Source organism: Micromonospora sp. DT46, from assembly GCF_049841735.1.
Classification (GTDB): domain Bacteria; phylum Actinomycetota; class Actinomycetes; order Mycobacteriales; family Micromonosporaceae; genus Micromonospora; species Micromonospora reichwaldensis.
Map to the genome: position 1 here is coordinate 519,615 of NZ_JBNCKW010000006.1, position 55,258 is coordinate 574,872.

At 73.7% G+C, this 55,258-nt stretch carries 56 protein-coding genes and 1 pseudogene (2 of these 57 only partly in view); 25 read left to right on the forward strand and 32 right to left on the reverse strand.

Annotation, left to right across the window (positions count from 1 at the left end; all coding sequences use genetic code 11):
• From rpsF to rplI, 4 genes are all read left to right on the forward strand, one after another.
• A protein-coding gene (rpsF, locus tag ACLQ20_RS19595; RefSeq protein WP_121397433.1) for a 30S ribosomal protein S6 crosses the window boundary here: on the forward strand, positions 1-285 show its 3' portion. Its footprint begins 6 nt before the window's first position; the window shows 285 of its 291 coding nt (coding positions 7-291); its start codon lies beyond the left edge, outside the window; it ends in the stop codon at positions 283-285.
• 81 nt (positions 286-366) lie between these two features.
• A complete protein-coding gene (locus tag ACLQ20_RS19600; RefSeq protein ID WP_199729229.1) occupies positions 367-906 on the forward strand; it encodes a single-stranded DNA-binding protein in 540 nt (179 codons plus the stop codon).
• A 41-nt stretch (positions 907-947) separates the two neighbouring features.
• Positions 948-1,187, forward strand: a complete 240-nt coding sequence (gene rpsR / locus ACLQ20_RS19605) for a 30S ribosomal protein S18 (RefSeq protein ID WP_007073789.1) — start codon at positions 948-950, stop codon at positions 1,185-1,187.
• A gap of 14 nt (positions 1,188-1,201) precedes the next feature.
• Positions 1,202-1,648, forward strand: coding sequence for a 50S ribosomal protein L9 (rplI, locus tag ACLQ20_RS19610; RefSeq protein ID WP_151456174.1), 447 nt, complete (start codon positions 1,202-1,204; stop codon positions 1,646-1,648).
• A 228-nt stretch (positions 1,649-1,876) separates the two neighbouring features.
• On the opposite strand, the gene ACLQ20_RS19615 is transcribed toward rplI, so the two are convergent.
• A complete protein-coding gene (locus ACLQ20_RS19615) occupies positions 1,877-3,484 on the reverse strand; it encodes a hypothetical protein (RefSeq protein ID WP_358118781.1) in 1,608 nt (535 codons plus the stop codon).
• A gap of 377 nt (positions 3,485-3,861) precedes the next feature.
• Between ACLQ20_RS19615 and dnaB the strand changes: the two genes are divergently transcribed.
• A complete protein-coding gene (gene dnaB, locus ACLQ20_RS19620) occupies positions 3,862-6,789 on the forward strand; it encodes a replicative DNA helicase (RefSeq protein WP_327030030.1) in 2,928 nt (975 codons plus the stop codon).
• Positions 6,790-6,804: 15 nt separating this feature from the next.
• Here dnaB and ACLQ20_RS19625 read toward each other — a convergent pair whose 3' ends face one another.
• The 5 genes and pseudogenes from ACLQ20_RS19625 to ACLQ20_RS19645 form a co-directional block, all read right to left on the reverse strand.
• Positions 6,805-7,485, reverse strand: coding sequence for a maleylpyruvate isomerase N-terminal domain-containing protein (locus tag ACLQ20_RS19625; RefSeq protein WP_425857131.1), 681 nt, complete (start codon positions 7,483-7,485; stop codon positions 6,805-6,807).
• Positions 7,486-7,604: 119 nt separating this feature from the next.
• A complete protein-coding gene (locus ACLQ20_RS19630) occupies positions 7,605-8,021 on the reverse strand; it encodes a zf-TFIIB domain-containing protein (protein WP_327030029.1) in 417 nt (138 codons plus the stop codon).
• Between the two features lie 22 nt (positions 8,022-8,043).
• Complete coding sequence (locus tag ACLQ20_RS19635) at positions 8,044-8,676, reverse strand: phosphoribosyltransferase (protein ID WP_132235514.1); 633 nt, start codon at positions 8,674-8,676, stop codon at positions 8,044-8,046.
• Positions 8,666-9,990: pseudogene (locus ACLQ20_RS19640) on the reverse strand (glycosyltransferase 87 family protein); the annotation flags it as partial. The gene ACLQ20_RS19635 and the pseudogene ACLQ20_RS19640, both read right to left, overlap by 11 nt.
• A 65-nt stretch (positions 9,991-10,055) precedes the next feature.
• A complete protein-coding gene (locus ACLQ20_RS19645) occupies positions 10,056-12,575 on the reverse strand; it encodes a putative bifunctional diguanylate cyclase/phosphodiesterase (protein ID WP_425857134.1) in 2,520 nt (839 codons plus the stop codon).
• 881 nt (positions 12,576-13,456) lie between these two features.
• Between ACLQ20_RS19645 and moaC the strand changes: the two genes are divergently transcribed.
• The 4 genes from moaC to ACLQ20_RS19665 all read left to right on the forward strand — a co-directional run bounded on the left by moaC (position 13,457) and on the right by ACLQ20_RS19665 (position 16,203).
• A complete protein-coding gene (gene moaC, locus ACLQ20_RS19650) occupies positions 13,457-13,948 on the forward strand; it encodes a cyclic pyranopterin monophosphate synthase MoaC (RefSeq protein WP_358118773.1) in 492 nt (163 codons plus the stop codon).
• Positions 13,945-14,415, forward strand: coding sequence for a MogA/MoaB family molybdenum cofactor biosynthesis protein (locus ACLQ20_RS19655; protein ID WP_358118771.1), 471 nt, complete (start codon positions 13,945-13,947; stop codon positions 14,413-14,415). The genes moaC and ACLQ20_RS19655 overlap by 4 nt, the downstream gene beginning before the upstream one ends.
• Positions 14,416-14,497: 82 nt before the next feature.
• Positions 14,498-15,757, forward strand: a complete 1,260-nt coding sequence (locus ACLQ20_RS19660; protein WP_425857135.1) for a molybdopterin molybdotransferase MoeA — start codon at positions 14,498-14,500, stop codon at positions 15,755-15,757.
• Positions 15,754-16,203, forward strand: a complete 450-nt coding sequence (locus ACLQ20_RS19665) for a molybdenum cofactor biosynthesis protein MoaE (protein ID WP_151456338.1) — start codon at positions 15,754-15,756, stop codon at positions 16,201-16,203. The genes ACLQ20_RS19660 and ACLQ20_RS19665 overlap by 4 nt, the downstream gene beginning before the upstream one ends.
• Positions 16,204-16,219: 16 nt before the next feature.
• Here the strand turns inward: ACLQ20_RS19665 and ACLQ20_RS19670 are convergent, their stop codons facing one another.
• Positions 16,220-17,662 carry a glycosyltransferase 87 family protein gene (locus ACLQ20_RS19670; protein ID WP_151456337.1) on the reverse strand — a complete coding sequence of 481 codons (1,443 nt, stop codon included), beginning with the start codon at positions 17,660-17,662 and terminating at the stop codon, positions 16,220-16,222.
• 215 nt (positions 17,663-17,877) lie between these two features.
• A complete protein-coding gene (locus tag ACLQ20_RS19675) occupies positions 17,878-18,423 on the reverse strand; it encodes a DoxX family protein (RefSeq protein ID WP_425857136.1) in 546 nt (181 codons plus the stop codon).
• Between the two features lie 125 nt (positions 18,424-18,548).
• On the opposite strand from ACLQ20_RS19675, the gene ACLQ20_RS19680 reads away from it, so the two are divergent.
• Entirely contained in the window at positions 18,549-19,103 is a 555-nt protein-coding gene (locus ACLQ20_RS19680) for a GNAT family N-acetyltransferase (protein ID WP_425857222.1), read from the forward strand.
• Positions 19,104-19,129: 26 nt separating this feature from the next.
• Here ACLQ20_RS19680 and ACLQ20_RS19685 read toward each other — a convergent pair whose 3' ends face one another.
• From ACLQ20_RS19685 to ACLQ20_RS19695, 3 genes are all read right to left on the reverse strand, one after another.
• Positions 19,130-20,371 (reverse strand): ATP-binding protein, encoded by a 1,242-nt coding sequence (locus ACLQ20_RS19685; protein WP_327030024.1) that lies wholly within the window; start codon positions 20,369-20,371, stop codon positions 19,130-19,132.
• Positions 20,372-20,512: 141 nt separating this feature from the next.
• Complete coding sequence (locus ACLQ20_RS19690; protein WP_225852387.1) at positions 20,513-21,010, reverse strand: LppU/SCO3897 family protein; 498 nt, start codon at positions 21,008-21,010, stop codon at positions 20,513-20,515.
• Positions 21,011-21,519: 509 nt separating this feature from the next.
• Positions 21,520-22,062: an LppU/SCO3897 family protein gene (locus tag ACLQ20_RS19695; RefSeq protein WP_425857224.1), complete on the reverse strand. Its 543-nt coding sequence runs from the start codon at positions 22,060-22,062 to the stop codon at positions 21,520-21,522.
• 227 nt (positions 22,063-22,289) lie between these two features.
• Between ACLQ20_RS19695 and ACLQ20_RS19700 the strand changes: the two genes are divergently transcribed.
• A complete protein-coding gene (locus ACLQ20_RS19700; protein WP_327030022.1) occupies positions 22,290-23,318 on the forward strand; it encodes an EamA family transporter in 1,029 nt (342 codons plus the stop codon).
• Positions 23,319-23,327: 9 nt separating this feature from the next.
• Complete coding sequence (locus tag ACLQ20_RS19705; protein WP_327030021.1) at positions 23,328-24,050, forward strand: prepilin peptidase; 723 nt, start codon at positions 23,328-23,330, stop codon at positions 24,048-24,050.
• A gap of 135 nt (positions 24,051-24,185) precedes the next feature.
• Here the strand turns inward: ACLQ20_RS19705 and ACLQ20_RS19710 are convergent, their stop codons facing one another.
• The 6 genes from ACLQ20_RS19710 to ACLQ20_RS19735 form a co-directional block, all read right to left on the reverse strand.
• A complete protein-coding gene (locus ACLQ20_RS19710; protein WP_425857138.1) occupies positions 24,186-27,380 on the reverse strand; it encodes a UvrD-helicase domain-containing protein in 3,195 nt (1,064 codons plus the stop codon).
• 100 nt (positions 27,381-27,480) lie between these two features.
• On the reverse strand, positions 27,481-28,725 hold the full coding sequence (locus ACLQ20_RS19715) for a metallophosphoesterase (protein WP_132235534.1): 1,245 nt from the start codon (positions 28,723-28,725) through the stop codon (positions 27,481-27,483).
• Positions 28,726-28,738: 13 nt separating this feature from the next.
• Positions 28,739-28,978 (reverse strand): MoaD/ThiS family protein, encoded by a 240-nt coding sequence (locus ACLQ20_RS19720; RefSeq protein WP_151454019.1) that lies wholly within the window; start codon positions 28,976-28,978, stop codon positions 28,739-28,741.
• A 134-nt stretch (positions 28,979-29,112) separates the two neighbouring features.
• Entirely contained in the window at positions 29,113-30,126 is a 1,014-nt protein-coding gene (gene moaA / locus ACLQ20_RS19725; protein ID WP_151454012.1) for a GTP 3',8-cyclase MoaA, read from the reverse strand.
• Positions 30,123-31,037 (reverse strand): fructosamine kinase family protein, encoded by a 915-nt coding sequence (locus ACLQ20_RS19730; RefSeq protein WP_425857141.1) that lies wholly within the window; start codon positions 31,035-31,037, stop codon positions 30,123-30,125. The genes moaA and ACLQ20_RS19730 overlap by 4 nt, the downstream gene beginning before the upstream one ends.
• Before the next feature lie 135 nt (positions 31,038-31,172).
• Positions 31,173-32,564 carry an MFS transporter gene (locus ACLQ20_RS19735; protein WP_425857142.1) on the reverse strand — a complete coding sequence of 464 codons (1,392 nt, stop codon included), beginning with the start codon at positions 32,562-32,564 and terminating at the stop codon, positions 31,173-31,175.
• 172 nt (positions 32,565-32,736) lie between these two features.
• Between ACLQ20_RS19735 and ACLQ20_RS19740 the strand changes: the two genes are divergently transcribed.
• From ACLQ20_RS19740 to ACLQ20_RS19750, 3 genes are all read left to right on the forward strand, one after another.
• Complete coding sequence (locus ACLQ20_RS19740) at positions 32,737-33,318, forward strand: NADPH-dependent FMN reductase (protein WP_151454009.1); 582 nt, start codon at positions 32,737-32,739, stop codon at positions 33,316-33,318.
• 77 nt (positions 33,319-33,395) lie between these two features.
• Positions 33,396-36,086, forward strand: a complete 2,691-nt coding sequence (locus ACLQ20_RS19745; RefSeq protein WP_425857145.1) for an ATP-binding protein — start codon at positions 33,396-33,398, stop codon at positions 36,084-36,086.
• A gap of 98 nt (positions 36,087-36,184) precedes the next feature.
• On the forward strand, positions 36,185-37,225 hold the full coding sequence (locus ACLQ20_RS19750; RefSeq protein WP_425857146.1) for a DUF4192 domain-containing protein: 1,041 nt from the start codon (positions 36,185-36,187) through the stop codon (positions 37,223-37,225).
• 5 nt (positions 37,226-37,230) lie between these two features.
• Here ACLQ20_RS19750 and ACLQ20_RS19755 read toward each other — a convergent pair whose 3' ends face one another.
• The 5 genes from ACLQ20_RS19755 to ACLQ20_RS19775 form a co-directional block, all read right to left on the reverse strand.
• Positions 37,231-38,394, reverse strand: coding sequence for a serine hydrolase domain-containing protein (locus ACLQ20_RS19755; RefSeq protein ID WP_425857148.1), 1,164 nt, complete (start codon positions 38,392-38,394; stop codon positions 37,231-37,233).
• A gap of 210 nt (positions 38,395-38,604) precedes the next feature.
• The gene (locus ACLQ20_RS19760) at positions 38,605-39,039 is read right to left on the reverse strand and encodes a hypothetical protein (protein WP_327030015.1); all 435 of its coding nucleotides are present in this window, start codon (positions 39,037-39,039) and stop codon (positions 38,605-38,607) included.
• 15 nt (positions 39,040-39,054) lie between these two features.
• Positions 39,055-39,507, reverse strand: a complete 453-nt coding sequence (locus tag ACLQ20_RS19765; RefSeq protein WP_151454004.1) for a hypothetical protein — start codon at positions 39,505-39,507, stop codon at positions 39,055-39,057.
• Positions 39,508-39,578: 71 nt separating this feature from the next.
• A complete protein-coding gene (locus ACLQ20_RS19770; RefSeq protein WP_151454003.1) occupies positions 39,579-39,959 on the reverse strand; it encodes a hypothetical protein in 381 nt (126 codons plus the stop codon).
• A gap of 122 nt (positions 39,960-40,081) precedes the next feature.
• Positions 40,082-40,924 (reverse strand): helix-turn-helix domain-containing protein, encoded by an 843-nt coding sequence (locus ACLQ20_RS19775; RefSeq protein ID WP_425857150.1) that lies wholly within the window; start codon positions 40,922-40,924, stop codon positions 40,082-40,084.
• Between the two features lie 25 nt (positions 40,925-40,949).
• On the opposite strand from ACLQ20_RS19775, the gene ACLQ20_RS19780 reads away from it, so the two are divergent.
• Positions 40,950-41,456, forward strand: a complete 507-nt coding sequence (locus ACLQ20_RS19780; RefSeq protein WP_132240483.1) for a VOC family protein — start codon at positions 40,950-40,952, stop codon at positions 41,454-41,456.
• 63 nt (positions 41,457-41,519) lie between these two features.
• Here the strand turns inward: ACLQ20_RS19780 and coaD are convergent, their stop codons facing one another.
• Entirely contained in the window at positions 41,520-41,942 is a 423-nt protein-coding gene (gene coaD / locus ACLQ20_RS19785; protein WP_151454001.1) for a pantetheine-phosphate adenylyltransferase, read from the reverse strand.
• Between the two features lie 163 nt (positions 41,943-42,105).
• On the opposite strand from coaD, the gene ACLQ20_RS19790 reads away from it, so the two are divergent.
• Entirely contained in the window at positions 42,106-42,894 is a 789-nt protein-coding gene (locus tag ACLQ20_RS19790) for a class I SAM-dependent methyltransferase (RefSeq protein WP_425857152.1), read from the forward strand.
• Positions 42,895-43,015: 121 nt separating this feature from the next.
• Here the strand turns inward: ACLQ20_RS19790 and ACLQ20_RS19795 are convergent, their stop codons facing one another.
• The 5 genes from ACLQ20_RS19795 to ACLQ20_RS19815 form a co-directional block, all read right to left on the reverse strand.
• Positions 43,016-43,891, reverse strand: coding sequence for an alpha/beta hydrolase (locus ACLQ20_RS19795; protein WP_425857154.1), 876 nt, complete (start codon positions 43,889-43,891; stop codon positions 43,016-43,018).
• A gap of 396 nt (positions 43,892-44,287) precedes the next feature.
• On the reverse strand, positions 44,288-44,443 hold the full coding sequence (locus ACLQ20_RS19800) for a DUF397 domain-containing protein (RefSeq protein ID WP_151453998.1): 156 nt from the start codon (positions 44,441-44,443) through the stop codon (positions 44,288-44,290).
• Entirely contained in the window at positions 44,395-45,066 is a 672-nt protein-coding gene (locus ACLQ20_RS19805) for a hypothetical protein (RefSeq protein ID WP_425857156.1), read from the reverse strand. Before ACLQ20_RS19805 ends, ACLQ20_RS19800 begins: the two co-directional genes overlap by 49 nt.
• Positions 45,067-45,374: 308 nt before the next feature.
• The gene (locus tag ACLQ20_RS19810; RefSeq protein WP_425857158.1) at positions 45,375-45,569 is read right to left on the reverse strand and encodes a DUF397 domain-containing protein; all 195 of its coding nucleotides are present in this window, start codon (positions 45,567-45,569) and stop codon (positions 45,375-45,377) included.
• Positions 45,557-46,300: a Scr1 family TA system antitoxin-like transcriptional regulator gene (locus ACLQ20_RS19815; protein WP_425857160.1), complete on the reverse strand. Its 744-nt coding sequence runs from the start codon at positions 46,298-46,300 to the stop codon at positions 45,557-45,559. The genes ACLQ20_RS19810 and ACLQ20_RS19815 overlap by 13 nt, the downstream gene beginning before the upstream one ends.
• Before the next feature lie 208 nt (positions 46,301-46,508).
• On the opposite strand from ACLQ20_RS19815, the gene ACLQ20_RS19820 reads away from it, so the two are divergent.
• The 3 genes from ACLQ20_RS19820 to ACLQ20_RS19830 all read left to right on the forward strand — a co-directional run bounded on the left by ACLQ20_RS19820 (position 46,509) and on the right by ACLQ20_RS19830 (position 47,950).
• Positions 46,509-46,835, forward strand: coding sequence for a hypothetical protein (locus tag ACLQ20_RS19820; RefSeq protein ID WP_370518930.1), 327 nt, complete (start codon positions 46,509-46,511; stop codon positions 46,833-46,835).
• Positions 46,832-47,077, forward strand: a complete 246-nt coding sequence (locus ACLQ20_RS19825) for a flavin reductase (RefSeq protein WP_425857162.1) — start codon at positions 46,832-46,834, stop codon at positions 47,075-47,077. Before ACLQ20_RS19820 ends, ACLQ20_RS19825 begins: the two co-directional genes overlap by 4 nt.
• 177 nt (positions 47,078-47,254) lie before the next feature.
• The gene (locus ACLQ20_RS19830; RefSeq protein WP_358118740.1) at positions 47,255-47,950 is read left to right on the forward strand and encodes a GAP family protein; all 696 of its coding nucleotides are present in this window, start codon (positions 47,255-47,257) and stop codon (positions 47,948-47,950) included.
• 9 nt (positions 47,951-47,959) lie between these two features.
• On the opposite strand, the gene fdhD is transcribed toward ACLQ20_RS19830, so the two are convergent.
• Positions 47,960-48,811, reverse strand: coding sequence for a formate dehydrogenase accessory sulfurtransferase FdhD (fdhD, locus tag ACLQ20_RS19835; protein WP_425857163.1), 852 nt, complete (start codon positions 48,809-48,811; stop codon positions 47,960-47,962).
• 132 nt (positions 48,812-48,943) lie between these two features.
• Between fdhD and ACLQ20_RS19840 the strand changes: the two genes are divergently transcribed.
• The gene (locus tag ACLQ20_RS19840; protein WP_425857165.1) at positions 48,944-49,558 is read left to right on the forward strand and encodes a LuxR C-terminal-related transcriptional regulator; all 615 of its coding nucleotides are present in this window, start codon (positions 48,944-48,946) and stop codon (positions 49,556-49,558) included.
• Positions 49,559-49,576: 18 nt separating this feature from the next.
• Here the strand turns inward: ACLQ20_RS19840 and ACLQ20_RS19845 are convergent, their stop codons facing one another.
• Positions 49,577-49,834 (reverse strand): hypothetical protein, encoded by a 258-nt coding sequence (locus tag ACLQ20_RS19845; RefSeq protein ID WP_425857167.1) that lies wholly within the window; start codon positions 49,832-49,834, stop codon positions 49,577-49,579.
• Positions 49,835-50,150: 316 nt separating this feature from the next.
• Here ACLQ20_RS19845 and mobA point away from each other — a divergent pair, with 316 nt between their 5' ends.
• The 3 genes from mobA to ACLQ20_RS19860 all read left to right on the forward strand — a co-directional run bounded on the left by mobA (position 50,151) and on the right by ACLQ20_RS19860 (position 52,221).
• The gene (gene mobA, locus ACLQ20_RS19850; protein ID WP_425857169.1) at positions 50,151-50,771 is read left to right on the forward strand and encodes a molybdenum cofactor guanylyltransferase; all 621 of its coding nucleotides are present in this window, start codon (positions 50,151-50,153) and stop codon (positions 50,769-50,771) included.
• A complete protein-coding gene (locus tag ACLQ20_RS19855; RefSeq protein ID WP_151453989.1) occupies positions 50,768-51,034 on the forward strand; it encodes a DUF6457 domain-containing protein in 267 nt (88 codons plus the stop codon). The genes mobA and ACLQ20_RS19855 overlap by 4 nt, the downstream gene beginning before the upstream one ends.
• 80 nt (positions 51,035-51,114) lie before the next feature.
• Positions 51,115-52,221, forward strand: coding sequence for a T3SS (YopN, CesT) and YbjN peptide-binding chaperone 1 (locus ACLQ20_RS19860; RefSeq protein ID WP_151453988.1), 1,107 nt, complete (start codon positions 51,115-51,117; stop codon positions 52,219-52,221).
• A gap of 106 nt (positions 52,222-52,327) precedes the next feature.
• Here ACLQ20_RS19860 and ACLQ20_RS19865 read toward each other — a convergent pair whose 3' ends face one another.
• Both ACLQ20_RS19865 and ACLQ20_RS19870 read right to left on the reverse strand, forming a co-directional pair.
• On the reverse strand, positions 52,328-54,211 hold the full coding sequence (locus ACLQ20_RS19865; protein WP_425857171.1) for a beta-propeller domain-containing protein: 1,884 nt from the start codon (positions 54,209-54,211) through the stop codon (positions 52,328-52,330).
• Between the two features lie 83 nt (positions 54,212-54,294).
• Positions 54,295-54,753 carry an Lrp/AsnC family transcriptional regulator gene (locus tag ACLQ20_RS19870; protein ID WP_311409908.1) on the reverse strand — a complete coding sequence of 153 codons (459 nt, stop codon included), beginning with the start codon at positions 54,751-54,753 and terminating at the stop codon, positions 54,295-54,297.
• Positions 54,754-54,812: 59 nt separating this feature from the next.
• Between ACLQ20_RS19870 and ddaH the strand changes: the two genes are divergently transcribed.
• On the forward strand, positions 54,813-55,258 hold the 5' portion of the coding sequence (gene ddaH, locus ACLQ20_RS19875) for a dimethylargininase (RefSeq protein WP_358118729.1). The gene runs 388 nt beyond the window's last position; the window shows 446 of its 834 coding nt (coding positions 1-446); the start codon lies at positions 54,813-54,815; its stop codon lies beyond the right edge, outside the window.

The window sequence follows — 55,258 nt, forward strand, 5'->3', positions numbered from 1 at the left end:
CATTACGAAGTCATGGTGATCCTCGACCCCAGCCTCGAGGAGCGCACCGTCGCCCCGTCCCTCGACACGTACCTGAACGTGATCCGGACTGCGGGTGGCTCGGTCGAGAAGACGGACGTGTGGGGCCGCCGGCGCCTCGCGTACGAGATCAACAAGAAGGCCGAAGGCATCTACGCCGTCATCGACCTGCAGGCGACGCCCGCAGCGGTGGCCGAGCTGGACCGTCAGCTGCGGCTCAACGAGTCCGTGCTGCGCACCAAGGTCATCCGGCCGGAGATGCGCTAAAGCATTCAACCCCGGTCCACCCGGATCAGCCTCATCGGCACTGTCGGAGGGCTCTGAGAGCCTGTACGGCAGAACTGATGAGTGCGCGAGGAGATGGTCATGGCAGGAGACACCACCATCACGGTCATCGGCAACCTGACCGATGACCCCGAGTTGCGGTTCACCCCGTCCGGTGCGGCGGTCGCCAAGTTCCGGGTCGCTTCGACGCCCCGGTTCATGGACAAGGCCTCCGGCGAATGGAAGGACGGCGAGCCGCTCTTCCTGGCGTGCACCGTGTGGCGGCAGGCGGCGGAGCACGTCGCCGAGTCGCTCCAGCGGGGCGCCCGCGTGATCGTCTCGGGCCGGCTGCGTCAGCGGTCGTACGAGACGCGCGAGGGCGAGAAGCGCACCGTCATCGAGCTCGAGGTCGACGAGATCGGCCCGTCGCTGCGCTACGCCACGGCGAAGGTGCAGAAGATGTCCCGCTCCGGCGGCGGTGGCGGCGGCTTCGGTGGCGGTGGTGGTGGAGGTGGCCAGGGCGGCGGCGGAGGCAACTTCGACGACCCCTGGGCCTCGGCTGCACCGGCACCCTCGCGCGGTGGTTCGGGTGGCGGCAACTTCGACGAGGAGCCCCCGTTCTAATGGCGCCGAGCGCCCGCGATCGCAAACCAGGAGCACGAGCAATGGCCAAGGCCGCTGCACTTCGCAAACCGAAGAAGAAGGTGAACCCGCTCGACAAGGACGGGATCACCTATATCGATTACAAGGACACCGCGCTGCTGCGCAAGTTCATCTCCGACCGCGGCAAGATCCGCGCTCGGCGGGTGACCGGCGTGACCTCGCAGCAGCAGCGGCAGATCGCCCGTGCGGTCAAGAACGCCCGTGAGATGGCGCTCCTGCCGTACACGGCCACGGCCCGCTGAGAGGAGGCACCGATATGAAGATCATCCTGACTCAGGAGGTGTCCGGCCTCGGTGCCCCGGGCGACATCGTCGAGGTCAAGAACGGCTACGGCCGTAACTACCTGCTGCCGCAGGGCTTCGCGATCGCCTGGACCAAGGGTGCGGAGAAGCAGGTCACGGTCATCAAGCGGGCCCGTTCGGCCCGTGAGATCCGCGACCTCGGTCACGCCAACGAGGTCAAGGGCCAGCTCGAGGGCCTCAAGGTCAGCCTGAAGGCCCGCGCCGGCGACGGCGGTCGGCTCTTCGGCTCGGTCACCCCGGCCGAGATCGTCGACGCCGTCAAGGCCGCCGGTGGTCCGGTCCTCGACCGTCGTCGGCTGGAACTGTCCGGTCCGATCAAGTCGACCGGCTCCTACCCGGTGCAGATCAAGCTGCACCCCGAGGTGAGCGCCAAGTTCGACCTCAACGTCGTCCAGGGCTGACACCTCACCCGAGCACCACGACAGGGCCCGCACCGACCGGTGCGGGCCCTGTTCGTGTACGGCCTGCGGCGTACGCTCCCGCTCGCGCCGTCGGCCAGCTCGTCGCGGTGCGGGCCGACCAGGGCGGCGGCGTGTCAGCCATCGGGTGGCCACGCTGGTCATCAGCCGACAAGCCGGTCGGCGCCTTCGGCGAGCAGCGGCAGCATGGTCGTGTCGTCGCGCTGATCGTCAGCCGATCGGCTGGCCCGTCACCGCGCTGATCATCACCGTCGAGAGACCGCCGCCGACCACGGCCGCCGCCAGCGCGACGCTGGCCGAACGCCACGTCGTACCGACCCGGCGCAGCAGCAGCGCCACGACCAGGCTGCTGGCCAGCGCCAACCCGAAGCGCGGCAGGCCCGCTGCCAGCGAGCCAAGCGCCCGCGCCCGAGGCGAGTCGCAACCCCCTCCGCTGATGTCGGTGACACACCCCGCCGGCACCTGTCCGTCCAGGGTCAGCAACCAGACGAAGATCAGCGCCGCCGGCACCAGATAGCACGCGACCGTGTAGAGCAGCGACCGCCACGGACCGCCAGGATCGGGATCGAGCAGGTCGTCCTCGATACGACGGCCCCACGCCCCCGCCCCGGCGGTCCCGGCCCTACGGCGTACGGCCGACGCCGTCGCGGCACCGACCGGCTCGGCTACGCGCCGACGCGGCGCGGGACGCGGCCGCGGCGCGGAGTAGGGCACCACGGGTGACCGGGGCGCCGACGCCGGCGGGTCCATCCAGCGGGGATCGTCGCCCGCCAGCCGGGTGCCCGACCAGAAACCCTCGCTCCGGTCGTCCTGCCCCGGCCAGGACCATTCCTGCACGGCGCCCCCGCCGGAGCCCGGCGCGGTCCTGTCCCACCCGCCGTCGTCGGAACATCGCTCCCACGCGCCGGTGTCGTCGGACCGGCGCCACTCACCGGTGCCGTCGGTCCGGTCCCACCGACCCGTGCCGTCGCTCCGGTCCCAGCTGCCGGTGTCGTCGGCCCGGTCCCACCGGCCGGTGTCGGCGTGGTCCCAGCGGTCGACCTCACCGGCCGGGTGCCACGCGTGCACACCCGACGCGTCCCACGCGTCCACCGCCGGAGGGGAGGGTGGGCTCTCGGACGCGGCGAGGTGCGACTCCCGGTCCCAGGGATCGACGGCGGGGCGGTCCTCCGCCGCCCGCCGGCCCCGGCGGGCCGGCCGCTCGGCCTCCCGATCCGGTACGGACCCGGACGCGTCCGCCTCCTCCAGGCCGGACCAGACGACCTGCGGGCGTTGCGACGGCAGGCGCCTCGGCCGGCTCGGCGGCGCCGAGCCCGAGACGGGGTCGTCCTCGGCCCGCCGCCGCCCGGAGTATCCCCGCTCCTGCGGACGGTCGAACGTCCACTCCCCGGTGTGCTCCGACTGCTGGGCAGCGCCGAACGTCCACTCTCCGGTGTGCTCCGACTGCGGAACAGCGTCGATCGCCGGGGTCTCGCGCCAGCTCGTCTCGCTGACCCGGTGCCAGCTGTTCGTGGTCTCCGTGGCCCGCCAGGCACCGGAGTGCGGTTGGTGGGCCTCGATCCCCACCTCGTCGTCGGGCGCGGCGTGACGGCCACCGCCGTCGGCGCTGCGGATCCCCGACTCCAGGGCCCAACGCGGCAGGTAGCTGTCGACCGGCTCCTGCTGCCCGCGCTCGACAGCCCGGCGCCGGCTCGGCGTGCGGTGCCGCGCGGGAGCGTGCTCGTACGGATCGACCGGTGCCGGGTCGGCGGGATCGTCCCAGGAGGCGACCGACTCGCGCGGACCGCCCTCTCCGCGTCCCCAGTCCCGGTTACTCACGGCCGGAGCGTGACCCTTCTCAACCGATTGCGCAATCCGCTGTGCAGGTGTAGCCGTTCGCTGGAGATAGTACGGGACGTTCGACCGCGCAGTTCGACCGAAAACTTGCCGTCCACAGGCTGGGGATTGTGTTTCCGCAGGTCAGCACCTTGCAGCGGAGAATTCCCCAGCCGTTGTCCACAGGCTGTGCACACCCTGCGCACATGCTTGTCCCCCGGCGTCCACAGGTTGTCCCGAGGCTCGTCCACCGACGTGGTTGAGGGGCTGACCTCGGGTTCCGTATGGTTGGCCCCCGACCGGTCGTGCGATGACCCCCGATCGACCGGCAGGTCGAGGTTGTCCATCCCGGCGACAGGGCTGGATCCAGATCCGACGCAGTGGAGGGGGGACCCGTGTCGGTCACCGACGACATGCGGGCGGACTCGCGATCGGGCGGGGGGCACGCGTCCCCGCCGCCGCAGCGCGACGGCCAGTTCGACAAGACCCCGCCCCAGGACATCGCCGCCGAGCAGTGCGTCCTCGGCGGCATGCTGCTGTCCAAGGACGCCGTCGCTGACGTCGTGGAGATCCTCAAGACCAACGACTTCTACCGGCCGGTGCACGCCACCATCTTCGACACCATCCTGGAGATCTACGGCCGGGGCGAGCCGGCCGACTCCATCACTGTGGCGGCGGCCCTGGCCAACTCCGGCGATCTCGTCCGGATCGGCGGCGCCCCCTACCTGCATACGCTGATCGCCAGCGTGCCGACCGCCGCGAACGCGGCCTACTACGCCCGCATCGTCAGCGAGCGGGCGGTCCTGCGGCGTCTGGTCGAGGCCGGCACCAAGATCGTGCAGCTGGGCTACGGCACGGCTCAGGGCGGCAGCCGCGACGTCGACGACGTCGTCGACCTCGCCCAGCAGGCGGTCTACGACATCACCGAGCGCCGCGTCAGCGAGGACTTCGCCGTACTCGCCGACATGCTCCAGCCGACACTGGACGAGATCGAGGCGGTGGGCGCCCAGGGCGGCATGATGACCGGCGTCCCCACCGGCTTCACCGACCTGGACCGCCTGCTCAACGGCCTGCACGCGGGGCAACTCGTGATCGTCGCCGGACGCCCCGGGTTGGGTAAGGCGCTCGCGCTGGACACCCCCCTTCCCACGCCGACGGGCTGGACCACCATGGGGGACGTGAAGGTCGGCGACGAGTTGCTGAGCGCTGACGGCCTGCCGACGAAGGTCACCGCCGCGTTCGAGGTACGGCACGACCGGCCGTGCTACGAGGTCGAGTTTTCCGACGGCTCGGTGATCGTCGCCGACGGTGAACACCTGTGGAAGACCACTACGCGGGCAAGCCGCCGCGCTGCCCCCGCCCGCCGCCGCAACCACTGGTCTCCCGAGGCCATCGAACGGCTGCACCGGGCAGCCGCCGGCGCGGCGCCCGGCGACGACGTCACGATCGCGGAGCTGGCCGCCGTGCTCGGCCCGGAGTTCACGCACACCGCCCACCGGGTGACGCGCGACATCGCCGACGAGTCGCCCGTCGTCATGCGCAGGCGCCCGCGTGTGCGCCCGGCCAGGGCCTATCCGGCCCGCCGTCTCTACCGCCAGTTGCTGGAGCGTGTCGAGCAGTGGTCGGAGAGCCTGGCGGCGGCGGAGCTGCAAGACGTGGTGACGACGGAGCAGATACGAGCGACCCTGCGTACGAACACGGCCGACCGACGACTCAATCATGCGGTCGAGAACGCCGCCGCACTCCGCCTTCCGGAACGCGAACTCCCGCTTGCGCCGTACACGCTCGGCGTCTGGCTCGGCGACGGCCACACGGCGGAAGGAAGGGTCACCACCGTCGACCCGGAGATCCTGGCCGGAATCGAGTCCGACGGCTTCGAGGTCAGACCTTCGGGGCCGATGGTCTACACCATTCGTCCGCCGCGGCTGCCCGCGATCCCGGACCGTGAATGCGTCGTCTGCCACGCCGTCTTCACGCCTCGTGGCCCGGCGATCCATACCTGCGGCCAGTCGTGTGGGGGCCGGTCGAAAGGACTCGTCCCTGCGGCGCGGCGCGAAGGTTGCGCCCACTGCGGGAGAGTGGACGCCAGCGCCTGGAACGCAAGTCGCAGGTGCCGCGACTGCCACAAGCGTTACGGCTCCTTCCGTGGTTACCTGCGGGCGGCCGGGGTGTTGGGCGACAAGCACGTCCCCGCCGCGTACCTGCGGGCCTCGGAGGCGCAGCGGCGAGCGCTGCTGGCCGGGCTGCTCGACACCGACGGCACCGTGACCGTCAGCGGGAACGTGCAGTTCACCACGACGTCCCCCCGCCTCGCCGAGGACGTGCACGAGTTGGTCGTCAGTCTCGGGTACCGCTGCTCGGTCAGCCGGAAGACCGTCAAGGGGCGCACCGCGGAAAGCTCGATCGCCTTCAACTTGAACTTCACGACGAGGGACGAAGTGTTCCGCCTGACCCGCAAGCGGGAGGCGCACCGGCTGCGGCGCCGTAGCGAGAGCAACTCCCGGACGGACAGCCGTTTCATCGTCGACGTCCGACCGGTGGCGAGCGTGCCGGTCCGGTGCGTCACGGTGGACAATCCCGAGCACCTCTACCTTGCGGGTCGGGCGATGATCCCGACACACAACAGCACGGCGAGCATGGACTTCGCGCGCAACGCCGCGATCAGGGCAAACCAGGCGGCGGCCATCTTCTCGCTGGAAATGAGCAAGGTCGAGATCGTCATGCGGCTGCTGTCGGCCGAGGCGCGCGTGCCCCTGCACGTCCTGCGCAGCGGCCAGCTCTCCGACGACGACTGGACCAAGCTCGCCCGCTGCATGGGCGAGATCAGTGAGGCGCCGCTCTTCGTCGACGACACGCCGAGCATGAACCTGATGGAGATCCGGGCCAAGGCGCGCCGGCTCAAGCAGCGGCACGACCTCAAGCTGATCGTGGTCGACTATCTCCAGCTGATGACCTCTCCGAAGCGCACCGAGAGCCGGCAGCAGGAGGTCGCGGACCTCTCCCGTGGCCTCAAGCTGCTCGCCAAGGAGGTGGAGTGCCCGGTGATCGCGGTCAGTCAGCTGAACCGTGGCCCGGAGCAGCGCACCGACAAGCGACCGCAGCTGTCCGATCTGCGTGAATCGGGCTCGATCGAACAGGATGCAGACGTCGTCATCCTGTTGCACCGCGACGACTACTACGACAAGGAGTCGCCGCGTGCCGGGGAGGCGGATTTCATTGTTGCCAAGCACAGAAATGGCCCCACCGACACGGTGACGGTGGCCGCGCAGCTCCACCTGTCGCGCTTCGTGGACATGGCCATCGTCTGAGGGCGGCCGCGCCGGTCAGCCCAGCAGGGGGAACCAGCCGGCGACCTCGCCGAGTTCGAGCTGGTCGCGGTCGGTGAGCGGCAGTCGGCCGGTGGCCTTGAGCAGGTAATCCGCGTCGCTCCACGCGGCCGGTCGGACGGCGTCGTCGCTGAGCAGGCCGTCCATGGTGGTCACGGCGACCCGCGTGGCCAGCACTCCGGGCAGGGGCGCGTCGGGCAGGTCGAGGACCAGGTCCAGGTGGTGCACGACGGCCTCGGTGGTCAGCGTGGCGAGCAGGTCCGGCACCCGCAGCACGTGCCCCTGGGTGGTCACGTGGCCGTCGGGGTCGGCCGCGCCTGCGGCGCGTACGGCGGCGGGTGCGGTCTCGGTCCAGAGCCGGACGATCCCGCCGGGGCGGTCGAAGGCGGCTGCGGAGCGGCGGGCCCACCAGGCATGCCGCGCGCCTTCACCGTCCCTCTCGGCCGGGAACGCGCGCCAGTAGGTCACGTCGTCCACGTCGGGCGGGCCCTCGGCGGGGCTGGCCAGTGCGACCAGCGCTCGCTGGGCGTCGCAGAGCACGTGGAACAGCAGGTCCGCGACGAGCCAGCCCCGGCACCGGGTGGGCCGTTGCAGGTCCGCGTCGTCGAGGTCGGTGACGACGCGGGTGATCCCGTCGTACGCCTGCGCCAGCGCGAGGTGTCGTCCGCGGTGCGTCATGGAGCGCAGCGTCGCACGGCCGCCGCCGCTCGGCACGGCGAACGGCGGCGGAACGGGGCGTGGCACCAGACCACGGGTGACCGGGCCGGTCGAGGAGCCGGCCCGGTCGACGGAGTGGCTCAGCCGAACATCTCGTCCAGGAAGCTCTTGTGCTTCTTGCGCTTGTAGTGGCCGTGGTAGCCGTGGTGCTGCTGGCCGTAGGCGGGGGCCGGCGGGTAGCCGTGCACCGGCGGGGGCGGCGGCGGGACGGCGCCGTAGCCCGGCTGGTGCGGGGCGGGAGCGGGCGGCGGGGGCGGCGGGGGCGGGTAACCGCCCTGCTGGTGGCTCGGCTGGCCGGGGTAGCCGCCCTGCTGGTGGGCGGGCTGTGCCGGGGCCGCGCCCTGCTGGCGACTCCAGTTGGCCTCCGCCTCGAACAGCTTCTCCAGCTCACCGCGATCGAGGAAGATCCCCCGGCATTCGCCGCACTGGTCGATGGTGACGCCGCTGCGCTCGTACTGGCGCATCTCTCCGTGACACTTGGGACAGGTCAGGCTCATCCTCCGACCGTACCCGGTCAGGTCACGCAGTCGCTGTCAGCGCTTCCGTGACTTCGGAGTCGGCGACCTCGTGGAAGTCCTCGTAGTAGGTGCTCACCGCCATGAACTCCGGCGGGTGCTGGGCGCAGACGACCTGGTCGGACTCGGCGGCCAGCATCTCGTACGCCTCCTGGGAGCCGACCGGGACGGCCACCACGACCCGGCGGGCGCCGAGGTGACGGGCGACCTGGACGGCGGCGCGGGCGGTGGCCCCGGTGGCCAGGCCGTCGTCGACGATCACGGCGGTGCGCCCGGTCAGGTCGAGCGGCGGCCGACCGGCGCGGTAGAGCCGTTCCCGCCGTTCCAACTCGGCCTCCTCGCGGCGGACGACCTCGGCGACGTCGTCCTCCGTGAGTCGACTGGCGACGACGTCGTTGAGGACCCGCACGCCGCCGGGGCCGAGCGCGCCGAAGGCCACCTCGGGCGCCCACGGCATGCCGAGTTTCCGGACGACCAGCACGTCGAGGGGTGCGCCGAGACGCTCGGCGACCACCCGGGCCACGGGCACGCCGCCGCGTACCAGCCCGAGGACGATGACGTCCGGTGCGCCGATGAGTGCGGTGAGCCGTTCGGCGAGCGTCCGGCCCGCCTCTTCGCGGTCGCGGTAGGTGGTCATGCCTCAGGTCTACGCCGTGTCGCCGGCCTCCGCCCGCCGGTTCGCGGAAACCGGGGGGTGCAGGGCGGGGGCCCACGCGAGGAGGGCGAGCGGGTAGAGCAGGTAGCCGAAGCGGGTCGTGGGCATCAGCAGGATCGCGGCGAGCAGGCCGTACCCGCAGATCAGGGCGGTGGCGGCGGCGGTGCGGGGCGGGCGGCGGGCGAGCCGGACGGCGATGGCCAGCCCGGCGGCGAGCAGGAGGGCGACGGCGACGGCGCGGCCGGCGGGCAGCGCGGTGGCGATCAGGTGACCGGGGAACGGCGACTGGGCGGGGCTGGTCACCAGGCCGTGCCCGAGCGGGAAGCGGAGCACGTTCTCGACCAGCGCGTCGCGGTCGACGAGCATGGCCGGCAGCAGCGCGGCGGCGGGCACGCCGATCGCGCCCGCGGCGACCCGCAGGCCGGCCCGCCGGGTCAGCCCCCAGATGATCAGCACGAGGGCGACCGGCCAGGCGAAGAGCTTCAGCGCCCCGGCCAGGCCGACCGCGAGACCGGCCCGGCCCGGCCGGCCGGCGGCGGCGAGGGCGAGGGCGAGCAGGCAGAGCGCGAGTACGGGCAGGTCGTCGCCGCCGGTGGCGAGGGTGAGCGCGCAGATCGGGAGGACGGTGGCGGCCTGTACGCCCCGGAGCAGGGCGGCGCCGGTGTGGTCGTCCGCCCTCCGGCGTGCGCCGCGGGTGACGGCGCGGACGGCCAGGGCGAGCGCCAGCGCGGTCCCGACGGCGAACCAGACGCGGGCGTCGGTCCACCAGGCGTCGACGGCCGCCCGGGGCAGCCCGAACAGTGCCATTCCCGGCTGGTAGGGGGTGTAGCCGAGCAGTTGTTCGCCGGGTGGCAGGGCGGCGATCGCGTCGTGTCCGAGGTACGGCGTGCCGGTGTCGACGAGCCGCCGGCCGGACTCCTCGACGACCAGCACCTCCTCCTGCGCCCGGTCGGTGCGTCCGCCGGCCCGTTGGATGCTCTGCCAGGCCAGCGGCAGCAGGGCGGTGGCGAACCAGGCGAACCCGGTGACCGCCCAGCGGGCCCGCAGCCCGGCCGGCGGCGCTACGGGGTCGCGCCGCCGCAGCAGGAGCTGGCCGGTCGCGGCGAGGGCCGCGAGGAGGTATCCGACGGCGGCGACGGCGCCCCAGGCCCGGTGCGGGAGCAGGGTGGACGTGGCGGCGGTGATCGCGGCGAACGCCGCCGACCCGGCGTACAGGCCGAGGTCGAGGGCGAGGCCGCCGGCGGCGGAGTCGAGGCGCTGCCAGCCACGGCGGCGGGCGGTCGGGGCGGCGGTCACGCGGGCCAGTCTGGCAGCAGGTGCGCGTCGCCGCGTCAGGCGGGCAGTTGGCGCCTGCCGCCGCGTCAGGCGGGCAGGTGGCGGTCGGTGCGGCCACGCCCGCCCGGCCGGCGGCCCGGGGCGAGCCGGATCACGGCGCCGGCGTCGTGCAGCGGAGGTGCGAGGGTGCCGGGGCTGCCCCCGGAGCCGCGCCGGAACGCCGCGAGGAGCGTGCCGGCGGGCACCGGCCGGGCGAAGAGGTGCCCCTGGCCGGCCGTGCAGCCCAGCTCCCAGAGGGCCCGGCGCTGCGGCTCGCTCTCCACGCCCTCGGCCACCACGTCGAGCCCGAGGCTGCGGCCCAGGTCGAGGGTGGAGCGGATGACGGCGGCGGCCTCGGCGGAGGTCTCCATGGCGGTCACGAAGCTGCGGTCGATCTTCAGCTCGTGCACGGGGATGCGGGAGAGCAGCGACAGGGAGGAGTAGCCGGTGCCGAAGTCGTCGAGCGCCAGCCGGACCCCTTCGTCGCGCAGCCGGCTGAGCACCCGGTCGACCACGTCGAGCTGGCTGAGGGTGAGCGTCTCGGTCAGCTCCAGCACCAGCCGGTCGGGGGGCAGGTCGTGGGCCCGCAGCCGGGCGAGCACGGAGCCGGGGAAGCGGGCGTCGAGGAGGCTGCGCGGCGACACGTTGACCGCCACGGGCACGTCGAAGCCGGCGTCCCGCCAGCTGCCCGCCGCGATCAGGGCCTGGTCGAGGATCGCCTCGGCGAAGGCGGGGAGCAGGCCCGAGCGTTCCACCGCCTCCAGGAAGCGCAGCGGGTCGATCATTCCGTGGGTGGGGTGGTGCCAGCGGGCGAGGGCCTCCGCGCCGGTGACCCGGCCGGTGCCCAGGTCGACGATGGGCTGGAAGTTGACGGTGAACTCGTGGTCGGCGACGGCGCGCGGCAGTTCGCCGCCGAGGGTGAGCCGGCCGAGGTCGGCGGTGTCGCGGGTCGGTGCGTACGTCGAGGTCCGCTGACCGGCCCGTTTGGCCTGGTACATCGCGACGTCCGCGCGGCGCAGCAGCTCCGGCATGCCGCCGGTGGCGGGTGCGGCGGCGATCCCGCCGCTCGCCTCGACGCTGATCCGCATGCCGTCGAGGTCGAACGGCTCGTGCAGCGTGGCGAGCAGGGTCTCCGCGCGGTGCGCGGCCACCGCGGGGGCCGGCAGACCCCGCAGGAGTACGGCGAACTCGTCGCCGCCGAGCCGGGCCACCAGGTCCCCCTCCTGGGCGGCGTCGCGCAGCCGCTCGGCGACCTGCACCAGGACGTGGTCCCCGGCGGCGTGCCCGAGGGTGTCGTTGACCTCCTTGAAGTGGTTGAGGTCGATCAGCACCAGCGCGGTCACCCCGTCGGCGTGCCGGGTGTCGAGCTGTTCGGTGCCCTGGTCGAGCAGGTGCCGGCGGTTGGCCAGCCCGGTCAGCGCGTCGTGGGTGGCGGCGTACGCGTGCTCGTCGGCGACCCGGGCCAGCTCGGCGTACGCCTGCGCGTTGCGTACCGCCGTGCAGAGCGCCGAGGCGAAGGTGCGCAGCGTGTACTGCTCCCGCTCGGAGAGCTGCACGGGCCCCCGGAACCGCAGCCGCAGTACGCCCACGTCGACCGTCCGGTCGTGCCCCTCCAGGGCGGCGGGGACCACGGTGCCGTCCACGGCGGTCGGTTCGCCGGCCGGCCCGTCGTACGTGATGGCGACGGCACCGCCGCGTACTGTCCGGCCACCGTCGCGCAGCTCGATCTCCACCTCGTCGGCGGAGAACAGCTCGGCGGCCTGGGTGACCGCGGTGGTGAGGACCTTGTCCAGGTCGACGACGTTGAGCGCGTCGGTGGTGCGGGCCAGCCGCTGCCACGCCTGCTGCTCGGTGCGGGCCTTGACCCGGTTGGAGTAGAGCAGGTGGAGGCTGAGTACGAGGGGCGGCACCGCCAGCAGGAGCCGGGGGTCCCCATGGAGGATGAACAACGTGGTGACGATGAGGACGAAGCGCGCCAGCGCGCTCGTCAGGCGCAGCCCGAGGTCCTCGCGGAAGAGTTGCCTGAGCCGGGTGCCCGTGGCGAGTGCGATGACCGGGAGGGTCAGCACTTCGTCGAGGACCACCGTGACGGCGTAGGCGACCCCGATCGGGCCGAGGGCCGGCCACAGGTCGGTGATCGGTGGCGATCCTCCGGCCGCGTGGAGGGCTGCTCCGCCGCCCACCGCCAGCAGCATGGTCTTGGCCACGCCGAAGGCGGCCTTCAAGGGCGGGAGCTTGGCGAGGTACTGGGCTATCGCCACCCCGATGCCGGTGGTCAGGATCACCAGCGGAGTTGGCGCAACCGCCAGGCTCAGGATGATCGCTGTCTCACTCCAGGAGATCGCGTGGACCGTCGCGCGAATCCGGATCCGCCACTTGATCGTCATGGCGAGGAAAGCCAGACAGATCAGAGTGAGCGAGAGCGTCAGGTGGTTGCGTGACCAGCCCAGCTGGGTCAGCTCGCGGAGACACAGGGCGGCCGCGATGGCGGCCGCAACGCAGACGAGGCCGACGTGCAGCGTGAGCCGCCGCTCGGCCTCTGTCTTGCCCACGTTCAGTCGTGTCACGGCATCCCGACTGCTTCCGACTGCAAAGCACGCCAAGATTACCCGCGGTCACGCGCCAGCCACAATGCTCAGTTCCACTCGTGTGCCGACATCGCTATCCCTCCCCGGTTTCGCGTTGGCCCTTGCGCGGCTGTGTTCCGCGACGCCGACAGCCTAAGTGCGGTTCGGCCAATTATGGAGGGATATATGTGACTATGGGCAATGGATGAGAACCGTGCCCTGCGACGTGACTTTCTGCTTCTGGCCGGGAACTCAGTGCTGTGTTTCTGCCGACTTCCGGTTAACGCTAGATAATGAACCGGTGGCGGCGTCGGCGCATCGGACACGACGGTGCAGTTTGCAGCGGCCGACGGCGTGGCACCGGGTTGTGGCCCGTGTCCTGGGCACATCGCGTGGTCGGGGCCACCGCTTCCGTGCCGGTGCGCCCATCCGCCCGGGTGGTTCCGTCAGCGCTCACCGCCTGCCGCCGCTCCCGGCGAGGTCACGGAACGACCGGAGCAAGATGCACTCCGTATGTTGCCCGTTGCCGCCCCGATCGATACGGCCGGAAGATTCTCCCGATGGTGATGATCGCTTCCGTGGCGTTGCGGAGTCAATGACGTCCGTCGTTCGAGGACGGCATGCCGAGCCACCGTCCACCGGGAAGGGAGGGCTATCGGCCCGGTCCATGAAGTGGGATGGAAACGGCCGCGGGACAACGGGCCGGAAACGCGTTCCGAATTCGCGACAGGGGTGGCCCACTCGCCCGGAGTCGCGGCCGTCGCGCGATCGAAAGGCACGTCGGTTCAGCCGGTGCGGGGCCGACCGTCGCCCGGCGCGCGACGCCGTGTGCCCGCGCCGGTGATCCCCTGCACGCGTACCGGAAAGATAGGCTCGCGGGCGTGACCGATCCCGCGCAGCTCACCCACGTCGATCCGGCGGGCGCGGCCCGCATGGTCGACGTCTCCGCGAAGGCGGTCACCGGCCGCCTGGCCGTCGCTGCCGGCCGGCTCCGCACCACGCCAGAGGTCGTCGAGCTGCTGCGCCGCGACGGGCTGCCCAAGGGCGACGCGTTGGCGGTCGGTCGCCTCGCCGGCATCATGGGCGCGAAGCGCACCCCCGACCTGATCCCGCTCTGCCATCCCATCGCCCTGCACGGCGTCACGGTCGACCTGACGCTCACCCACGACACCGTCGAGATCACCGCCACCGCGCGGACGGCGGACCGCACCGGCGTGGAGATGGAGGCGCTGACCGCGGTGGCCGTCGCCGGGCTGGCGCTCGTCGACATGGTCAAGGCGGTCGACCCGGCGGCCAGCGTCGACGCGGTCCGGGTGCTGCGCAAGGAGGGCGGCAAGACCGGCCTGTGGGTCCGCCCGCAGGAGCGGCCGTGATCCGGGCCCGGGTCGTCGTGGCGTCCAACCGGGCCGCGGCGGGGGTCTACGCGGACACCAGCGGTCCCCTGCTCGTCGCGGGCCTGCGCGACCTCGGCTGCGAGGTGGACGGGCCCGTGGTGGTGCCCGACGGCGAACCCGTGGGCGAGGCGCTGCGCGCCGCCCTGGCCGACGGGATCGACGTGGTGCTGACCAGCGGCGGTACGGGGATCAACCCCTCCGACCGCACCCCGGAGGTGACGCGGGCGCTGCTCGATCACGAGATCCCCGGCATCGCCGAGGCGATCCGGGCGCACAGCCGCGACAAGGTCCCCACCGCCGCGCTCTCCCGGGGGCTCGCCGGCGTCGTCGGCCGGATGCTGGTGGTCAACCTGCCCGGGTCGACCGGCGGGGCCAGGGACGGCCTCGCCGTGCTCGGGCCGATCCTCCGTCACGCCGTCGACCAGCTCCGCGGCGGCGACCACTGACGACGCGGGAGGGCCGCGACCAACCGGTGGGCGCGGCGCCGCTGACGGCGCGGCCGGCATGCCGCACCGTTAGGCTCGGCCGGTGAGCACGGAAACCGCCCCGGCCGCCGAGCCGGCCACCGCGCCCCCGCCCGCCGGCTGGGAGGAGGCCCGGTCCCGGGTGTACGCGGTCGGCCTGGCCGCCGCGTTCCCCGCCGTCAGCCGGCCGCTCGCCGAGATCGACGGGCACACCCTCGCCGAGCCGCTGGCCACCCGCACGGACCTGCCCGCCTTCCCCACCTCCAGCGTCGACGGCTGGGCCGTGCGCGGCACCGGGCCGTGGCGGCCGGTCGGGCGGGTGCTGGCGGGCGGCACCCCGGCCCCGCTGACCGACGACGGGACGACCGTCGAGATCGCCACCGGCGCGATGGTGCCGGAGGGCACCACGGCTGTGCTGCGGGTGGAGGAGTCCCGTCGTACGCCGGAGGGCCTCGTCGACGGCACGCCGCGGCCGGCGCCGGAGTGGCGCGAGCCGGGCGAGGAGGCCTACGCCGGGGAGGAACTGGTCCCCGCCGGCACGCCGGTGGACCCGGCGCTGATCGGCCTGGCCGCCTCCTGCGGGCACGACAGCCTGCTGGTGCGGCGGCAGCCCCGCGCCGCGCTGCTGGTCTTCGGCGACGAGCTGCTGACCGCCGGCCCGCCCGGCGCCGGGCGGGTGCGCGACGCGCTCGGGCCGGCGGTGCCGGCCTGGCTGCGCCGGTACGGCTGCCTGGTCCGCCCGTCGGACGTGGTCGGACCGGTGGCGGACACGCTCCCCGCGCACGTGGCCGCCCTGCGCGCGGCGCTGAGCACCGCCGACCTCGTGTGCACCACCGGCGGCACGATGCACGGGCCGGTCGACCACCTGCATCCCACGCTGGAGGCGCTCGGCGCGGACTACGTGGTCAACACGGTGGCGGTGCGGCCCGGTTTCCCGATGCTGCTGGCGCGGCTGGTCGACGCCGACGGCCGGGTCCGGTTCGTCGCCGGGCTGCCCGGCAACCCGCAGTCCGCCATCGTCGCCCTGGTCTCGCTGGTCGCCCCGCTGCTGGCCGGCCTGGCGGGCCGCCCGATGCCGGTGCTGCCGCACGTCACGCTCGCCGAGCCGGTGCGCGGCCGGGGCGCGTACACCCATCTGGCGCTGGTCCGGTTGGACCGGACCGCCGGCACCGCGCACCCGGTCCGGCACGTCGGCTCGGCGATGCTGCGCGGGCTGGCGGGCGCCGACGGGTTCGCCGTCATCCGCCCCGGCACCTCCGGCGAGCCGGGGGACCGGGTGCCGGTCGTACCGCTGCCGCTGCTGCCCGGGGAGCGTGCGTGGTGACCACGCCGACGACCGACGCGTCGGGCCGGCCCGCGACGTTCGGCGAGGTCACCGACCGGCCGCTCGACCTCGCCGCGCACGAGGCGGCGGTCGCCGACCGCCGGGCCGGCGCGGTGGTCTCGTTCCAGGGGGTGGTCCGCGACCACGACCACGGCCGGGCGGTGACCAGCCTGGAGTACGAGGGCCACCCGAGCGCCGGGCGGATCCTGCGCGAGGTCGCGGCCGAGATAGCCGCCGACCCGGACGTGTACGCGGTCGCCGTGTCGCACCGGCTGGGCCCGCTCGACATCGGCGACGCGGCCCTGGTGGCGGCCGTCAGCACCGCCCACCGGGCCGCCGCGTTCGCGGCCTGCGCCCGACTGGTCGACGAGGTCAAGGCGCGGCTGCCGATCTGGAAGCGACAGGTCTTCGCCGACGGCACCGAGGAGTGGGTGAACTGCCCCTGAGGGGCGGCCCATCCGGTCAGCGGCGCAGGCTCGGCGCGGCCTGCCGGCCGAACCGGTCGGCGTAGAAGGCCGGCTCGGCGCCGGGGCGCCACGGCAGGGCGGCGACCAGCAGGATCAGGGCCAGCGCCAGCGAGTTCTCCATCAGGGCGCCGAAGAGGCCGTCCTGGTAGTGCGACACCTCGGGGAGCTGGTGCTCGTACGGCCAGATCGGGGAGACCAGGAAGAGCAGGTAGAGCCCGACGGCGGCGACGCCGTGCCGGAGCCCGGTCAGCGTCGGGTACCAGATCGGTGGGCGCAGCCCCGTCACCCCCGGCGGCCCGCCGTACCCGCCCTGGCCGGCCCGCTGCGCCAACCCGCGGCTGGCCTCGCGGCGGCGTACGGCGGCGTCGGCCAGCACGATGATCGCCGGGATCACCCAGACCAGGTGGTGCGTCCAGGAGATCGGGCTGATCACGTTGGCGGTGAGGCCGACCAGCGTGAACGCGGTCAGCTCGTCGCCGTCGGCGCGGGCGTTGACGGCGCGGGAGAGACCGACCGCCAGCATCAGCACCGAGAACGCCAGCCAGAGCAGGCCGGGCGTCTCGATCGAGTCGTACAGCCGGGCCAGCAGCCCCGCCAGCGACTGGTTGGGCGTCATGTCGGCGGCCCCGACGCGCTCGGTCTGCCAGAGCACGCCGCCGAAGTAGGCCCGCGACTCGGTGCCGACGACCGCGAAGGAACCGACGGTCACCGCGATCACCGTGCCGATCGCGGTGGTCGCGGCACGCCACTGCCGCGTGATCATCAGGTAGGCGATGAACAGCGCCGGGGTCAGCTTGACGGCGGTGGCCAGGCCGATGCCCACACCGGCCCACGCCCCGCTGTAGACGAAGCGCAGCAGCGGGCCGTCGGTCGGGGGGATGTGGGTGCCCCGGCGGGCCCGCCAGCGCAGGCCGATCAGGTCGGCCATGATCAGTGCGAAGAGGAGCAGGTTCACCTGGCCGTAGCCGAGGGTCTCCCGGGCCGGCTCGACGGCGACCGCCAGCGGCGTCGCGATCCCCACGGTGAACCAGAGGGGCCAGCCGAGCCGGTCGACGATCGGGCGGAGCAGCCCGGCCAGCACGACGGCCAGGGCGGCGATGCTGGCGAGCGCGTTGACCATCCCGGCCAGCTCGACCGGCAGGTGCGCCATCGGCAGCATCACCAGACCACCGAACGGCGGGTAGGTGAAACCCAGGGTGGTGCCGGGTGCGATGAACTCGTAGAGCTCGTGACCGCTCGCCCACCACACCACCGCGCCGTGGTAGATCTTCATGTCGAAGAAGTTGTACGGCCGCCCGAAAGCACCGATGGCGAGCCATGCGGCATAGGCGACGGCGGCCACGATGCCAGCCCGTACGACTGTCCTACGATCGATCCCACGCGTTACGCGACGGACTGGGGCGAGGCGGTCCACCCGTCTTCCGACGGTCGCCGGCATGGCGTGGCCACCCCCGTACCAAGGTCGTCCTACCCGTCCAGGTCCTGCACGGAGCCTAGAACGGCGCCTCACGTTAATGCCTCCCGCGTTATGCGACCGTGTCCGATCCCACACATGTTTTTGACATTTCCACCGCGTTAACGCCTGTCGGGTGGTTCAGGTGATTCGCGGCGTTGACACGTGAAGGCCCGGGCGGGGGGAGGTATCGACGCAGGTCAGCCAGGCAGTCGACGGGCCGTCGCTGCCGATCGTACGGCGATCCGGGCCTCCCTGCGGGCGGTACGGACGGCTCGCTGCACGGAACGTCGGGAGTGGCCGATCCGGTGACCGGTCCGCCACCGCAGCCCCGGCCTGCCGCCGGTGTCGGCGGCGGCGAGCAGCAGCCCGCCGAAGAGGCCGAGGTTCTTCAGGAAGTGGATCTGGTTGTTGCGCCGCGCCGCCGGGTCGTCGTTGTTCCAGAAGGGATGCCCGGCGAGGGTCACCGGGACCAGCGTGCCGGCCAGGACCAGCGCCGCCGGCCGGGCGAACCGTCCGGTGGCGAGCATCAGCCCGGCGCCGACCTGCACCGCCGAGTTGACGCGGATCAGCGTGTCGGTGTCGGTGGGGATGCGGGGGTCGGTCTTCTCGAGCAGCGGAGTCACCCGGTCCGTCACGGACTTCGCGGCCGGGACCAGCCGCCCGGGGTTCCGGAGGTTGGTGAACCCGCTGACCACGAAGATGCCGCTCAGCATGGCGCGGGCGAGGGAACGTACGGGTTTCATGGGTCAGTCATACCCCGTCGTCGGCCCGGCTACCCCCGCAACCGCCGATCCGGATCGGCGGACGTGCACCTCGCGCCACGCCGATTCGAGCGACCGTCGCTGATGGACGGCCTGTGAGGGGTAACGTGCCCCGCGTGACGACGCTACGGCTGCGACCCGAGGACCCGGCCGACACCGGCGCGGTCCGGCGGGTGCTGGCCGGCGCGTTCGCCCGCCCCGACGTGACCGCGCCGCCCGAGGTGGGGCTGGTCCAGGAGCTGCGGGACAGCGACGCCTGGCTGCCGGAGCTGGCGATGGTCGCCGAGTACGGCGGCGAGGTCGTCGGCTACGCCCTGCTCACCCGGGTCCGGGTGAAGTCCGACGACCACACCGCGCCGGCGCTGGCGCTCGGCCCCGTGGCGGTCGCGCCGCACCGGCGGCGGATCGGCCTCGGCACAGCGGTGGTGCAGGCCGCCATCGAGGCGGCCACGGAGTTGGGCGAGCGGCTGGTGGTGGTGCTCGGCGACCCGGGCTACTACCACCGGTTCGGCTTCGGCCGGGCCGACCGGATGGGCCTGACCAGCCCCTGGTCGGGTCTCGGCGATCCCTGGCAGGCGCTGGTGCTGCCGCCGACCATGAGCGGCGAGGGTCCGCCGCCGCGCGGCGAGGTGCTCTTCCCGCCGCCCTGGTCCAAGGTCTGACGCCCGGCGCGGTCCGTGGTGGCCGGTCAGGCCGGTTGGGTACGCAGGTAGCGGCCGAAGTGCGGGACGGTGAAGGCGACCGTGCCGCGTTCACCGGAGTAGATCAAGCCCTTCTTGATCAGCGCGTCCCGGGCCGGGGAGAGGCTGGCCGGCTTGCGCCCGAGGGCCCGGGCGATCTCCGCCGTCGGCACGGCGGCGTCCATGTCGTCGCGTCCCCCGCCGTCCGCCTCGCCCTCCACCAGGGACAGCGTGGCCATGGCCCGCATGTACTCGCGTTCGGCCGGGGTGGCCCGTTCGAAGCGGGAGCCGAAGAAGCCCACGGCCAGCTCGGCCTCGGCCTCGGGCGCGGCGACCCGTACGTCGGCGGCGGTGATCGGCGAGCGGGGCGCGTGGTCCCAGGTCGCCTTCCCGTACGCCTGGACGAAGTAGGGATAGCCGCCGGACTTCTCGTAGAGCAGGTCGAGCGCCTTCTGCTCGTACTCGACCTCCTCGCGCTCGGCCGGCGCGCAGAGCGCCTGGTCGGCGGCGATCCGGTCGAGCCGGTCGATGCGCTGGTAGCGGAAGAGCCGCTCCGAGTACGACTTGGCCGCACTGAGCACGGCGGGCAGGTGCGGCAGCCCGGCGCCCACCACGATCAGCGGCGCGCCGAGCTGGGACAGCTCGTGGCAGGCGGCGCAGAGCGCGGAGACGTCCTCCGGGCCGAGGTCCTGCATCTCGTCGATGAAGATCGCGATACCGGTGCCGACGTCGGCGGCCACCGCGGCGGCGTCGGTGAGCAGCTCGACCAGGTCGATCTCGATGTCGCCGGAGTCGGCGCGGCCGGTGGCGGCGGGCACGTCGATGCCCGGCTGCCACCGGTCGCGCAGCTTCGGGGCGGCGGTGCCGCGACCGGTCGGCGCGGTCCGCTGGGCGAACGCCCTGAGCACGCCGAGGAAGGCGTCGATCCGGTCGGGCGCGCGGTGCCGGGGCGCCAGCTCCCGGACGGCCATGTGCAGCGCGGCGGCGATCGGGCGGCGTAGCGACTGGTCCGGTCGGGCCTCGATCTTGCCGCTGCCCCAGAGGTGGTTGATCGCCTGGGAGCGGAGGGTGTTGAGCAGCACCGTCTTGCCGACCCCGCGCAGGCCGGTGAGCATCAGGCTGCGTTCCGGCCGGCCCCGGGCGATGCGCTCCAGCACGACGTCGAAGACGTCCAGCTCGCGCCCCCGCCCGGCGAGTTCGGGGGGACGCTGACCGGCTCCCGGGGCGTACGGGTTGCGGACCGGATCCACGCATCGCACAGTATCGGGCCGTCTAGCTGGGGGACTAGACATCCGTAGATGGGGCAACCGGCGTGTCGGGTCACCGGGATCGGTCTCGACACAAAACTAGGGCTGTCTAGCGTCCATGCTAGACAGCCCTAGTTTTGGCAATCAGCGCTTCTTCAGGCAGAGCACGTAGTCGAGGAAGTCGATCGAGTTGTCGTGCACGTAGTTCGCGGTCGCCTCCGGGGCCCGGGTCTTGCACCGGTCACCGTCCGCCGTGCCCGGGATCCGCAGGAGCACCTCGTACGTGTTGGGGCCGCAGGGCACCTTACGCAGCTCGGCCTTGCTGGCTGTGCCGTCGTTGACCACGCAGTCGCCCTTGGCGAACTCCTTCCTGCTGGGGCTCGGTGCGGCGGTGGTCGGCTCCGCGCTGGGCTCGTCCGTGGGCTCACTCGTCGGCTGGGCCGTCGGCTGGCTCGTCGGCTGGCCCGTCGGGCCGGCGGTGGCGTTCCCCGTCGGCGCCGCGACCGGGTCGTCGTCGCCGGCCTGCCAGAACCCCCAGCCGGCGAGGCCGAGGCACGGGCAGAGCAGGAGCACCGCCACCAGACCGATGATCAGCGCGACCTTGCCACCGCTCTTGTTCGCGGGCGGAGCGGCCGGCGGCATCGCGTACCCGCCGGGCCCCGGCGGCGGGGCGCCCCACTGGTTGCCCGGCGTGGGTGCCGGCCCGGCCGGCGGATACGGACCCGCCTGCGGGTATCCACCCTGGCCCGCCGGCGGCTGCACCCCGGGCGGCGGCGGATAGCCGGCCCCGGAGGAGGGCGGCGGGTATCCGGCTCCGGACGTGGGCGGCGGGTACCCGGCCCCGGACGTGGGCGGCGGGAGGTAGCCCGGTTCCGGGGCCGGCGGCTGCGCGGGCTGGTTCCACGCCGGGTCCTGCTGGCCCCACTGCGGGGTGGCCGGCGCTTCACCCCCGTACGGCGGCTGGCCCCACTGCGGTTCGCCGCCGGGCTGCGGCTGGCCCCACTGCGCGGCGGCCGGCGGCTGCCCCCACTCCGGCAGGGTCGGGTCGATGGGGGGCGGGCCGCCCGGGGTGCCGGGCGGGCGCTGGTAGGGGTCGTCCGGCTGTGCGGGTGATCCGTAGGTCGTCATCTCTTCCTCAGGGGTGCGGTGGCTCAGCGCTGCTTCAGGCAGAGCACGAAGTCGAGGGTGTCCAGCTCGCTGTCGAAGAAGTACCAGTTGGTGTAGCCGTCAACCTTGGCGCACTTCGCCGCGGCGTCCTTCTCGCCGCTGGTCGCCCCGTCGATCCGGCGCAGCACCTCGTAGGTCTGCGGCGCGCACTCGCTGATCAGCAGCTTGGGCTTGCCGCCGGCCGGCCCGTCGTTGCGGACGCACTGGCCGGCCTTGACGAAGCGCGGATCGGTGGAGGACTCGGGGGCGGGTGTGCTCGGCGCGGCGGCCGTCGCGCCCGCCGGGGATTCCGGCGGGTCGGTCCGGGCCGCGGGCGCGGGCCCGCTCGGCGTGGCGACGGGCTTCCTGTCGTTCTGGTCGAGCAGGTAGAGCACCGCGGCCCCGCCGACCAGCACCAGCAACGTCACCGTGGCCAGCACCGCGACGACCGGGGCCGCCCGCCCGCGCCGGCGTCGCGGTGGCGGGGCGGGACCTTCCGCGTACGGGGAGGGGCCGGCGGTGCCGTCGCTCCGGGCGGCGTACGGCACCGGGCCGTGCCCCGGCGTGGGCGGGCCGTACGCGTCCGCCCAGGGCTCCTGCCCCGCAGACCCGGCCGACGGACCGTACGACTCGTCGGGGTACCGCCCGTGCCACGGGTCCGGGTTGCCGCGACCCGGTGGTCCGTAGTTCGCCATGCACGCCTCCCGTGCGAGTGGTGAGAGGCCGGCCACCAACCGGGGACGCCGACGCCGACGTCACCGTAGCGTGTCCACCGATGAGCCCACCTCCACCGAGTGCGCAGCCGCCCGTCGACGCAGGTACCCGGCCCGGCCCGGCCGCCGGGGCGGGTCGTCCGGCTGCTGCCACGCCGGCCCTGCTCTGGACCGCGCTGCTGCTGGTCTACGTCCTGTGGGGCTCCACCTACCTGGGCATCAAGATCGTGGTGGAGTCCATGCCGCCGCTCGGCTCGGCGGCCGCCCGGTTCGCCGCCGCCGGCCTGGTGCTGGCGGTCGTGCTGCGGGCACGGCGGGGGCGGGGCGCGCTGCGGGTGGACCGGCGACAGCTCGTCTCGGCCGCGCTGGTCGGGATTCTCCTGCTGGCCTGCGGCAACGGGTTGGTGGTGCTCGCCGAGTCCGGTCCGGTGGGGGTGGCGGTGCCGTCCGGGGTCGCCGCCCTGCTGGTGGCGACCGTTCCGCTGCTGGTGGTGCTGCTGCGTACGGTCACCGGCGACCGGCCCCGGTCGTGGACGCTGGCGGGGGTGACGCTGGGCTTCGTCGGCCTGGTGCTGCTGGTGCTGCCGACCGGCGGGGCGGACGCCGTGCCGCTCGCCGGGGCGCTGACCGTGGTCGCGGCGGCCACCTGCTGGTCGGTCGGCTCCTTCCTCTCCGGGCGGATCCGGATGCCCGCCGATCCGTTCGTCGCCACCGTCTACGAGATGTTCGCCGGGGCGGCGGCGTTGGCCCTCCTCTCGGTGGGCCGGGGCGAGCTGCGCGGCTTCGACCTGGGCGCGGTGACCACCCGGTCGTGGCTCGCGCTCGCGTACCTGATGGTGGCCGGCTCGCTGGTCGCCTTCACCGCGTACGTCTGGCTGCTGCACCACGCCCCGATCTCGCTGGCCTCCACGTACGCCTACGTCAACCCGGTGGTCGCGGTGGCGCTCGGCGCGTTGTTCGCCGCCGAGCCGGTCACCGCGCGGGTGGTGCTCGGCGGCGCGGTCATCGTCGCCGGGGTGGCCCTCGTGGTGAGCACCGAGAGACCCCGACGTCCCGTCCGGGGGGCCGCGCCGGAGCCGTCGCGCCGGTAGCGTCCGCCCGTGTCGACCGGGCTGCTGGCATGCGTGGCGCTGCTCGGCGCCCTGGCCGGCCTCGCCGCACCCCGGGTCGCCCGCCACTTCACCGCCCCGCTCGCACCGCGAGTCGCCGGCGCCGCTTCGAACGCGGTGCGGAACGCCGGGTCCACGCCGCGCGTCGTCGAGGCCGCTCCGGGCGCGGTGCGCGTCGCCGGGGCGGTGCCGTCCGCCGGGTGGGGCGCGACGGCGGGTGCGGTCGCCTTCGCCGGGCTCGCGGCGGCCCTGGGGGCGGATCCGGTCCTGCCGGTCCTCCTCGTGCTGGCCGCCGTCGGGCTGGTGCTCGCCCTGGTCGACCTGGCCTGCCTGCGGCTGCCCGACCCGCTGGTCGGTGCCGCCGCGCTGGTCGCCGCCGTCGGGCTGACCGGCGCGGCGGCGACGGCCGGTAGCCCCGGGCGCCTGCTCGGCGCGGTGGCGGGGGCGGCGCTCTGCTTCGCCTGCCACGTGGTGCTGGCGGTGCTGCCCGGCTCCCGGCTGGGCTTCGGCGACGTGAAGCTCGCCGCCGTCCTGGGCCTGCCGCTCGGCTGGCTCGGCGGGTCGTCCCTGGCGCTCGGGCTGATCCTGCCGCACCTGCTGCACGGTGTGCTGGTGCTCGTCCTGCTGGTGTCCGGCAGGGTGCGTCGCGACACCCCGCTCCCGCTGGGCCCGGCCCTGCTCACCGGCGCCTGGCTGGCCGCCCTGGCCGCCTGAGGCCGCCGCACCGACCGGCGCACCGGTGCCTGACGGCCTGACGCGCCCCGCACGGACGGGCACACCGGGCCGCCCTGACCGCCTGAGCCGGTCACCCGCGGCCGGAAGGACCCACAGCCAGCCCGACGGGGTGGCTCAGATCAGGCGGAGCTGGCGGTCGCGGGGGCGGCGGGGTTCGGCCTCGCCGAAGCGCTCGAAGAGGCCCGGGTCGATGACGTCGAGGAACGGCGACGGGGCGCACTCGCGTTCCGTGCCGTGCCGGCTGCGGCGGGCCGCGTGGGTCACGTACAGCCGGTCCTGGGCTCGGGTCAGCCCGACGAAGAAGAGCCGCCGTTCCTCGGCGATCGCGTCGTCATCGGGGGTGCTGCCGGGCCAGCGCAGCGGGAGCAGCCCGTCCTCGGCGCCGACCAGGAAGACCACCGGGAACTCCAGCCCCTTGGCGGCGTGCAGGGTGAGCAGGGTGACCGCCTCGGCGCGCGGGTCGAGCGCGTCCACCTCCGCCCCGGTGGCGAGCTGGGACAGGAACAGCGGCAGGTCGTCGCCGCAGCGGCGGGCCAGCGGGGTGAGCAGGTCGACGGCCGAGCGGACGTCCTCCGGGCGTACCGCGCCGGCACCGTCCAGCGTGGGCACCGCGAAGCGCTCCGCCAGCACCTGCCCGGCCAGCCGGACCCGGGCGGCCAGCGAGCCGTCGAGCCCGTCGGCGTGGCGCAGCTCGCGGGCGATGGCGGACACCCCGGGCCGGTCCCGCAGCCGGTCGTGCGAGCGCTTCTGCACCGGGATGTTCGCCCGCGCGAGCGCGTCCACGATCGGTGCGGCCTGCGCGTCGGTGCGGTAGAGCACCGCGATGTCCGAGAACGAGAGCGAGGTGGACCGGCCGTCGATCCGCCCCGAGTCCAGCGACCGGTGGGAGAGGCCGCCGACCAGCTCGTCGATGGTGCGTACGACGAAGTCGGCCTCGTCGGAGACGGAGGCCGCCGGGTAGCGACCCACCAGCGGGGCCTCCGGGTCGAGCCGGGCCGGGTCGAGCCGGCGGCCACGGACCAGCGACGACGGCGCGATGGCCTGCACGGCGGCGGCCAGGATGGGGGCCGAGGAGCGGTAGTTGCGGTTCAGCCGGACCAGCCGGGCGTCGGTGAAGTCCTGCGAGAAGCGCAGGAAGTAGCCGACGTCGGCACCCCGGAAGGAGTAGATCGCCTGGTCCGGGTCGCCGATCGCGCAGAGGTTGCCGTCGGCGGGGCTGAGCAGGCGCAGCAGCTCGTACTGCACCTCGTCGACGTCCTGGTACTCGTCGACGAAGATCCAGCGCCAGCGCTCCCGGTAGTGCCGTACCAACTTCTTGTCGGCCCTCAGCAGCGCGACCGGCAGGGTCAGCAGCTCGTCCAGGTCCACCAGGTCCTGCTTGCGCAGCAGCGCCGCGTAGCCGGCCTCGTCGTCGCCGGCCTCGGCGCGGGCCTCCGCCCGCTGGGCGTCGTCGGCGATCCGGAAGTCCGTCGGCAGGCCGGCGGCGTCGGCGTTCTCCCGCAGGATGGTCAGGCCCAGCGAGTGGAAGGTGCCGACGGTGACGTCCTCGGCGACCGGCCCGAGCAGCCCGTCGAGGCGGTGCCGCAGCTCCTCGGCGGCCCGCCGGGTGAACGTGATCGCCAGGCACTGCTCCGGGAAGACGTTCAGTTCCGCGCAGAGGTAGGCGATCCGGTGGGTCAGGGTCCGGGTCTTGCCGGTGCCCGGTCCGGCGACGATGAGCAGCGGCCCGCCCGGCGCGGAGGCGGCCACCCGCTGCATGGCGTCCAGGCGGTCCAGCAGGCCGGTGCCGACCTCCTCCATACCGGCGAGCATCGGCTCGAACGGCTCGTGCGGCGAGGGCGTCGGCGCGATCGGGGGCGGGGGCGCGGCCGGCGCGGCCTTGCGTTTCGGTTCGGGCTTGGCCGCCGCCGGGCGCTTGGCCCGGGGCTTCGGCGCCGGCTCCGCCGGGGTGCGCTGCGCCGGCACGGGTACGTCGAAGAGCGTCTCCTGGGCCCCGCCGGCGTTGCCGCCCAGCTCGGCCGGGTCGAAGAGGGTGATGACGCCGTACTCGCCGTCGTAGCCGGGGACCCGGCGGACGTCGCCCCGGCGCAGCCGGCCGATGCCCTCGGCGAGCAGTTCCCCGCCGACCCGGCCGATCTCGTCGAGCGGCGTGCTGGTGAGGATCTCCAACTCCGGGCCGAGGGCGGCGATCAGCTCGTGGAGCTTTCCCTCGACCCGCTTGGACCGGGCGCCCACCTTGTTGATCTCGCCGAGGATCTCGGCCAGCGGCACCAGGTGGGTGACGTCGGGGGCGTGCGCGGGCCGGTGCCCCGACGGCCGGTCAGCCAGCTCCTCGATCCGGCTGAGCACGCCCACGGTCAGCGGCTTGCCGCACTCCGGGCAGCGGCCGTCGGCGGCCCGGGTCCGCTCGGGCGGCCAGTTGATCCCGCAGAGCCGGTGCCCGTCCCCGTGGTACTTGCCCTCCTCGGGGAAGAACTCGATGGTCCCGGCGAGCCCGTCACCGGTACGCAGGGCGTCCCGGATCGCGTAGTAGTCGCGGGCGGTGGCGAAGACGGTCGCCTCCCGGGCCAGCGCCGGCGGCGAGTGCGCGTCGGAGTTCGACACCAGCCGGTAGCCGTCCAGGCTGCCGACGCGCCAGTTCATCTCGGGGTCGGAGGAGAGGCCGGTCTCCACGGCGAAGATGTGCTCGGCCAGGTCGGCGTAGCAGTCGGCGATGGCGTCGAAGCCCGACTTGGAGCCCAGCGCGGAGAACCACGGGGTCCAGATGTGCGCCGGCACCAGGTAGCCGTCGGGGCTGGCCTCCAGGGTGATCTCCAGCAGGTCCCGGGAGTCCAGGCCGAGGATCGGCCGGCCGTCCGAGCCGAGGTTGCCGATCCGCCCGAGCGCCGTGTTGAACCGGGCCACCGCGTCCAGGTCGGGCAGGTAGATCAGGTGGTGCACCTTGCGGGTGCGGTCGTCCCGCTTGTAGATCGTGGAGATCTCCACGCTGAGCATGAACCTGACCGGGTCCGCCTCCGCCTCGCTCGCCAGCCGGGGCGGCAGCCGGCGGGCGATGTCCCGCTCCGCCTCCGGGCTGAGCCGGTGCAGGCCGGGCTCGGCTGGGTGCAGCGTCTCGCGGAGGTGGTCGTACCAGGCGGGGTGGGTGAAGTCGCCGGTGCCGAGCACCCCGATGCCCTTGCGCCGCGCCCACCAGCCGAGGTTGGGCAGGGTGAGGTCGCGGCTGCACGCGCGCGAGTACTTCGAGTGGATGTGCAGATCCGCGACGAACGGCGGGACGCCGCCGGGGGGTGCGGGACTGAACGGAGGCACGCCGCATCCTGTCACGCCCGCGCCATTACCCACCCGTCGCCACGCACACCCGTGACCTGAGCATCCGGTGCTGGACAACGCCGGCCGCCCGCGCTATGGGTCAGCGGGAGCGCAGCTCCACCAGGGTGATCTGCGGCTCGGCGCCGACGCGGACCGGCGGGCCCCAGAAGCCGGCACCGTTGGTGACGTAGACCTTGGTGCCGTCCACCTCGCCGAGGCCGGAGACCACCGGCTGCTGGAGCTTCACCAGCAGGTTGAACGGGACCATCTGGCCGCCGTGGGTGTGCCCGGAGAGCTGGAGGTCGACGCCGAACTTCGCCGCCTCCGTCGCCGCGACCGGCTGGTGGGCGAGCAGCACCACCGGGCGGTTCGGGTCGCGGTCGCCGAGCGCCGCCGCGTAGTCCGCCGGGGCCGCCAGACCGGTGCCGGCGGCGGTGACGTCGTTCACCCCGGCCAGGTCGAGCACGCCGCCCCGGGCCTGGATCTCCGTCCGCTCGTTCTGCATGACCCGCAGGCCGAGCCGGTCCAGTTCCTGCACCCACTCCTCGACACCGGAGTAGTACTCGTGGTTGCCGGTGACGAAGTAGCTGCCGTGCCGGGAGCGCAGGCCGCGCAGCGGCTCGGCCGCCTCGCCCAGCTCGGCCACCGAGCCGTCGACCAGGTCGCCGACGACGGCGACGATGTCGGCGTCCAGGCGGTTGATCGCGGCGACGATCCGCTCGGTGTGCGCCCGTCCGCGCAGCGGACCGAGGTGGATGTCGGAGACCGTGGCGATCCGCAGGCCGTCCATGCTGCGGGGGAGCTTGGCCAGCGGGATCTGCACCCGGTCGAGCTGCGGCGGGCCGAGGGCGGTGCGGATGCCGTACCCGGTGAGGCCGGTGGCGGTGAGCCCGGCGAAGATCGCCGTCCCGCGGGCGAGCAGCAACCGGCGGGAAGGGTCGTGGTCGGGCTGCGCGACGGCGTCGGCGGCCGGCGGGTCCGCCGGACCCGCCGCGCCGACCATGGCGGGCTCGGGCGCGGCGGCGGTGGGCTCCGCGGCGGCGACCCGGCGGCGCAGCACGAGCTTCGCCACCGCCATCGGCACTTCCAGCGCCACGAGCAGGACCAGCAGGTAGAACATGACGGCGAGCCAGAGGTAGCCCGGCCACGCGAGCCAGTAGAGGCCCGCCTGGGTGCCGGCCATGGTCGCCGGTACGAGCAGCGCGAGCACCAGGGCGGTGATCCCGCCGATCCGCCGCCACCGGCCCGGGGCAGTGGTGTCCCGCACCAGGCGCTTCCACAGGTAGAGGTGGATCAGGCCGGTGACCAGCGCGATGGTGGCGACGAACGCCAGTGCCGCCAGCATGTGTGCGCCTCCCTCAGCCGCCCGCGAAGGGCGGCAGGACGTCGATCGTGGCCCCGGCAGGTAGCGGTGCCCGCCGATCATGACAGGTCACGCCGTCGACCAGGAAACTCGCCGCCTTCAGGACGACGGCGAGCCGCTCACCGTGCCGGGCGGTCAGCTCCACGACGAGTTCGTCCAGGGACCGCCCGGCGGATGCGGTCTCCTCGGTCCGGCCGGCGGCGGCCCGCGCCCCGGCGAAGTAGCGGACGGTCACCGGCGCCCCGGCGTCGGCGGCCTGGGCGGGCGGCCCGTTGACCGTCGCGCGTGCCTGGGCGGGTGGCCCAGTGTCAGCCGGGCGTGCCTGGGCCGGTGGTCCGGTGTCAGCCGGGCGCGTCGGTTCTGCCACGGTCAGCCTCCGATCGCGGACATCGGCCGGGCGGGCTGGAGGAAGGCCGGGTCGTCGATGCCGTGCCCGGCCCGCTTGCCCCACATCGCGGCCCGCCAGCGCCGGGCCAGCTCGTCGTCGTCCGCCCCGGCCCGCAGGGCGCCGCGCAGGTCGGACTCCTCGGTGGCGAAGAGGCAGGCGCGCACCTGCCCGTCGGCGGTGAGCCGGGTGCGGTCGCAGTCGCCGCAGAACGGCCGGGTGACGCTGGCGATCACGCCGACCCGGGCGGGGCCGCCGTCGACCAGCCAGGTCTCGGCCGGTGCCGCGCCACGCTCCGCCGGGTCGGGGACCAGGTCGAACTCCCCGCGCAGGGCGGCCAGGATCCCGTCGGCGGTGACCATGGTGGCCCGGTCCCAGCCGTGCTGGGCGTCCAGCGGCATCTGCTCGATGAACCGCAGCTCGTAGCCGTGGTCGAGGGCGAAGCGGAGCAGTCGGGGCGCCTCGTCGTCGTTGATGCCCCGCATCAGCACCGAATTGATCTTCACGGGGGTGAGTCCGGCCTCGGCGGCCCCGGCCAGCCCGGCCAGCACGTCCGCCAGGCGCGGGCGGCGGGTCAGCCGGACGAACCGCTCCGGATCCAGCGTGTCCAACGACACGTTCACCCGGTCCAGCCCTGCGGTGCGCAGCCCGGGGGCGAGCCGGTCCAGCCCGATGCCGTTGGTGGTGAGCGAGATGCGGGGGCGCGGCTCCAGCGCCGCCACGGCGGCCACGATGTCGGCCAGGCCGGGCCGGATCAGCGGCTCCCCGCCGGTGAACCGGACCTCGGTCACGCCGAGCAGGCGCACCGCGACCCCGACCAGCCGGACGATCTCGTCGTCGTCGAGCAGTTGCGGGCCGGGCAGCCAGGCCAGCCCTTCGGCCGGCATGCAGTAGGTGCAGCGCAGATTGCACTTGTCGGTGAGGGAGACCCGCAGGTCCCGGGCGACGCGGCCGTACCGGTCGGCGAGGGCGCCGTCGGTCGGCGGGGCGGCGGTCACCCGTCGACGGTAGCGCGCCCGAGCCCGGCCAGGGCCGACCGGGCGGTACGGGCGACCGCATCCCGGTACGCCGCGCCGAACAGTGCGGTGTGCACCAGCATCAGATGGAGCTGGTGCAGCGGCACCCGCTCCCGCCAGCCGTCGGCCAACGGCCACTGCTCCGCGTACGCGGCGAGGATCCGGTCGAGGTGCGGCGCGCCGCCGAAGAGGGCCAACTGCGCCAGGTCGGTCTCGCGGTGACCGCCGTGCGCCGCCGGGTCGACCAGCCAGACCCGGTCGTCCGCGCCCCAGAGCGCGTTGCCCGGCCAGAGGTCCCCGTGGATCCGGGCCGGCGGCTCGTCACCGCCGAACTCGCCGATCCGCTCGACGACCTGCTCGACCAGACCGGCCTCGGCGCCGGTGAGCGCGCCGCCGTCGACCGACATCCGGAGGTACGGAACGAGCCGGGCCCGCGCGAACCAACCCGACCAGAGGCCGTCATCGGGCGTGTTGTCCGCCGGCAGCGCCCCGATGAAGCCGTTCCACCCGGCCCCGAAGGCCGACGCCCCGGCCCGGTGCAGCCCGGCCAGCTCCTGACCGAACCGCTCGGCCACCTCGGGCGTCGGCTCGCCGGGCTCGATCCACTCCAGCGCCAGCAGCCCGGGCAGCGCCACCACCACCTCCGGTACGGCGACCGTCCCGGCCTCGCGCAGCCAGCGCAGGCCGGCCGCCTCGGCGGCGAAGAAGCCCTCCGGCGCGGGCCTTCCGGCGGCCTCCGGCCAGGTCTTGGCGAACACCGAGTGCCCGTCGTCCAGCGTCAGCCGGGACGCGGCACAGATGTCGCCGCCGGCGACCGGCGTCTCCCGGATCCGCTGGTGGGTCAGGAAGGTCGGCAGGTGCTCCGGGTGCGCCCGCAGGTACGCCAGATCCATCTGCGCAAGGTAACCCCTCCCGCCGGCCGTACGGGTGCCGGCCGCACAGTGTCGGCGGCTCAGCCCGCCGGCTGCGCCCGGTCGCGTGGCACCGCCGTCACCGCATGTCGGCGCCCATCCCCGGATCGCGCGACCTCAGTCGTCGGCGCGGGCGGGCCCGGGGGCGGTGCGCCGCCCCCGGGCGGCCAACAGCGCCAGCACCCCGGCGGCCTGGATCGCCGTGAGCACCACCAGGGCGGTACGGAAGCCGGCCAGCCCGCCCCCGGCGACGGTCCAGCACAGCGCGGCGACCGCCGGCGCGAGCGTCGTCGCGATCATCCGGACGGTGCCGCCGACGCCGCCGGCGGCACCGGTCGAGCCGGTGGGCGCCGTCGCCATGACCGCCGCGATGACCGGGGTGTTGAACAGGCCGAATCCGACGCCGATCAGCGCGACCTGCCAGCCGAGGTGCACCAGCCCGGCGTCGGCGGAGAGGGTGACCGGCAGCAGCGTGGCCCCGGCGGTCAGCCCGGCGCCCGTCGCCGCCGTCGGCAGCGCGCCGACCCGGTCGGCGAGCCAGCCGGCGACGGGCGAGGTGACCGTCATGGCGCCGATCTGGACCAGCAGCAGCATCCCGGCCACCTCGGGGCCCTCGTGCAGCACGTCGGCGACGAAGTACGGCAGCAGGAAGACCGTCACCGCGACGTTGAAGCACACCAGGAACAGCCCGAGGGTGGTGAACCCGAAACGGCGGGCGCGGACCAGCGCGACGACCGGCCGTGAGGCGGGCAACCGCGCCCAGGTCAGGCCGAGTCCCACGGACAGCGCGCCGAGCCCGGCGGCCAGCACCGGCCGGGCCGTGATCTCGTCGACGGCGACGAGCACCGCGGCGACCGTGCCGCCCAGCAGCACCGCCTCGCGCAGCAGCGGCAGCCCCGGGGCGGGCAGCCCCCGGCCGTCGCGGGGCAACGCCCGCAGGCCCAGCCAGAGCGCGACCGCGACGAGAGGCAGCTTCAGCAGGAACACCGCGCGCCAACCGACGGCGCCGGCGACCAGCCCGCCCAACGAGGTGCCGGCCATCCCGCCGACGGTCATGATCGTCACCACCGCGCCGATCACGCGGGCCCGCTGGTCCGCCCGCACGGTTGCGGCGATGACCGGCAGGTAGACCGCCAGGGTGAGCCCGCCCGCGACGCCCTGGAGCAGCCGTACGGCCAGCAGCACCCACAGCGCCGGGGCGAGGGCGGCGAGCACGCTGGTGACCCCGACACCGGCCATGGACACGGCGAGGATCAGCCGGGGATCCGCCCGGTCGGCCCAGCGGCCGGCCGGGATGGCGATAGCGGCCATCGGCAGCGCGTACGCGAGCAGCACCCAGGTCGTGGCGGCCGGGTCGGCGCCCAGGTCGGCGCCGATCGAGGGCAGTACGACGCCGGCCATGCTCATCTCGGAGGTCGCCACGAGCATGGCGAGGGCGACCGCCACGACCGGGGCCCAGCGGGTGCGGACGGCCGGAGCCGACGACTGCGGTGCGGGTGCGGTGGTCATGGGCACCGACGGTAGGGACGCGAACCCTCGTCGGGCATCTGTCGAACGACCGTACCGGCCGCCGGGGCCGGGCCGGGCCGGGCCGGTCGACCGGTCAGTTGACAGATGGCGGGGCCCCGCCGGCTGCCTAGCGTGGTCGGCACACCCACCCCGAACGCACTGGGAGAGCACCATGACCACGCAGAAGCTGCGGCTCGCCGTCATCGTCGGCAGCACCCGGGCGGGCCGGTTCGGCCCGGTCGTGGCCGACTGGTTCGTCGACCGGGCGCGCCGGCACGACGGTTTCGAGATCGACGTGGTCGACCTGGCCGAGGTCGACCTGCCGCCGACGCTCACCGCGTTCGGCGCCCCGCAGCCGGCGGCGGTGGACGCGCTCGCGCCACGGCTGGCCGCCGCCGACGCCTTCGTGGTGGTGACACCCGAGTACAACCACAGCTACCCGGCCTCGATCAAGACCGCGATCGACTGGTACCGCGACGAGTGGCGCGCCAAGCCCGTCGGCTTCGTCTCCTACGGCGGGGTCTCCGGCGGGCTGCGCGCGGTGGAGCACCTGCGCCCGGTCTTCGCCGAGGTGCACGCGACGACGGTGCGGGACACCGTCAGCTTCCACGGCTGCTGGGACAGGTTCGACGAGGCGGGGGCGCCGGTGGAACCGCAGGGCTGCGACAACGCCGCCAAGACCGTCCTGGACCAGCTCGGCTGGTGGGGGCGGGCACTGCGGGAGGCCCGCCAGCGCGTCCCGTACGCGGCCTGAGGTCCGCGCGGGAGAGCGTTGCCGGACAGCGCGCGGTACGTGTCGACGGGCCCGGTGGCCGCGTAGCGTTGACCCCCGTGCTACACGGCCGAAGCGAGGAGACCGCCCGGATCGACGCCCTGCTCCGGCAGGCGCGGGCCGGGCGCAGCGGTGTGCTCGTCCTGCGGGGCGAGGCCGGCATCGGCAAGTCTGCGCTGCTCGGCGACGCCGCGGACCGCGCCGACGACATGCGGGTGCTGCGCACCGACGGCATCGAGTCGGAGGCGGGCTTCCCGTTCGCCGGGCTGCACCTGCTCCTGGGCCGCGAGATCGACCGGATCGACGCCCTGCCCGCCCCGCAGGCCCGGGCGTTGCGGGTGGCGCTCGGTCAGGAGGCCGGCGGCGACGTCGACCGCTACCTGGTCGGGCTGGCCGTGCTGACCCTGCTGGCCGAGCTGGCCGAGGAACGCCCGCTGCTCTGCCTGGTCGACGACGCGCACTGGCTCGACCCGGCCTCGGCGCAGGCGCTGCTCTTCGCCGTCCGACGGCTCGACGCCGAGCCGGTCGCGGTGATCGTCGCGGTCCGCACCGACGAGGTGTCCCCGTTCGACCCGGCCGGTCTGCCGGAGCTGCCGGTCGGGCCGTTGGGCGAGTCGGCCGCCGCCGAGGTGCTGGCGCAGCGGTCGGAGCCGGTACCCGGCCACCTCCGGCCCGATCTGCTCATCGAGGCGCAGGGCAATCCGCTCGCCCTGCTGGAGTTGCCGGTCGACGGCATGCCGCGCCGCCTGCCGTCCTCGCGTTACCAGCGACTCCACGAGGTCTTCGCCGAGCGGGTGCGGCGGCTGCCCGAGGCGACCCGGCGGCTGCTCGGCGTCGCCGCCGACGCGTCCTCCGCCGACGCCTCCGTGGTGTTCCCGGCCGCCGAGCGCCTCGGCTGCACCCGGGACGACCTGGCCCCCGCCGAGCAGGCACAGCTCGTGCGGCTGGTGGACGGCCGGCTGGTGTTCCGTCACCCGCTGGTGTTCTCGGCACTGCGGGACACCGTGGAGGCCGGCAGCCGGATGGCGGCGCACGAGGCGCTCGCGGCGGTCTACGCGGCCCGGGGCGACGTCTGCTCGTACGCCTGGCACCGGTCGGCGATGGCGACCGGGCCGGACGAGGAGGCGGCGGCCGCCCTGGAGACCGCCGCGCGGAGCGGGTCGGCCCGGGGAAGCGCCGTGGTCTCGGCGATGTACGAACGGGCCGCCGGGCTCACCGCGGACCGGGCCCGGCGCGGGCGGCGGCTGACCGTCGCGGCGGAGGCGGCGGCCGACACCGGCCAGCTGGACCGGGCCGCGACGCTGGCCGACCAGGCCGCCGACCACGTCACCGATCCCGTGCGACTGGCCGACATCGCCCTGGTCCGCGCCATGGTGCTGGACTCGGTGGACCGACCCAGGGAGGCCCACCGCCTGCTCTCCGAGGCCGCCGTGGCGGTGGCCGCCCTCGACCCGAGCCTGGCCGGTCACCTGCTCTTCCGCGCGGGCCGGGCGGCCGCCCACGCGGGCGACTTCGACGCGCTGGACCGCACCGCCGCCCGGGCCGAGGAACTCGGCGTGCCCAGCGCCCACCTGGTCACCGCGCTGTCGCGTGCGTTCGCCGCGCAGAACGCCCTCACCGACGCCGCCGTCGCACCGCTGCGGGTCCTGGTCGAGGAGACGACCGGCTGCGACCGGCACCTCGAACTGCTCGACATCGGGTGGTGGCACATCATGCTGGCCGACCTGGACAGCGCGGACGACGTCGCGGCGCGGCTGGCCGCCGTGGCCCGTCAGCAGGGTGCCGCCGGCCTGCTGGCCTCGGTGCTGCCGCTGCTCGCCCGCGCCCAGCTCATGCGGGGCCGGCACGACGACGCGGAGGCCAACGCGACGGAGGGGCTGCGGATCGCCGCCGACACCGGGCAGCGCCGGCACGCGGTCTACCTGACCACCGTGCTCGCCGGCCTGGCCGCCATCCGGGGTGAGGAACAGCGGTGCGTCGAGCTTGCGGCGGCACCGATCGCGCGGGGCGTGACGCCGGGCAACGTCCACGCGGCCGGCGCGCTGAGCCTGCTCGACCTGGGCCTCGGCCGGTACGAGGCGGCCTTCGGCCGACTCTCCGGCCTGCTGGGCGCGCGGCACCGGGGCGGCGCGATGGCCAGCCTTCCCGACCTGGTGGAGGCCGCGATCCGGGTGGACCGGCGCGAGGACGGGCTGGCCGCCGCCCGGCAGTACGCCGAATGGGCCGGGCGCGTCCGGCAGCCGTGGACGGGGGCGGTCGCGCTGCGCTGCCAGGCGCTGCTGGACGGCAACGCCGACGGCCAGTACGCCCGGGCGGTGGCCCTGCACCGGGAGGGCGGCACCCCGTTCGAGCAGGCCCGCACGGAGCTGCTGTACGGCGAGTGGCTGCGCCGGGCACGCCGGATCAGCGAGGCCCGGATCGTGCTGCACTCGGCGCTGGAGATCTTCGACCGGCTCCAGGCCCACCCCTGGAGCGCGCGGGCGCGTGCCGAGCTGCGCGCCGCCGGGGAGAGCGTGCGGGCCGCCGACCCGGGCGTCGTGCAGCGGTTGACCCCGCAGGAACACCAGGTGGTGCAGTTGGCGGCCCGCGGGCTGAGCAACCGGGAGATCGGCGCGCAGCTCTTCCTGAGCCCCCGGACGGTCGGCTACCACCTCTACAAGGCGTATCCCAAGCTGGGCGTCGGATCCCGCAGCGAGCTGGCATCCCTGGTGGCGGCCCGGCCCGATCACCCCGCCCGCGTCGAGGCGTAAGCCTCCGAGCTGGGGAAACACGTTCCGTGACTGTGGATAACCCGCATGTCATCCACAGGGGTCACTGACGGTGTCGACTGCGTTGCAGGCTGCCAGTCATGACCCCGACCGACCGCCCCCGGCTCGCCGTCCGTTCCCCCGCCGACCTGATCGCCGCCGTGCCCTTCCTGCTCGGCTTCCACCCGACCGACAGCGTCGTCGTGGTGGCGATGCGGGGCCGCCGGATCACCTTCGCCGCCCGCGCGGACCTGCCCGACCTCGCCGACCCGCGCGACCCCGCCGGGCACCTCGCCGGCGTCGTCGCCCGGCAGCACGCCGAGACCACCACGGTCCTCGGCTACGGCCCGGCGCCGCTGGTCACCCCGGCGGTCGACGCCGTGCGCGCCGCGCTCACCGCCGCCGGGCTCCCCGTGCTCGACGCGCTGCGCGTCACCGAGGGCCGCTACTGGTCGTACCTCTGCACCGAGCCGGCGTGCTGCCCGCCCGACGGCACCCCCTACGACGTCGGCGCCAGCGAGGTCAGCGCGGCGGCCGTCTTCGCCGGCCAGGTCGCCCTGCCCGACCGGGCCGCCCTGGTCGCGCAGGTCGCCCCGGTGACCGGTCAGGCCCGTTCGGCCGTACGCCGGGCCACCGCCCGCGCCGAGCGACGCCTCGCGGACCTGCTCGACCGGGCGCCCGCGACCGACCCGCGCGGCGAGCGGACGCTGCGCTCCGCGGGAGCGGCGGCGGTACGCACCACGCTGCGTCGGCACCGGCGGGGTCAGCGGCTCACCGACGACGAGGTCGCCTGGCTGAGCGTGCTGCTGACCCACGTGCCCGTCCGCGACCACGCCTGGGAGCGCACCGACGGGCGGGACGAGGACATCGCGCTCTGGACCGACGTGCTGCGCCGGGCCGAGCCGGAGCTGATCGCCGTGCCGGCCGCGCTGCTGGCGTTCGCGGCCTGGCGGGCGGGGCAGGGCGCGCTGGCGGCCGTGGCCCTGGAACGGGCCCTGGCCGAGCATCCCGGCCACTCGATGGCGCTGCTCCTCGACGACCTGCTGCGCCGGGGCGTTCCGCCGTCGGAGCTGGACGGCTGGCCGGCGGTGGGATCGCCCGGAGTGCTACGCCGCCGGCGCAGCCGGCGCGGCCCCCGCTGACCCCCTCAGAGCATCCCGAGCGCGGCGCCGATGACGGCCTGAGCCGTACGGCTGAGCTCCTCACCCTTGGCGTCGGTCGCGGTGATCGAGTACTGCATCCTGAACCGGCCGTGGCGGGTGGCCGCCACGCCGGTCAGGTAGCCGAACCGGGAGCCCGTCTTGATCCACAGGACCTCGCCTCCGGGCAGCGGGAACGCGGTGAGCCCGGCGCTGTACCGGGCCGGACCACCGGCGACGTCGGAGACCGCGGGCAGGGTGAACATCTCGGCCAACTGGGCCGGCGGCACGACCCGGCCGGCGAAGAGCGCGGCGACGAACGTGTCCAGGTCGGCGAGGCTGGAGATGACGTTGCCGGAAGCCGGGGTGAAGGTCTGGCTCCACGTCGTGGCGTCCACCAGTTCGGTGGCCCCGTCGCGTACGACGGCCTGGTACCCGCGTGCGTGCGGACCGAGGATGCGCGGGTCGTCGCCGGGGGCGTACGTGTCCCGCAGGTGGAGCGGGCGGGCGATCCGCCGGTCCAGCTCCCGCGCGTACGGGTGGCCGGTGACCTTCTCCACCAGCAGGCCGGCGACGATGTAGCCCATGTTGGTGTAGTGCTGCTTCGTCCCGGGCTCGAACTTCCGGGGGTTGCGCAGGCCGAGTCGCACGATCTGCTCCGGGGTCCACCGGTCGTACCGGTGGGCGAGCTGCCACTCGATGCCGTCCGGCATGGTCGGGCTGGGGATGCCGTTGGTGTGGTCGAGCAGCTGACGGACGGTGACGGTCGGGTAGTCGGCGGGCAGCAGCCCGGGCAGGTGACGCTGGACCGGGTCGGCCAGGTCGATGCGGCCCTCGGCGACCAGTTGCAGCACCAGTGCGGCGGTGAAGACCTTGGTGACGCTGCCGATCCGGAAGCGTGCGTGCGGCGGCACGGGGGCCTGACTGCGCAGGTCCCGGACGCCGGTGGCGCCGGTCCAGCAGCCGTCCGGGGTGGTGATCCGGACCTGGGCGCTGGTGGCGTCGGAGTTGGGTAGTCCGGCGATCGCCTGCCGGAGTGGGCCGGGGTCGAGGGTGCCGGGGCGGCAGTCGGCGGCGGAACGGGCCGGGGGTGCGGCGGTGACCGCGCCGGGGGCCACGACGCTCAGCACGGTGGCGAGCGCCGTCGCCACGAGGGCGGTCCGGCTGTTCATGATTCTCATGACATCGAGCCTTGTCTCCCGGTGCCGGCCGGGGCATCGGGGAGATTCCCCTGGCGCACCCGGACCGGAAGACCGGGGAGAACCCCGCCAGGAAGGGGGCCGGCCGGCCCCCTTCCCCACCTCCACACGCGTCGGCGCAACGTGGCTGGCCGGGCGAGCCTGCGGCAGGTCAGGCCCGGCGACGTCCTGTTGCGACCCGGCTCAGCCCGCGTAGATCGTGGTCCACCCGGTGGCCCAGGCGAAGCAGGAACCGTTCTTGCCCAGGCCCTCGCGGGCGCGGATCTTGGTCACGTTGATGGCGAAACTGTAGTGGCCCGCACCGATCGGAGCGCTCTTGCCGCTTCCTTTGCTCATGTAGTCGATCTCGGTGCGGCCCGGATTCGAGGAGTAGCTGTAGTAGGCCTCGGTCTGCAGGCAGGCCGAGTAGCCGTCGGCGGCGGTGTCCTCCAGCGTGCCGCGCAGAATGACGCGTCCGTCCTCGACGCCGACAGACCCCGCCGCGTGCGCCCCCGCCACATCTCCGTTGGTGTGGTAGAGCGACCAGTTGGCGACGGCCAACGCCGGCGATGCCGTGAAAGCGAGGACGGCTGCGGTCGTCGCCGCACAGATGGTGAACCTACGGCCCGTGATGCGCATTGATCGCCTTTCCGGCTAGAAGGCCAGTGACTTGTAGCCGGACGCGTAGACGCACGTCCCGCTGCTGTTCGTGATGCCCTCGCGGGCCTTGATCGTGCTTACGTTGCTGGCAAAGCTGTAATATCCGGCGCTGCCCAGGCTCTTGCTGTTGCCGTAGCCGCCCACCCGGTCGTACTCCCTGCGGGTGCCGCCGTCCGAGTAGGTCGCGAAGAACTCCAGGCAGGCGGACTTCCCATCGCTCTTGGTGTCCTCCAAGGTGCCGAACACGCACACCCGACCAAGGCCGTCGCACTGGGTGGTGGTGTATCCGTCGGCGTGCGCACCGACGACATCCCCGTCGCTGTGGTACAGCGTCCAGCACTTGCCGAACAGGATGTCGCAGTCGGCTGCGGCAGCCGGGCTGGCGACGACCGCCGTCGACACGGCCAGCCCCACGGCAACTGCCAGCAGTAGTCGTACTGGTTTCATCAGGGCTCCCTTTCCATGGGATTCGAGCGATCTCCCTTGGGCGACCGCAGAGTGCTCTCGTGCGGATCAGGTCAGCATTGGTGGGAAGCGGGCGGGTGCGGCAGGATCCAACCGTTGCTGCGCAGGAAGGATTCGGAGATGTAGCCCTGCTGCTGGGTGCCGGCCTTACGTACGTGCCACCAGAGCGGGCTCGTGACCCCGTGGGCGGTGATCTTCTCACCGACTCGGTAACAGTGCAGATAGACGTCAGATCCGCTGTTCCAGGTGCCGTTCGAACTGCAACTACGCCACGGGCCGCTGCGATAGTTGACGTCGTCGCCGACGGTTACGGCTGTCCAATTGCTCGGATTGGACCACGGATAACTGCAGGCGGCGGAAGCCGTGGGCGTCCCGGCGACAACGCCAGCGGCACCCGAAACGAGGACGAAGATCGATGCCAACAATCTGCGCATGGCGCGTAGTGGACCATGGCCTTCGATCGTCCAACAAGAACAGTTGGCAGAAATACCGCGAAGGTCCACGGACGTGTACCGCGGAAGTTTAGGGGCGAATACCGCGAGAGTTTACGGCGAACCTACGACCCGTCCTCCTCGCCCGTGACCCGCTGCCGGTAACTGTTCAGGGAGAGGCCGAGCACCGACCGGAACTCGTTGGCGAGGTGGGCGTGATCGCTGTAGCCGAGGTCGGCCGCGACCGCGGCCAGGGTCGTGTCCGGGTCGGTACGCAGGCGTTCGGCCGCCTCCTGTAGTCGACGCCGACGGATCATCGTCGACGGCGGCAGCCCGACGTACCGTGCCGCGAGCCGCTGCAACGAGCGGGTGGACAGGCGCACGCGTACGGCGGCATCCTCGACCGTCCGGATCGCCGGATCCGTGTCGATGGCCTCGGCCATCGCGTTGGCCAGCAGCGCCTCGTCGTTCGGCGGTGGGATCGCCTCGCTGAGCCACCCCGCGAAGGCGTCGACGGCCCGGCGGTGCCGGGTCCGCCGGTCGCCCGGCCCGGTCATCTCGCGGTGCACCCGCGCGTGCAGGTCGGGCAGGTCCACGGCCTCGTAGCGGTCCCGCAGGGCCGCCGGATCCGCGACGAGGTGGGGTACGGCCGCCGGCCGCAGCAGGGCGCCGACGGCCCAGCCCGTTCCGGTCAGGTCACGGTGCGAACTGCCGGTCGTCGGCCCGGAGATGCCGACCGCGTCCGGTTCGACGACGAGGTTGCAGGCGGGGAAGGCGATCAGGTGCTGCCGGGAGGACCGCCCCGGCTGGATCTGCCACTCCGGGATCCAGAACCACCGCACCAACTGCCGCACCGCGTCCGGCGGCGGGAGCCGGTCGAACGTGGGCAGCCGCGCCGGATAGAGGACACCCCGTGGGCTCGCCCCACCCGGGGCGGGAACCTGGCGCGAATCTTCAAGCCGGCCCACGCCCGCCGTTCCTACGATCGGTCACATGACTGCAACGACCCGAGCCGCCGACGGTGAGCACACCACGAACGGTACGCCGCACGGCGCCACCAGCCTGACCCCCTTCCTGGCGATCCCCGACGCGCGCGGCGCCATCGACTTCTACCGGGAGATCTTCGGTGCCCGGGTGGTCGACGTGACCGAGATGGGCGGGGTCGTGGCCCACGCCGTCCTCGACTTCGGCCACGGGCTGCTGCAACTCGGCGAGCCGATGCCCGACTACGGGCTCGTCGCGGCCCCCGAAGGGGACCAGGACTGCTACTCGATGGGCCTCTACTGCCCCGACGTGGACGCCGTCGTCGCCCGGGCCGAGGCGGCCGGCGCCGTCGTCCGTGAGGCGCCGTCCACGTTCGTGTCCGGCGACCGGTTCGCCAGCATCAGGGACCCCTTCGGCGTACGGTGGTCGGTCATGACCCGGGTGGAGGACCTCTCCGAGAAGGAGAGCGCGCGACGGGTCGCCGAATGGGCCGAGCAGCAGAACCAGGCGAGCTGACACGGGGCGACAGCGCCGGCCGCTCGCGTGATGCCCAGCCGTCCGCGGCTGCGTGAACGAAGGTCACTTTCCCAGCGTGCGCACCGCGGTCGAGGACACCGCAGCCAGTTCGGGCTGCGCAGGCAGGAACACCGTGGGGACACCGAGCGACTCGTTCATCGCGGCGAGCCGGTACTCGCTCTGCAGGTCGGTGGTGTTCCGCAAGCCGCGGACGATCACCCCTGCTTCGTGGCGACGGCAGTAGTCGGAGGTCAACCCGCTCCAGGCCGCAACGCTCACGGAGGTCCACTCGACCGGCAGAATGGCCCGGACAGCGGCCGCTCGCGCCTCTTCGTCGGTGCACGGATTCTTGAGGCTGTTGACCGCGACGAGCACGACCACTTCGTCGAAGAGGCGGCGTGCCCGGTCCACCACATCCAGATGCCCGGGAGTGAAGGGATCGAAGCTGCCGGGGTAGACCGCCCGCACGCCTCTGCCGGTGCTCATAGCCCGACTGTAGGTATCGGCTGTCGGATCCGCTCGCCCCTCGCCGTGGGCGGTACGTCACACCCACAGGGACTCGCCGTGCCTGGCGCAAGCAGCGACACCCTGGCCATGCCCTGAGCAGAATCGCTCGCTTCCCGGTCTGCTTCCCCGGCAGGCTGTCGAGATGAGAGCGAGCTTCAGCGGTGAGGTGGCGACGTACTACGCGAAGCACCGGCGTGGTTACCCGCCCGAGGTGCTCGATGCCCTCGTGGGAACGTTCGGCCTCAGCGCCGAGGACGCGGTGGTCGACCTCGGCTGCGGCACCGGCCAGTTGAGCCTCCCGCTCGCCGCCCGGGTCGGGACCGTCATCGGCGTGGACCCGGAGCCGGACATGCTGGTTCTGGCCCGCCAGGCCGCCCTCGACGCCGCAACGGTCAACGCCATGTGGATGCTCGGCACTGACAACGACCTGCCCGCACTGGGTCGGCTACTCGGCGGACGGACGATCGGCGCGCTGACCGCCGCCGTCGCCATCCACTTCATGGACCGCGACGCGCTGTTCAGGGCCGCCCGGCCGCTGCTGCGTCCCGGCGGTGGCGTCGCCGTCGTCACCAACGGAGCGCCGCTGTGGCTCCAGGACGCCGACTGGTCCAGGGCACTGCGCGATTGCCTGGAACGGCTGCTCGGGCACCCCGTCACAGCTGCCTGCCAAACCGACGACGCCGGCCGCCTACGCAACCAGGACGCCCTGGTTCGCGCCGGCTACCGGTACGCGGAGTCGTCGGTGCGGTACGACGCACCGCTCACCGTCGATGACATGGTCGGCGGCGTCTTCTCCGCCCTGTCGGCCGACCAGCTGCCTTCCACGCAGGGACGAGCCACGTTTGCCGCAGAGGTGCGCGACGCCCTCGGCGGACGCGACGAGGTCACCGAGGGGGTCCGCGTCTGGCTCCAGTTCGGTACGCCCGACTGAGAGAGGCCGCACCTCGCCCAGCTAGGCCTTCCATCTCCATGGCCCGCCGGCATCGGAGCGCGCCCCGGATGGTCAGGCCCGCTTGGCCAACTCGACGACGAACGCGCGCCACGCCGCCACGTCATCGAACTGTGGAGAGCCGCCGGTCCAGCCAGGCGAGCAGGATCTGTGCGTACTGCGGGCTGATGCCGGCCAGGTTCTCGGCCTCGTGCAGGGTGGGCGCGTGGTCGCAGCCGGCCAGCCGGGCGATGGTCAGGTCTGCCGCAACGGCCGCCCGGCGCCACACCGTCAGGCTCTCCTCGATCGGGATCCAGGCGTCGGTGTCGCCGTAGCAGAGCAGCACCGGGCAGGTCAGCGCCGCGAATACCGGTTCCGGATCGAAGTCCATGTCGGCCCAGGCGCCGGGCTCCGGCACCTCGCGCGGCAGGAACGCCAGCGGGAACCAGGGCCGCTCGACGGCGGCGTCCAACTCTGCCTGGGCGACCGCCCGGGACAGCCCGCCGCGAAGGTACGCCTCTGTGACCCCACGCAGCCGGTCCAGCTCGGCGAGGTCGGCGTCGCCGTACCCGTGGCGGCGAAGTTGCTCGGCGGTGCCGTACCGCATCTGCCGGGCGGGGCTGACCCCGCTGCACCCGACGAGCACGAGGAGGTCGACCGGGTGGCGGCTGGCGGTCAGCGCCGCCGCCCAGGCACCCTGGCTGAACCCCCACAGTCCGACCGGGACGTCACCGACCTGCCGGCGCAGCACGTCCAGGGCCGCCGCCGCGTCGTCGGCCTGGGCGTTCATCGGCACGTCGCGTCCGTCGATCCGGGGGCGCCGGTCGTAGCGCAGCACCGCGATGCCGGCAGGCGGCAGCAGCCGGGCCAGGTGCTCATAGAGGAAGTACGACCGGTTGTCGGCGTGGGAGCCGTGCAGCACGGCGAGGGCGCCCCGGGCCGGCCCGGCCGGCAGGTTCAGGGTGGCGGGGAGTTGCTGCTCGCCGACGCTCAGCTCCATGCAGGGCAGTCAAACACCGACCGGGCGTCTCCGTCTCGCCCGGTGAGGAGCTGGCGGCGCGCCGATGCGGTCCACCGCCAGGATCGGGCGGCCCTTGCGGCTCGCGTGGGACTGTCGAGCTGATGTCGCAGACGATTCACCGCCATCTGGTGTCGCAGCGAACCAGGCATCGCCTGATGTCACAGACGACTCAGCTCGACAGCGTCGCGCGACCTGTTTGCCCGCGGGCGGGCTCCGTCACCGCCGCAGGAGGCGCGAATCATCCGGTCGAGGCTGCGTGACGAGGCGCCAGCTCGACTGCTGGCGGTCACAAGCCGTCTCCCGCGGGGCGCTCGGGTTTGGCTGGGTGTCCGCGATCCTGCTCGCCCGCGCCGGGCCCGACGTGCGCTTCGGACGTCAGGCCCGCTCGGCCAGTTCGGCGACGAACGCGCGCCAGGCCGCCGGTGTGAAGGCGAGCGCCGGACCGGCCGGGTCCTTCGAGTCAGGGACGGCGACGACGCCGTTCAGAGGGCGAACTGCCGGGCCACCTGGTCGGCGACCTCGTCTTCGCACATCCCGGGGACCAACCGTATCGCCCGCACACCGAGCCGGTCGGTCTCGACGATCAGGCGCTCGGTGAACAACCGGTCGCGTTCGCTCAGATTCTGCCTCGCCCGTTCCGGATCACTGGTCTTCGCCGGGATCTGCCAGGTCGACCCTCGCTGGGCGAGGGCGGCGTCGCGGAAGTCCGCCGTCGGCAGCAGCCACACCGCGCGATCGACCTCGGCGAGCAGTGGCTTGACCAGGTGCGGGAGGAGCCGGAAGCCCTCGGCCACCACGCGAGTGCCTGTCGGCAGGCTCAGCAGGTCGTCCACGATCAGGTGGAACGCCTCGCCGTGGAACCAGTGGAACGTGTCCAGCATGATCTCCGGGGAACGGGTGAGCCAGCGCTCGTCCATGTCCATCGCCTTGAACCGGTCCAGGCAAGGCGCTTCCTCGGCGGTAACACGGTCGGCGTGGTCACCCATGACATCGTCGGTGGCGTACAGATGCAAGCCGTACCGGTTGGCGAGCCGACGCGCGATCGTCGACTTACCGCTCGCAGGTCCACCGCCGATCCAGAACACGTTGCCAAGGCCCTCGCGTATGGCATCCGTCGTCAGGTCAGCCTGTCGGGTGTGCATCCCCTCGGCCATGGCTCCGCTTGCGCAGGTGCCGAGGTGCCCTTGAAGGTGGTCCACACACCATGTGTAGCGGATACGCCATCCGATGGGAGGACTGCCGGGCGGTCATCGTCGGTGCGGCCTCGCCTGTTTCGCGGTCCCCATGAGATTGGCGGTCCGTAGGCGTGACTGACGTTGTGGCAGGCCGAGAAGCCGATCGCGGCCCAGTCGCTTTCCCGTCTCCAGCGGAAGAGTTCGGGGGCCTGGCGAGGGGCGGGAGGAGGGCTCGCGTCCTCCGCGTCAGCCGGTCTGGGGGAAGGGCGTGACTGCGTCCCGGGTGTTCAGGCCCGCTCGGCCAGTTCGGCGACGAACGCGCGCCAGGCCGCCGGTGTGAAGGTGAGTGCCGGGCCGGCCGGGTCCTTCGAGTCACGGACGCCGACGACGCCGGGAAGATTGTCGGCGACCTCGACGCAGGCACCGCCATTCGAGCTGCTGCGGGTGCTCTTGCGCCACTGCGCGCTGGTCAGGTCATCCATGATCGCGCTCTCAACAGGTCGATGGTCTGGTCTCGCGGCAGCGCGACCGATCTCACGGTATCCCAGACCGCCCAGAGCGGAGCAACGTCATTCGTGAGACGACCGGTGGCTTGGTCATCGAGGTAGCCGACCTCGCCGTCGGGCGTGCTGGCGATGATGAACGGCCCGGCCTGGCCGGGGTGCAGTCCGGCACGGAGAGGAAGCACGTGGATCATGACGTTCGGACGCCGGGCAAGCTCGATCAGGTGGTCAAGCTGCGGGTGCATGACCTCGGGCTCTCCCCGCCGAAGCGCAGCCTCGTCTATCACGAAGACCAGGAGAGGAGGACGCGGACGGTCGAGCACGGCGGCCTGCCGGCGTAGCCGGGCGTCGACATAGGCTTCCGCGTCAGCCATCAGCGGCCCGCTGGTGAGGACCGCCCTGGCGTAGTCCTCGGTCTGTAGGAGGCCCGGGAGGACGGCTGACTCGAACCACCGCAGCCCCGCCGCCTCACGCTCGATCTCGGTCCACGGTCTGAACCACGCTGGCTCTCTTCGCTTCAGTGCGTCCGGCCAGAGCTCTTCTATGTCCTTGTTCAGGATCTCGGCGACCCGGGCACGGTGACGGGTCTGCGGGATTCGTCCCTGGCTCACCCAGCGTGCCGCCGTCTTCGGATCGACGCCGATCTGAGCTGCGAGGCTCTCCGCAGTCTCGCCGGCCTTCGCCATCGCTACCTGAACCGCCCGGTTCATCCCTGCTCCTCGCCTGAACGTCCTGAATATCCCCGGTACAGACTGCTACGCGGTGTGATCGGCTGGCAACCCTCGGCAGGGTGCCATGTAGACGGCGCGAGCCGGTGGAGGCATCCCGAGGCCCGCCGGTCGTGCCGCGAGGGGGTCGCCGCCGGGCGAGCATCCGTGGCGGCCCCCTTCTCCACACCGACGGACGAGGGGAAAGACCTTGCCGGAGCGCCAGCCGGACCCGAAGCCCGACCCGAAGCCCGCGCTGCGGCAGATCAGGTCGGGTGACGTCCTGCACCTGACCCGGTCCGCGAGCCCGCAGTTCGTCCGCCCGATCTCCGTGCGCGTGATTCGCGTCCTGACCGACTGGCACACATACCACGGTTGGTGCTGGATCGACGTCTACCAGCTGGGCGCGCGCGGCGACGCCGTGGACCGGCGCTCGCTCTACGTGTGGTGCGAGGGGGTCCGCTGGCGTACCGCAGCTCCGGCCTCGTCGGCGCAGGCCCACCGCCGTCCCGTGACCCGCCGACGGGTCACAGCGTGACCCGGCGCCGCGACCACCTGCCCACCCGGCCCACCTGGCGCTGCGCGGCCTGCGGCATCGCCTGGCCGTGCTCGGCGGCGAAGCTGCGGCTGCTCGCCGAGTACCGGACGGACCGGCCGGCCCTGCTGATCCACCTGGCGACCCTTCAGGCCGAGGCGGGCGAACAGCTCGCCGCGCTGGACCACGCCACGACGACGGCCGACCTGACCGCTCGCTTCACCGGCTGGGCCCGCCCACGCTGACCGCGCCATCGGAAGCGCCGGCACGGCAGACAGCGGCACGGCAGACAGCGGCACGGCAGGCACCGGCAACGCTGGTCTCCGTCGAAAGATGTAGTGGACGTTCGTTCCGTAGGGCGAGTCGACAGGATCGGAGCCGGCACAGAATGGGTCCGTGCCCCAACCCACCGCAAGCACCGCATGAGCGTCGGACTGCTGCTGACGCTCGCCGGCCTGGCCCTAGTCGACAGCACGAGCATCGGCACGCTCTTCATTCCCGTCTGGCTGCTGCTCGCTCCCGGGCCGGTCAACGCCCGACGGATCCTCGTCTACCTCGGCACGATCGCCGTCTTCTACTTCGGCGTCGGGCTGCTGCTCGCCCTCGGCGGCAGCCGGCTGGCCGACGTCCTCGGTGGGGCGATGGACAACCGACCGGTGCTCTGGGCACAGCTCGTCCTCGGGGTCGGGCTGTTCCTGCTCAGCTTCCGCTACGACAGCAAGCGGCGTCCGCGCAGCGGCGGGGTGCTGCGCTGGCGGGACCGGGCCACCGCCGGCGACTCCTCCGCGCGGTGGCTGGTGGGGCTGGCGCTGCTCGCCGCGCTCGCGGAGGTGGCGACGATGCTGCCGTACCTCGGCGCGGTCGGCCTGCTGACCACCTCGGGTCTCGGCGCGGCCGAGATGGTGGGGCTGCTCGCCGGCTACTGCCTGGTCATGATCCTGCCGGCGGTGCTGCTGCTGGCGGCCCGGATGGCGCTGCCGAGGCTGGTCGAGCCGGTGCTGGCCCGGCTCAACGCCTGGATCATGCGAACCTCGGGCAGCATGCTCGGCTGGATCCTCGGCATCGCCGGCTTCCTGGTGGCCCGCGACGCCGCGGTCCGGTTGGGGCTGTTCGGCTAGGCCGACGGATCAGGTGGTGATCCGGTCGGGGCGGGCGTAGACGTTCATCGCCTCGCCGCGCAGGAAGCCGACCAGCGTCAGCCCGGCCTCCTCGGCCAGCTCCACCGCCAGGGTGCTCGGCGCGGAGACCGCCGCGAGCAGCGGCACCCCCGCCATCCACGCCTTCTGGGTCAGCTCGAAGCTCGCCCGCCCGGAGACCAGCAGGACGTGCCCGGCCAGCGGCAGCCGCCGCTCGCGGACCGCCCAGCCGATGACCTTGTCGACGGCGTTGTGCCGGCCCACGTCCTCGCGCAGCACCACCAGGTCGCCCTCGGCGGTGAACAGGCCCGCCGCGTGCAGGCCGCCCGTGCGGTCGAAGCCGCGCTGGGCCGCGCGCAGCCGGTCCGGCAGCGCGGTCAGGACCGCCGCCGGCACGGTCAGCGGGTCGTCGCCCACCGCGAAGACCGATCGGGTACGCACGGCGTCGATGCTCGCCTTGCCGCACACCCCGCAGGAGCTGGTGGTGTAGAAGTTCCGCGACGGATCGACGGCGGGTTCGGGCACGCCGGGCGACAGCACCACGTCCACCACGTTGTACGTGTTGGGTGTCTCCGCGCCGGCGCAGAGCTGCGCGGTGCGTACGTCGTCGGCGGAGCGGATCAGCCCCTCGGTCAGCAGGAAGCCGATCGCCAGGTCGAGGTCGTCGCCCGGCGTACGCATGGTCACCGCGAGCGGCCGTCGCCGGCCGGGACCGGCCGCGCCGACCCGGATCTCCAGCGGTTCCTCCACGGCGAGGCTGTCCTGCCGGCGTACCGAGGTGCGGCCGGTCGCCGCGTCGAGGTCGATGCGGAGCACGCCGCGCCGGTCAGTCGCCCGTCCCATCCCGCCATCCTGCACCCCCGGGTCGGGACACCGCGCGGCGACGGCCCGTCCGTATCCGCGATGTACGCGACCTGTACGCCGCCCGCCGTACGGTGTGACCGTCCGCAGGAGGAAGTCCGGAGAGGGTGGGCCATGGCCGTCAGGGTCGCTGTCGTGGACGACGGGTCGCTGACCTTTCGGGGGGTCGCCGACGCCCTCGGGCGGGCTCCAGGGGTGACCGTGGTCGGCGTGTTCCCCTCGGTCGAGCCGGTCGCCGCCCTGCGGGACGCGCCGCAGGTCGTCGTCGCCGACCGCTGCGCGGAGTCGAACGCCGGCCCGTGGTGGCCCGACGGGCCGGCGTTCGTCGTCCTCGCCACGTGCCAGGACGCGGTACGGGTGCGGGCCGCCCTGGACGCGGGCGCGCTCGCCTATCTGGGGCGGGACGTCGACGAGGCCACCCTGCTGCGGGCGGTCCACGCCGTCGGGCGGGGCGACCTGTACCTCGACGGCGCGGCGCGGGTCGCCCTGCTGCCCGACGCCGTCGCCGATGTCTGCGACGGCGGTCCGCCCATGCTGACCGCCCGGGAACGGGACGTGTTGCGGCTCGTCGCCGAGGGCCTCACCCACCAGCAGATCGCCCGCAGGCTCTGCCTGTCCAAGTCGACGGTCGACACCTACACGCATCGCCTGCGACAGAAGACGGGCGCGGTGAACAAGGCGGGACTGACGCGGATCGCGATGGCGTTCGAGGTGGACCCCGCCGCCTAGGACCGATGGACCGGCACGTCAGCCCCGGGTCTGCACCAGGAACGAGTAGCCGATCTTCTTCGTGCCGTTCCAGTTGTACATCGGGTAGCACGGCCCCGGCGACGTCCACGAGCTGACGTACGTCGGCCGGGCCGCGTTGCACGCCTTGAGCGTGGAGTAGAGCGGGCTGTTGTAGGCCGCCTGGGCGGGCGCGGCCAGGCCGACCACGGCACCGCCGGCCACGGCGGCGACCGCGATGAGGCTGCGGACGCGCGGGCGGCGCGGAGTCTTCGCCATCGTTGCTCCCTTCTTCGCTTCGGCCGTCAGGGGCCGAGGGTGTACCGGTTGGAGAATCGGGGTGGGACCGCGGTCGCCACCCCCGTGGGCCGTCTCTGATGGGCACGGCAGAACCGGACCCGAGATCTGCCGTGCCCCGTCCCCCGCCGAGCCCGTCGCTCGGGAGGGCCGCGTTACAGGACCAGGCTGCACCGGCGGCCGTCCACGATCACGTCCCACTTCTGTGTAGGCCGCCGCTCCACACGGGAGAGCCGGGCAACCTCTCGTCCGTCGCCTCGCATCTCCCGGCGAGGCGTCGGGCGGATACCGTGGCCCGGTGGACGCGTACGCGGCGGTGGTGCTGGCGGGTGGGGCCGCGCGCCGGATGGGGGGCGTCGACAAGCCCGCCCGGGCGGTCGGCGGCCGGCCCATGCGGGACCGGGTGCTCGCCGCGGTCGCCGACGCCGCGCCGCGCATCCTGGTCGGCCCGGCCGGACCGGTGCCCGCCGGGGTGCGGGTGACCCGGGAGGAACCGCCGGGCGGCGGCCCCGTCGCCGCCGCCGCGGCAGGGCTGGCCCTGCTCGACCCCGGTACGCCGGTGGTCGCCCTGCTCGCCGCCGACCTGCCCCTGCTCACCCGCGCGGCGGTCGGGGAGTTGCTCGGCCACCTCGACGCCGGTCACGACGGCGCCTGCTACGTCGACGGCGACGGGCGGCGGCAGACCCTCTGCGGCGTGTGGCGGGTGGCCCCGCTGCGCGCCGCCCTGGTCCGCCTCGCCGCCGAGCGCGCCAGCGGGCAGCCCGACGGGTCCGTTGCGTCGCTGGCGGGGGCGCCGATCAGGGCGCTGCTCGCCGCGCTGCGGGTACGCGAGGTGCCGTGGGCCGGTGCCGGCCCGCCGCCCTGGTTCGACTGCGACACTGACGAGGACGTACGCCGGGCGGAGGAGTGGGCGCGATGACGGTCATGGACGACTGGGTGACGGCGGCCTGTGCCGAGCTGGACCTGGATCCCGCCCAGGTGCCGGTGCCGGCCGTGCTCGACCTGGCCAAGGACGTGGCGCACCAGGTGCTGCGGCCGGGCGCGCCCGTCACCGCGTACCTGCTGGGGCTGGCGGTCGGGCGGGGCGCGGACCCGGCCGGCGCCGCGGCCCGGCTCAGCGCGCTGGCCGCCGACTGGCCGGTCGGGCTCGGCGCCGAACGCCCGGGCGGGACACCCGCCTGACCTCCGCTGTCCGATCACGGTCGGGCTGATTCGCCTCCCCCGTTCCGTGGGTAGGGTGACCGTGACGGACGGAGGCGATCATGACGGCGGACCACCCCTCGGCGCCGGGCGGCGACTCGCCCGGCACCCTGCCGGCGCACCACGAGCCGATCCTGCTCGACGAGCCCAGCACGGCCGACCTGCGGGCCAAGGTCACCCAGGCCTGGCACGAGTTCGCCCGGGCACTCGCCGAGCGGTTGGCGGCGCTCCCCACGGGCACGCACGTGGAGCTGACCCTCGACCCGACGGCCTCCGGCACCGGCGACGCGGTCTACTCGGTCAGCATCGACGTCGGCGAGGAGGGCCGGCTGGCCGCCCGCGCGGTCGGCAACGCCACCCTGCCGGAGGGCTACCGGCTGGACCGGGCCGCCGTGGCGGACATGATCGCGCTCGGCTGGTCGCCGCCCGGCGTGGTGCCGGGCTCCGGCGAGCACTTCGGGCTGGACAGCGGCACCGCCGAGGCCGCCCGGCTGGCCGCCCTGCTCACCCGGACGCTGCGCGACGTCTACGGCGCCCCGCACCCCGCCTTCCTCGTCTACCTCATCCACGACGCCGAGGGCGAAGCGCTGCCGGTGGAGCCGCTGGGCACCGCGCGCAGCGAGTTCGGCCCCGACCGCAACGTGGAGGCCGACCTGGACGAGGCGCTCGCGGCGGCTGCCGCCGCCCAGGCGCCCGAGCACGACACGGCCGCGCTCGCCGAGCAGGTCCGCACCGTCGTCTCGACCATGCTCAAGTCGGAGCCGGACCGGTTGCAGGTCGACTCCGACGGCGACATCAACATCCGCGCCGGTTCGGCGATGGTCTTCGTCCGGGTCCGCGACAACCCGCCGCTGGTGGACGTCTTCTCCCCGGTGCTGACCGAGGTCGAGCCGACCGAGCGGCTCTACGTGAAGCTCTCCGAGCTGACCAACCGGATGCCCATCGGCCGGCTCTACTGCGCCGACGACACCGTGTGGGCGTCCATCCCCGTCTTCGGCCGCAACTTCCAGGCCACCCACCTCATGCTCGCGGTCCAGGTGATGACCGGGCTCGCGGACGAGCTGGACGACCGCCTGCACGGCGAGTTCGGCGGGAAGCGGTTCTTCGGCGAGGGCGACAAGCCCGTCAAGCGGGACCAGGAGGAACACCGCACTGGCATGTACCTCTGATCCACGCCCCACCACCGGCAGGCGGCGGGGTGGAGCACGGACCGGTGGTGGCGGGTGGAGCCCGGAAACCCCGAGAAACCGGGCCCCACCCGCCGGGGAGGGAGGATCAGGTCACGGGGAGCCAGTCGAGACTCCGGGCGGTGGTCGGATCGGTGGCCCGCAGGCCGGCGGCGGAGACGGTCCAGAGCACATCCCCGACCAGCAGCGACCGCAGGACCGGGCCCGCCGGGCCGGTGTGGGAGACCGTGCCGACCTCGCCGATGTCGGTCCCGGACACCCGCAGCAGGCGTACGTCGTCGCCGACCGGCAGCGCGACCAGGCCCGTCTCCGGGTGGTGCAGGAAGGCGTGCGTGTCGTGCTCCAGCGCGGAGTACGCCTTCGGCACGTGCCACTGGTCGAGCCGGCTCGGCCGGGCGGGGTCGCGTACGTCGAACAGCGAGACCTGGAGCCCCTGCGCCCGTCCCCGCCGGTCGGCCTCCTGGCCCACCCCGAGCAGCCGGCCCTCCGGCAGCGGGTGCAGGTACGCCGAGTAGCCGGTGATCTTCAGCTCCCCGGTGACCCGGGGCGCGGTCGGATCGGTCAGGTCGACCGCGTAGAGCGGATCGGTGAGCCGGAACGTGACCACGTACGCGGAGCCGCCGAGGAAGCGCACGGAGTAGATCCGCTCGCCCGGGCCGAGGCCGGTGACCGCGCCCGTCCGGACCAGCGTGTGCCCGTCGGGACGCAGCACGTGGACGGCGGACTCCGAGTTCGGCCGGGTGCCCCAGGCGTCGCCCGTGGTGGTGGCCACCCGCAGGTGCCCCTGCCACTCGGAGAGGGCGTACTGGTTGACGAGCGACCCGGGCACCGAACCGGAGGCCACGTAGCGGGGACGCCCGGGCGCGCCGGTGTCGAACCGGTGGATCTCGGTGACCTGCGGGCCCGGCCGCCGGACGTCCCCCCGGAACGAGCCGGGCCTGGGCGGCACCGGCCGTTCCCCGGCGAGGTAGAGACTGCTCCCGGTGCCGTAGACGGTGGTGGCGTCGGCGGCGACGCTGACCGGGTCGCCGTCGCCGAGGCGGTCGCCGGCGAGGTCGAAGCTCAGCACGGTCAGCATCGACGTGCCGGACCAGGCGGGCGGCCGGCTCAACCGGTCGCAGCCGACCCGGCCGGTGTGCCGTTCCGCCCCGGCCGTCCACTCGTACGCCGGCAGCCACGCCTCCACTCCGGCGGCGGCGATCACCGCGCGGTTGGCGGCGGTCCGCGTCGCGTCGGTGCCCCGTTCGGCGTACGGGAAGACCAGTTGGGGGCGGCTGCGGACCACGACCCGGGCGGTGTTCCCGGTCTGCCGGGCGTCGACGAGGCTGCCGTCCATCCGGTAGGTGCCGAGCACCCGCGGCGTGCCCGCGAGGTCGACGAGGATCAGGCGCGGCGCGGTGCGGGCCCGCGCGGCGCGGGTCGTCGACTGGAGTTCCGCGCCGATCTGGGTCAGCACCAGCGCCCGGTCGCCGTGCAACAGCAGGGTCGCCTGCTCACCCCACGTCAGCTCCGGCAGCGTCCGCGTGAGGTCGAGGCGGCCGGTCTCCCGGCGGGCGGCCGGGTCCACCACCCGCAGCACGCCCCGGGTGACGGTCACGATCCGCCGCCCGTCGGTCTTGACCAGGTCGGGTTCGTCCGCGCCGGCCTCGTGCACGTTGGTCGTGGAGTGCTCCTGGGCGGGCTGGGCGGACTGGGCTGACGCCCGGGACCCGGTCGCGTCCTTGGCCACGTCGCCGAAGGCGGCCCCGGTGCGCCAGCCGTTGCCGAAGCCCCACGGGCCCACGGACGCGTCGGCGGCGGCGCGGAGCCCGCCCAGCGCCTGGGCGCAGGAGTCGTAGGAAACCAGCACGGGCGCGGTCGTCGGCTGCCTCGGGCCCGGTGGGTCGGGCGGCGCCGCCGGGATCGCGCTGCCGCCGAGCAGGGTGAGCGCGGCCAGCGTGCCGACCGCGAAGATGTGGGCTCCCCGTGTCATGGCCGGTTCGACGCGCCCGGCCGTCGGGTGGTTCCGGCCCTCCGCCGACCTTCCGCGCCGCGTTTCCCGCGCGCCTGCCCCGGTCAGCGGGGCGAGGGGCCGACGCCGGGGGAGTCCACGAGCCGGGAGAGCACGATGGTGCTCCGGGTCGAGGTCACGAAGGACTCGGCCCGCAGCCGTTCCAGCGCCGCCTCCAGGTGCCTGATGTCGGCGGCCCGCAGGTGTACGAGGGCGTCGGCCTCGCCCGAGACGGTGTACGCGCCGACCACCTCGGGGTGCCGGCGGGTGGCGACCCCGATCTGGGCCGGGGTGGTCCGGCCGGCGCAGAACAGCTCGACGAACGCCTCGGTGGTCCAGCCGACGGCGGCGGGGTCGACGACGGCGGTGAAGCCCCGGATCACGCCGGCCGCCCGCAGCCGGTCCACCCGCCGTTTGACCGCCGGAGCGGAGAGCGACACCCGCTGACCGATGTCGGCGTACGAGGCGCGGGCGTCCGCGACGAGCAACGCAATGATCCGCTGGTCCACGTCATCTATCTGCAACGTTCCGCCTCTGGGAAGCAACGGTTGTGGCTGTTACCAAAGTTCGAGGGTACCTACCCTTGGTCATCGTGAACCAGCAGCGAGTCGCGCGAAAGCGGACATATCTCATGTGCTCGCCCGAGCACTTCGCGGTCGAGTACGCGATCAATCCGTGGATGGACGTGACCACCCCGGTCGACTCGCAGCTTGCGGTCAAGCAGTGGGACCGGCTGCGGGAGAGCCTGGTCGGTCTCGGCCACGAGGTGCACCTGCTGACCCCCGAACGGGGCCTGCCCGACATGGTCTACGCGGCCAACGGGGCGTTCGTGGTCGACGGCACGGTCTACGGCGCGCAGTTCAAGCACGAGCAGCGGGCCGCCGAGGCCGCCGCGCACCGGGCGTTCTACGAGTCGCAGGGCTGGCGGTTCATCGCGCCGATCGAGACCAACGAGGGCGAGGGCGACTTCGCGTACCTGCCGGAGGCGCACGGCGGGCTGATCCTCGCCGGGCACGGCTTCCGTACCGA

Coding starts and splice junctions, on each gene's coding strand:
- coaD (WP_151454001.1), bottom strand. CDS start 41,942: ATGAGCACCGGCAGAGGCGTGCGGGCGGTCTACCCCGGCAGCTTCGAT.
- ACLQ20_RS19830 (WP_358118740.1), top strand. CDS start 47,255: ATGAGCGTCGGACTGCTGCTGACGCTCGCCGGCCTGGCCCTAGTCGAC.
- ACLQ20_RS19700 (WP_327030022.1), top strand. CDS start 22,290: ATGAGCCCACCTCCACCGAGTGCGCAGCCGCCCGTCGACGCAGGTACC.
- ACLQ20_RS19865 (WP_425857171.1), bottom strand. CDS start 54,211: ATGACACGGGGAGCCCACATCTTCGCGGTCGGCACGCTGGCCGCGCTC.
- ACLQ20_RS19670 (WP_151456337.1), bottom strand. CDS start 17,662: ATGCCGGCGACCGTCGGAAGACGGGTGGACCGCCTCGCCCCAGTCCGT.
- ACLQ20_RS19750 (WP_425857146.1), top strand. CDS start 36,185: ATGACCCCGACCGACCGCCCCCGGCTCGCCGTCCGTTCCCCCGCCGAC.
- fdhD (WP_425857163.1), bottom strand. CDS start 48,811: ATGGGACGGGCGACTGACCGGCGCGGCGTGCTCCGCATCGACCTCGAC.
- ACLQ20_RS19735 (WP_425857142.1), bottom strand. CDS start 32,564: ATGACCACCGCACCCGCACCGCAGTCGTCGGCTCCGGCCGTCCGCACC.
- ACLQ20_RS19860 (WP_151453988.1), top strand. CDS start 51,115: ATGACGGCGGACCACCCCTCGGCGCCGGGCGGCGACTCGCCCGGCACC.
- ACLQ20_RS19765 (WP_151454004.1), bottom strand. CDS start 39,507: ATGAAACCAGTACGACTACTGCTGGCAGTTGCCGTGGGGCTGGCCGTG.
- ACLQ20_RS19840 (WP_425857165.1), top strand. CDS start 48,944: ATGGCCGTCAGGGTCGCTGTCGTGGACGACGGGTCGCTGACCTTTCGG.
- ACLQ20_RS19635 (WP_132235514.1), bottom strand. CDS start 8,676: ATGACCACCTACCGCGACCGCGAAGAGGCGGGCCGGACGCTCGCCGAA.
- ACLQ20_RS19845 (WP_425857167.1), bottom strand. CDS start 49,834: ATGGCGAAGACTCCGCGCCGCCCGCGCGTCCGCAGCCTCATCGCGGTC.
- ACLQ20_RS19795 (WP_425857154.1), bottom strand. CDS start 43,891: ATGGAGCTGAGCGTCGGCGAGCAGCAACTCCCCGCCACCCTGAACCTG.
- ACLQ20_RS19690 (WP_225852387.1), bottom strand. CDS start 21,010: ATGCCGCCGGCCGCTCCGCCCGCGAACAAGAGCGGTGGCAAGGTCGCG.
- ACLQ20_RS19755 (WP_425857148.1), bottom strand. CDS start 38,394: ATGAACAGCCGGACCGCCCTCGTGGCGACGGCGCTCGCCACCGTGCTG.
- ACLQ20_RS19760 (WP_327030015.1), bottom strand. CDS start 39,039: ATGCGCATCACGGGCCGTAGGTTCACCATCTGTGCGGCGACGACCGCA.
- ACLQ20_RS19730 (WP_425857141.1), bottom strand. CDS start 31,037: ATGGATCTGGCGTACCTGCGGGCGCACCCGGAGCACCTGCCGACCTTC.
- ACLQ20_RS19715 (WP_132235534.1), bottom strand. CDS start 28,725: ATGCTGGCGGCACTGGCGTTCGTCGCCACCATCGCGCTGGTCACCGGC.
- ACLQ20_RS19855 (WP_151453989.1), top strand. CDS start 50,768: ATGACGGTCATGGACGACTGGGTGACGGCGGCCTGTGCCGAGCTGGAC.
- ACLQ20_RS19810 (WP_425857158.1), bottom strand. CDS start 45,569: ATGGATGACCTGACCAGCGCGCAGTGGCGCAAGAGCACCCGCAGCAGC.
- ACLQ20_RS19625 (WP_425857131.1), bottom strand. CDS start 7,485: ATGACGCACCGCGGACGACACCTCGCGCTGGCGCAGGCGTACGACGGG.
- ACLQ20_RS19780 (WP_132240483.1), top strand. CDS start 40,950: ATGACTGCAACGACCCGAGCCGCCGACGGTGAGCACACCACGAACGGT.
- ACLQ20_RS19815 (WP_425857160.1), bottom strand. CDS start 46,300: ATGAACCGGGCGGTTCAGGTAGCGATGGCGAAGGCCGGCGAGACTGCG.
- ACLQ20_RS19770 (WP_151454003.1), bottom strand. CDS start 39,959: ATGCGCAGATTGTTGGCATCGATCTTCGTCCTCGTTTCGGGTGCCGCT.
- rpsR (WP_007073789.1), top strand. CDS start 948: ATGGCCAAGGCCGCTGCACTTCGCAAACCGAAGAAGAAGGTGAACCCG.
- ACLQ20_RS19740 (WP_151454009.1), top strand. CDS start 32,737: ATGACCACGCAGAAGCTGCGGCTCGCCGTCATCGTCGGCAGCACCCGG.
- rplI (WP_151456174.1), top strand. CDS start 1,202: ATGAAGATCATCCTGACTCAGGAGGTGTCCGGCCTCGGTGCCCCGGGC.
- ACLQ20_RS19790 (WP_425857152.1), top strand. CDS start 42,106: ATGAGAGCGAGCTTCAGCGGTGAGGTGGCGACGTACTACGCGAAGCAC.
- ACLQ20_RS19805 (WP_425857156.1), bottom strand. CDS start 45,066: ATGGCCGAGGGGATGCACACCCGACAGGCTGACCTGACGACGGATGCC.
- ACLQ20_RS19675 (WP_425857136.1), bottom strand. CDS start 18,423: ATGAAACCCGTACGTTCCCTCGCCCGCGCCATGCTGAGCGGCATCTTC.
- ACLQ20_RS19630 (WP_327030029.1), bottom strand. CDS start 8,021: ATGAGCCTGACCTGTCCCAAGTGTCACGGAGAGATGCGCCAGTACGAG.